The sequence below is a fragment of the Mycolicibacterium palauense genome (genome assembly GCF_002592005.1).
Taxonomy (GTDB): Bacteria; Actinomycetota; Actinomycetes; order Mycobacteriales; family Mycobacteriaceae; genus Mycobacterium; species Mycobacterium palauense.
On sequence record NZ_NVQF01000008.1, the window covers coordinates 1 to 56323 of the forward strand.

Genomic DNA, 56323 nt, shown 5'->3' on the forward strand with positions numbered 1-56323 from the left:
CGTCTGACTTGTGAGTGTATCGTCCTCATCGCAGCAGCGCCTACACTCACATTCGCATGTCGGTGCTGATCGGTGGCTGCGATAGGCGAGCTTCTGTCGACGCGAGGCGCGGGCAACGGTGGGGTCATCGCGGCGGGCAGCGCTCGCACCGGCAGGTTGGCAGACCAGACGGACGCCCGCCGCCGTTGCCGGGTTTAATGCCGCGCCCCGCGGCGGCGACCGGCCGAGTACAGGTAGCTGTCGGTGAAGCCCTCGGCGGCCAGCACGTCCCCCACCACGATCACCGCGGTCCGGGTGACGCCGGCGGCCCGCAGCTGCCCCGCAATCTCGTCGAGCGTCGAACGCAGCACCACCTGTTGCGGCCACGAGGCGAAAGCGACGACGGCGGTGGGGGTTTCGCCGGGGACGCCACCGGCTCGCAGCTCGGAGACGATGGTGTCGATCTGCGCGGCGGCCAGATGCAGCACCAGCGTGCCGCCGACGGCGGCCAGGGTGCGCAGATCCTCCCCGGGTGGCATCGCCGTCGACAGGGTGGCGACCCGGCTCAGTGTGACGGTCTGGGCCACGCCGGGCACGGTCAGTTCCCGGCCCAGCTCGGCGGCCGCCGCGGCGAACGCCGGCACACCGGGCACGATCCGGTATTCGATGCCCATCGCGTCGAGGCGCCGGCACTGTTCGGCCACCGCGCTGTAGAGCGAGGGATCACCGGAGTGCAGCCGGGCCACGTCGAGTCCGGCCGCGTCGGCGGCGGCCAGCTCGTCGATGATCTGATCGAGGGTCAGTGGCCCGGTGTCGACCACCCGGGCCTGCGGCGGGCACAGCGCCAGCAGGTCCTCGGGCATGATCGACCCGGCGTAGAGGCACACCCCGCAGCGCTGCAGCAGCCGCTGGCCGCGCACGGTGATCAGATCGGCGGCCCCGGGGCCCGCGCCGATGAAGTAGACCGTCATGGTTTGATCATCGCCCACTGCGTGACGGGCATCGCCGGGCGCCACCCGGTGAACGACCCGACCGGCTCGCCACGGTAGTGCTGAAACCGTGCCAGTTCGCCGCCGTAGCGCGAATGCCACTGCGACAGCGCCGCTTCGGACTCCGCGGTGACGGCGTTGGCCACCAGCCGTCCGCCGGAGGGCAGCAGGTCGTAGCAGGTCTCGAACAGTCCGGGGCGGGTGAGCCCGCCACCGATGAACACCGCCGCGGGAAGCGGGGCCTCGTGCAGGGCCCCGGGCGCGGCGCCGCGGACCTCCACCACCACCCCGTGAGCGGCGGCGTTGTCGACGATGCGCGCGCAGCGCACCTCGTCGCGTTCGAAGGCCACGGCCCGACAGCCGTGGCGCAGCCGGCACCACTCGATGGACACGCTGCCCGAGCCGGCGCCGACGTCCCAGAGCAGCTCTCCCGGGCGCGGCGCCAGCGCGGCCAGCGTCACCGCCCGCATCATCTGCTTGGTCAGCTGGCCGTCGTGGGCGAAGTCGTCGTCGGGCAGCACCGAAAGACGCCGGCTGTCGGGCAGGTAGCGCACCGCGACCACATTGAGGTCGTCGACATCCGAGGGCGGAGCGGCCGCCCACACGCGCGCGGTGGCGTCGCGGCGGCGCTCCCCCGGGCCGCCGAGCTGTTCGAGCACCGTCAGTTCGGAGTCGCCACGCCCCGTTTCGGTGAGCAGCCGGGCCAGCGCGGCCGGGCCGTCCCCGTCGCGGGTCAGCACCACCGCACACCCCCCGGTGCGCAGCGCGGCATCCGGTTGTGCGGTCATCAGGCTGATCACCTCGGTGTCCTGCACCGCCCATCCCAGCCGCGCGCACGCCAGCGTCACCGCCGACACGTGCGGCAGCACCCGGACCCGGTCGGCGCCACCGAGCCGGATCAACAACCCCGCGACACCGTGCAGCAGCGGGTCCCCGCTGGCCACGACATGCACATCGCCGGGCTCCTCGAGCACGGCCCGCACGGTGCCCAGCATCGGTGAACCCCACTCCCGGCGTTCGGCACTCACGCTGTCGTCGAGCAGCTCGAGCTGGCGCCGCGCCCCGTAGACGACGCCGGCGCCGCGCAGCTCGGCCGCCGCGGCCGGGGCCAGCCCGGCCATCCCGTCGGCCCCGATACCCACCACCGTGATCATTCCGCCGGTCACCTCGGCATCCTGCGCCACAGCCCGGCCGGGACGAACCGCGTCGCGAAGGCCAGCGCCCCCACCGCGCGCGGCACCCAGACCGCGCGCCTGCCCTTGTCCAGTGCCCGGGCGGCGGCGTCGGCGACCTGCGCCGGGGTGCTGGCCAGCGGTGCGGGGTCCATGCCCTCGGTCATCCGCCCGATCACGAAGCCGGGCCGCACGATCAGCAGCCGCACCCCGCTGCCGTGCAGGGCGTCGGCCAGACCGCAGGCGAAACCGTCCAACCCGGCCTTGGCCGAGCCGTAGACGTAGTTCGCGCGGCGCACCCGCGCCCCGGCGATCGAGGAGAACACCACGATGCGGCCGCGGCCGGCCCTGCGCATCCGGGCGGCCAGCAGGGTCAGCAGACTGACCTGGGCGACGTAGTCGGTGTGCACCACCGCCAGGGCGTGGCCGACCTCGGCCTCGGCGCGGGCCTGGTCCCCGAGGATGCCGAAGGCGATCACGGCGGTGTCGATCGCGCCGTGCTCGGTGGCGATCTCCTCGAGCACCGGTTCGTGCGAGGCCAGATCGTCGGCGTCGAAGCCCTTGACGTGCACCGCGGCGGCGCCGGCCGCGCGCAGCGCCGCCACCTGCGCGTCCAGGCCGCTTCCCGGGTCGAGGCCACCGCGGGTGGTCAGCACGACGGTCGCCCCGGCCGCCAGCCGCAGCGCCAGCTCGGTTCCGATCTCACTGCGCCCGCCGAACACCACGACCAACGGGCGTGTCAATCGGTCCGGCGATCCATTCGATACCTCCACCGTGTCCTCCACGGCTGCGATTATCACCTGCGCTAGCGTTAGCCCCGATGGCGCACGCGACTACCCGGCTCACCAACGACGCCCTGGCGTTCCTGACCGAACGCCATCTGGCGATGCTGACCACCCTGCGCGGTGACGGGTCTCCGCATGTGGTGGCGGTCGGCTTCACCTTCGACCCCAAGACCCACATCGCCCGGGTGATCACCTCCGGCGGGTCGCAGAAGGCCGTCAACGCCGACCGCGGCGGTGTCGGGGTGCTCAGCCAGGTCGACGGGGCCCGCTGGTTGTCGCTGGAGGGTCAGGCCAGCGTCAACACCGAGCCCGAGGCCATCCGCGACGCCGAGCTGCGCTACGCCCAGCGCTACCGCACCCCGCGGGTCAACCCCCGGCGGGTGGTCATCGAGGTCCACGTGCAACGGGTGCTGGGCTCCTCGGACCTGCTGGACCGCTCCGGCTAGCGCCCCCGGCGCCGACACCCCTGGGATTGATTCGGTACCTGGAGCGCCGAACCCGCACAATTTTCGCTCTGGGTACCGACTCGATGCCCGGGGGCACCCAGCGAGAGCCCCGCTACCCGGGTAGCGGGACCACCACCAGCTCGTGCGGGCGGTGGTTGACCGGTTCGGCACCGTCCTCGGTGACGATCACGATGTCCTCGATGCGTGCACCCCACTGCCCGGGAAAGTAGATGCCCGGCTCCACGCTGAACGCCATGCCCGGCGCCAGCGGCAGGTCGTTGCCGGCGACGATGTAGGGCTCCTCGTGCACCGACAGCCCGATCCCGTGGCCGGTGCGGTGCACGAAATACTCGGCCAGCCCGGCGTCGGCGAGCACGTCGCGCGCGGCGGCGTCGACCTGTTCGGCGGTCACCCCGGGCCGCACCGCCTCCACCGCGGCGCGCTGGGCCCGCTGCAGAATCGCATACCGGCGGGCCACCTCGGGGTCCGGTGCACCGATGCTGTAGGTGCGGGTGGAATCGGAGTTGTAGCCGGGTTCGTAGGGCCCGCCGATGTCGACGACGACGACGTCGCCGGCGCGCAGTTCGCGTTCGGAGCACTCGTGGTGCGGGTCGGCGCCGTGGGGCCCCGAACCCACGATGATGAACGCGGCCTCGCTGTGGCCCTCGGCCACGATCGCCTCCTCGATGTCGGCGGCGACGTCGGCCTCGGTGCGGCCGGGCACCAGGAACTGCGGCACCCGGGCGTGCACCCGGTCGATGGCCGCACCGGCCTTGCGCAGGGCGTCGATCTCGGCCGGGTCCTTGACCATCCGCAGGCTGCGCAGCACGTCGGTGGCCAGCACCGGCAGCACCCCGAGCCGTTCGGCCAGCGGCAGCAGATGCAGGGCGGGCATCGCGTCGGTGACCGCGGTGGCGACCTGCCCGCCGCCCAGCGCCTGCGCGACCATCCCGTAGGGATCGTCACCGTCGACCCAGTCCCGCACGGCCAGGCCGAGTTCGACGACCGCCGACTCCTTGAGCGAGGCCAGCTCCAGCCGGGGCACCACCACCGTCGGCTCCCCCGCGACCGGCACCACCAGCGCTGTCAGCCGCTCGAAGGTCTGGGCCCGCGAGCCGGTGAGGTACCGCAGGTCGTAGCCGGGGGTGATCACCAGACCGGCCAGGCCCGCCTCGGCGGTCGCCGCCGCGGCGGCCTGCAGTCGGTGGGCATAGACACGAGCATCAAATCGGCGGGAACTCATTCCGCCAGGTTAGTCGCGCGGGTGCCTACCATCACGGGGTGCAACTGTGGCAACTGCAGGCCCGCGAAGCCGTCCGCGACACCCTGGCCCGCTACACCTGGGCCGGTGACGGCGGGCGCGTCGACGAACTGGCCGCCACGTTCACCGCCGACGGCGTGCTGGAGATCCGCGGTCAGCAGCCCGTGCGGGGCCGCGCGGCGATCGCCGAGATGCTCGCCGGCGTGGCCGCGGCGCCGCCGCGGGCCGGGGTGCGCCGCATCGTGCGACACAACCTGGCCAACACGCGGTTCACCGAACTGACCCCGCAGCGGGCCGGGGTGTCGTCGTACTTCACGGTGTTCACCGAGATCGGGCTCGACCACCACGGACGCTACCGCGACGTCTTCGTCCCCGACGGCGAGCAGTGGCTGATCGCGCACCGGTTCGTCTCCACCGACTGGAGCGCACCGGATTCCACCATGGCCCCGCCCTCGGTGCACCGGTCGGGCTGACCGGCACCGTGCCGCAGATGCCGTGGGCCCTGGCAGGATTGCCGCCATGACACAGACGCCCGGCCCACTGCTTCTGCTCGACGGCGCCAGCATGTGGTTCCGCTCGTTCTTCGGTGTGCCGTCCTCGATCACCGCACCCGACGGCCGGCCCGTCAACGCCGTGCGCGGGTTCTTCGACGCGGTGGCCACCGTGATCACCCGGCATCGGCCCAGCCGCCTGGCGGTGTGTCTGGACCTGGACTGGCGGCCGCAGTGGCGGGTGGACGCCGTGCCGTCCTACAAGGCCCACCGGGTGGAGCAGGAGGGCCCGGACGGCCAGCCCGACGTGGAGGAGGTCCCCGACGAGCTGACCCCCCAGGTGGACATGATCATGGCGCTGCTCGAGGCCTACGGGATCTGCACGGCGGGCGCGGCCGGCTACGAGGCCGACGACGTGCTGGGCACGCTGGCCGCCTGGGAGCGCCACGACCCCGTGGTGGTGGTCAGCGGCGACCGCGACCTGCTACAGGTGGTGCGCGACGAACCGGTGCCGGTGCGCGTGCTCTACCTGGGCCGCGGGCTGGCCAAGGCGACCCTGTTCGGCCCGGCCGAGGTCGCCGAGCGCTATGCGCTGCCCGGCGGGCGCGCCGGTGCCGCCTACGCCGAACTGGCCCTGCTGCGCGGGGACCCGTCCGACGGGCTGCCCGGGGTGCCCGGTATCGGGGAGAAGACCGCCGCGGCGCTGCTGAGCACGCACGGCTCGCTGACCGCGGTACTCGACGCCGTCGAAGACCCCAAATCCTCTGTGGCCAAGGGAATCCGGGCCAAACTGCGCGGCGCCACGGACTATCTGAGCGCCGCCGGGCCGGTCGTGCGGGTGGCCACCGACGCCCCCGTCACGCTGCACCCCGACGACGACACCCTGCCGCTGGCACCCGCCGATCCGCGCGCCGTGGCGGAGTTGGCCGCCGAATACGGGGTGGGTTCGTCGATCGGCCGGCTACAGCAGGCCCTCGACGCTCTCCCGGACTGAGTCGGGCCGGCTACTTGGGCCGGCCGACCTCGTAGGTGCCGCTGTCGTCGGTGAAGGTGACCGTCACCTGACGCTTGGTGCCGTCGACACTGACCTCACAGGTGAAGGTGTCACCCTTCTTCACCGTGGGGCTCTGGCCGTTGTTGCACTTGACGTCGCTGACGTTCTTGGCGCCGTAACCGTTGGCCTCGTCGGAGAGGATCTGCTGGACACCCTGCTGGGCACTGTTGACGTCCAGCTTGGTGGTCACGAAGAACCCGGGCTTCCAGAAGCCGAGCACCAGCACCACCGCGACGATGACCGCCGCCAGCACACCGAGGATGGTGCCCAGCGCGGCCATCGACCGCTTGGAGCCCTCGTCGCCGCCGGGCTGCTGACCGTACGGACCGTACTGGCCGGGCACCCCGTACTGCGGCTGACCGTACTGACCCGGCTGCCCGGGCTGGCCCGGCTGGCCGTACTGCGGCGGCTGTCCCGCACCGTAGGGCGGCTGGCCGTACTGCGGGGGCTGCTGTCCGTAGGGGCCGGCCTGCCCGTACGCGCCCGGCTGCGGGTAGGGCTGCTGACCGTAGGCCGGCGCCTGCGGCTGCGCGGCCGGGTTGAACTGCTCGGTCGGGGCGTAGGGCTGCTGCGGCGGGGTGTACCCGGGGGCGCCCGGCGTCGACGGCGGCTGGTACTGCGGGTACTGCTGCGGACTGTAGGCGGGGGGCTGCCAGCCGCCCTGCGCGCCCTGGTCGCCGCTGGGCGGCTGCCACCCGGAGGTGTCGCCGGTGGACTGCTGTTCGGGGGTACCGCTGGTCGGCTGATCCTGCCCCTGCCCCTGCCAGGGCTGCGCCGGATCGGTTCCGTGCGGTCCGCTCATCGTGTCTCCTCGGGTCCTGCGGGTCGGGCCGGCGGCTGCGCCGGCATCAACCGTAGTGTCTGCACCACACTACCGGGTCACACCGGCCATCCCGGGAACCACCGCACCCGGCAGGTCACATCTCGATCACACCATGTTTGGGCAGGTGAAGGGCACTTTCCGGCAACTTCGCAGCCAATGCCCAGGCCCCACGGCGGGGCGGCTCACCACTCTCCGTCCACGGCGACGACCCCCCGGCGGACATCGTCGACGGCACGCTTGGCCGCGGCACGCAACGAGGCCTCGGGGGCGGCCAGGCGCACCTGGTCGAGCAGATCGAGCACCTGGCGGCACCACCGGACGAAATCCCCGGCCGACAGTGCCGAGGAGGCGGCCGAGCCGTCGGCGGCGGCCTGAAGCGCGGCGGCCAGGTCCCCGGTGGTGGCCCAGCGGTGCATCGCGAGGACGAAACCCTCGTCGGGTTCACGGGTGGGGGCGATGCGGTGACGGTTCTCGTCGGCGCGCAGCGCGCCCGAGAGCCGACGGGTCTGGGCCAGCGCGCGGCGCAGCGCCGCGGTCGGGACGTCCTGGACGAACGGGGACGGACCGTCGGAGCCGCGCGTCTCGAAAACCACCGCCGAGAGCACTGCGGCGAGTTCGGCGGGGGCCAGGCCGTTCCAGGCCCCGGTGCGCAGGCACTCGGCCACCAGCAGGTCGCTCTCGCTGTAGATGCGCGCGAGCAGCCGACCGTCGTCGGTGACGCGCATCGCGCCGCGTTCGCCGTCCGCCCCGGCGGTGGTCTCGGCGATGAAGTCCCGCTCGATGAGCAGCCCCACGATCCGGTCGAAGGTGCGTGCCAGCGAGTTGGTCGCCGAGGCGATCTTCTTGCGCAGCGCCTCGTTGTCCCGCTCGATCCGCAGGAACCGTTCCCCGATGCGGGCCTTCTCCTCCCGGTCCGCGGCCCCGTGCACGGGATGGCGGCGCAGCTGGGCCCGCAACGACACCAGTTCGGGATCGATGTCGGTGTCGGCGCCACCGGTCCCGGCCCCGCGCCGGGTCCGCGACGGCACCGCCAGCCCGTCGGCCGCCGAGCGCAGCGCCGCGGCCAGGTCCCGCCGGACCCGCGGCTGACGGTGTTCGACCCGTTTGGGCAGCCGCATCGAGCCCAGCGGCGGCTGGGCCCCGGAGTAGTCGGCCGCCGAAATCCTTCCGGCCCAACGGTCTTCGGTGAGCACCAGCGGCCGCGGGTCGTCCTCGTCGCGGGCCGCCTCGAGCACCACGGCCAGTCCCCCGCGCCGGCCGTGGGTGATCGTGATGATGTCGCCGCGGCGCAGCGAGGACAGCGCGGCGCCCGCGGCGTTGCGACGCTCCAGCCGCGAGGCCCGGGCCTGGGCCCGTTCGCGCCCGGCGATCGCCGCACGCAGCCGCACGTACTCCAGGGCGGGGCTGTCGCGCCCGCCGAGTTCGGCGGCCAGTTCGTCGAGCAGGCGTTCGCCTCGTTCGGCGCCGCGGACCAGCCCCACCACGGAGCGGTCGGCCTGGTACTGGGCGAAGGAGCGTTCCAGCAGCCGGCGGGCCTGCTCGGGACCCATCTGGTCGACGAGGTTGATCGTCATGTTGTAGGACGGGGTGAACGAACTGCGCAGCGGGAAGGTGCGGGTCGACGCCAGCCCGGCCACCTCGGCGGGTTCGGCGGACCCCTCCCGGGGGTCCCACAGCACCACCGCGTGCCCCTCGATGTCGATACCGCGCCGGCCGGCGCGCCCGGTGAGCTGGGTGTACTCCCCGGGGGTCAGCGGGGCGTGCTCCTCACCGTTGAACTTCACCAACCGTTCCAGGACCACGGTGCGGGCGGGCATGTTGATGCCCAGCGCCAGCGTCTCGGTGGCGAACACCGCTTTGACCAGACCGGCGGTGAACAGTTCCTCGACGGTGTGGCGGAAGATCGGCAGCATCCCGGCGTGGTGGGCGGCGATCCCGCGCAGCAGCCCCTCCCGCCACTCGTAGTAGCCGAGCACCGCCAGATCGGAATCGGGCAGGTCGCCGCAGCGGCGGTCGATGATCTCGGCGATGCGGGCCCGCTCGGAGTCGGTGGTCAGCCGCAGCGACGAGCGCAGGCACTGCTTGACCGCGGCGTCGCAGCCCTTGCGGGAGAACACGAAGGTGATGGCGGGCAGCAGGCCCTCACGTTCGAGGATGGCGATGACGTCGGGGCGCGCGGGCGGACGGAACAGGGTGGGACGGCCGCCCCGCTGCCCGCGTCCGCGGCCGTCGCGCGGGCGCCAGTCGCTGAACCGGTCGGCCTCCCTGCGGTGGGCGATGTGACGGACCAGCTCCGGGTCGACCACCAGGTGCCGGTCGGCACCGGCGCCGTCGTAGTCGAACAGGTCGAACAGCCGCTTGCCGACCAGCATGTGCTGCCACAGCGGAACCGGGCGGTGCTCGTCGACGATCACGGTGGTGTCCCCGCGCACCGTCTGGATCCACCCGCCGAACTCCTCGGCGTTGCTGACCGTGGCCGACAGGCTGACGAGGCGAACCTCGTCGGGCAGGTGCAGGATCACCTCCTCCCACACCGCGCCACGCATCCGGTCGGCCAGGAAGTGCACCTCGTCCATGACGACGTAGGACAACCCGTGCAGGGCCGGCGACCCCGCGTAGAGCATGTTGCGCAGCACCTCGGTGGTCATCACCACCACGGGGGCGTCGGCGTTGACCGCGACGTCCCCGGTGAGCAGCCCGATCGACTCCGGCCCGTGGCGCCTGACCAGGTCACTGTGCTTCTGGTTGCTCAGCGCCTTGATCGGGGTGGTGTAGAAGCACTTGCGCCCGGCGGCCAGCGCCAGGTGCACCGCGAACTCGCCGACGACGGTCTTGCCGGCCCCGGTCGGCGCGCAGACCAGCACACCGTGGCCCCGTTCCAGGGCGGCGCAGGCGCGCTGCTGGAAATCGTCGAGCCCGAAGGGCAGCCCCTGGGTGAAACGGTCGAGTTCGGTCATCTGGTGGGGCTCCGCGGGTGACGGCGGGCGGGGCGCGGGGTCGGTCGGGGAATCAGGTGACGTCGTCATGGGGTGGGGTCACGCTCGCCGGCGCCGGAACCGGGGACGGCTCCTCGAGCTCCGATGCCTCGTCGTCGGCGAGCTGGTTGTGGGCCTCTCGTTTGGCTTTGCGCCGGTCGTGCAGCCGGGTGATCTGGATGGCGAACTCCAGCAGCAGCGTGAGCGCCAGGCCCAGTGCCAGCATGGAGAACGGATCGGATCCCGGCGTGAAGAAGGCGGCGAAGACGAACACGCCGAAGATCAGACCGCGCCGCCAGGACCGCAGCTTCTCGTACGACAGCACCCCCACCATGTTCAGCATCACGATGAGCAGGGGGAACTCGAAACCCACCCCGAACACGAGCAGCAGGTTGATCAGGAAGCTGAAGTACTGGTCGCCGGAGAGCGCGGTGACCTGGACGTCGCTGCCCACGGTCAGCAGGAAGTGCAGGGCCTTCGACAGCACGAGGTAGGCCAGCATCGCGCCGGTGATGAACAGCACCGCCGCGGAGGTGACGAAGACGACGGCGAACCGGCGTTCCTTCGCGTAGAGGCCGGGGGTGATGAACGCCCACAGCTGGTAGAACCAGACCGGGCAGGCCAGCACGATGCCGGCCATCAACGCCACCTTCAGCCGCAGCATGAACTGGTCGAATGGCGCAGTGGCCAGTAGCCGGCAGCCGCCGTCGGGCGAGATGTCCGCGCGGGCGGAGTCCGGCAGCGCGCAGTACGGGTGGCGCAGCCAGTCGCCGAGGCTCTCCACCCCGAACACGCCGTGGCTGTACCAGAGGAAGCCCACGATGGTGGTGCCCAGGACCGCCGCCATGGAGATCAGCAGCCGGGTTCGCAGCTCGCGGATGTGGTCGACGAGCGACATCGTCCCGTCGGGATTGACCTTGCTGCGGCGGCGACGGGGGTCAAGCCGCTTGAAGACGCCGGGTGTTTTCACGGGCAGAACTCAGTCGAGCCGCACCACGGGGGCGGGCTTGACGGGGCCGGCGCGGTCAGGCCGGTCGCGCGTCGCTGTGGTTGGGTCCCGACGGCGGGTTCTCGACCCGCTCGGACTGCACGGGGGTGGCCGTCGGCGGGACCTGCTGATCGGAGTTCAGCTGTTCGGACTTGCCCTCGTTCTGCAGTTCCTTGACCTCGGATTTGAAGATCCGCATCGACTTTCCGAGCGAGCGGGCGGCGTCGGGCAGCCGCTTCGCACCGAAGAGCAGAATGATCACGATGGCAAGGATTGCCCAGTGCCACGGACTTAGAGCACCCAATTTGGTTACCTCCAGACGTCTTCACGATCCTACCGCAGGCGGCTACCCCCGCGTCGGGGTGCGCATCGGCGATCTGAGCGCACACTCGATGCGCACAGGAAGACCCCAGCCACAACCCACCGATCTGCACGCACACTCGGTGCACCCAGGCCGGCTCGGGCCATCGGCGGTCCGAAAGCGCACTCGATGCCTACCGGCCGGCCCGCTCGTAGGCGCGAAGGGCCTCGTCGGCGGCACTGCGGACCCGGGCGGCCAGCGACTCGGGCGCCAACACCGTCACGTCCGCACCGAAGCCCAACACCAGGCGGGTCATCCAGTCCTCGGAGGCGAAGGTCATCGTGGCCTCCACGCCGCCGTCGGGCAGGTCGGCGAGCACCCGCATCGGGTAGTACTCCAGCATCCAGGTGGCCGTCGGCGCCACCTGCAACGTGGCCGACGGCAGTGCCGGGTCGGCGTCGAACAGCGAGGTGTCCGGCGGGCCGGCGGGCTCCGGCGGGGCGGCCGGCTCGTCGAGCACCGAGGCATCGACGATCCGGTCGAACCGGAACAGCCGCACCCCCTCGGACTCCCGCGACCACGCCTCCAGGTAGCTGTGATCGGAGATGAGCAGCACCCGGATCGGATCCACCACCCGCGCCGAGAGGGTGTCCCGGGAGGCCGAGTAGTACTCGATCGCCAGGGCACGGCCGGCGCGCACGGCCTCACGCACCGCCGCGGCGGCGTGGCTCTCGGCGGGCGCGGGTTCGGCTTCGGCCGCCACGGCGCCCGGGGCGTGCGGGACGGTCCCGGCCGCGGACTCGATCTTGGCGATGGCACTGCGGGCGGCCTCCGGGTCCACCACGCCGGGCACGTCGGCCAGCGCCCGCAGCGCCACCAGCAGCCCGGTGGCCTCGGGCGAGGTCAGCCGCAGCGGGTGATCCATCCCCGCCGAGAAGATCACCTCGATGGTGTCCCCGGAGAACTCGATGTCGATGAGGTCGCCGGGTCCGTAACCGGGCAGCCCGCACATCCACAGCTGGTTGAGGTCGTCGCGCAGCTGCCGCGTGGTCAGACCCAGGTCTTCGGCGGCCTCGGCGTAGGTGATCCGCGGGTTGGCCTGGAAGTACGGGACCATGTTGAGCAGCCGGACCAGCCGGGTCGACACCGGTGTCATGTCGCACCCACCCCCGCCTGCGCCCGCAACCGGGCCAGCACGTCGTCGCGCAGCGACGGCGGCTCCAGCACGATCGCGTCGGCGCCGTGGCCGGCGATCTCGCGGGCCACCCGGTCCCGGTAGCCGATGTCCAGCTCGATCACCTCGCCGCGGCGCCCGCCCAGCTCGGACGGGCCGGTCGACGTTCCGGCGCGACGCAGCGCGGTGGCCCGCCCGTCGGCCACCCACACCCGGGCCCGCACCCCGGACGGCGCCTCGCCGACCACCTGGGCCACCACGAGTCGCAGGTCCACGCCGTCGGGGCGGCTGACCGCCCCGGGCGGGCCGACCGGCTCGACCTCCCCGCCGATGCGGGAGAGCCGGAACGTGCGCACGGCGCCGCGGTCCAGGTCGTGGCCCACCAGATACCACCGGCCCTTGGCGGTGACCACCCCCCACGGCTCCACGGTGCGCACCGTGAACGGGTCCGTCCGCGCGGAGCGGTGCGAGAACCGCACGGCACGGCCCTCGTCGATCGCGCCGAGCAGCACGCCGAGAACATCCTCGGAGCCGCGCAGACCCGGCAACCCGGAGGGGGCGCTGATCGGGATGGCGGCCTCGGCGTCGACGTCGACGCCGGCGGCGCGGAGTTTGAGCAGCGCGCTCTGACTGGCGGTGACCAGCTCCGGGGACTCCAGCAGCTGGGTGGCCACGGCCACGGCGGCGGCCTCGTCGGCGCTCAGTTCGATCTCCGGCAGCGCGTAGGCGTCGCGGTTGATCCGGTAGCCCTCGGTCGGGTCGAACGACGAGACCCGGCCGGTCTCCAGCGGGATGCCCAGGTCGCGCAGCTCGTTCTTGTCGCGCTCGAACATCCGCGCGAACGCCTCGTCGCTGGGGCTGTCGGCGTATCCGGCCACGCTGGAACGGATCCGCTCGGCGGTGATGTAGCCGTGCGTCGACAACAGTGCGATGACGAGGTTCATCAATCGTTCGACTTTGGCGGTCGCCACTCGCCCAACCTTAGCGGGGCGGGGCCCACCGGCCGTGCACCCAACCACAGCGGCGGCGGGTCGGCCCGCCCGCCTCACATGCTGGCGATGAGTCTCTTGACCCGCTCGTCGACGGAACGGAACGGGTCCTTGCACAGCACGGTGCGCTGAGCCTGGTCGTTGAGCTTGAGATGCACCCAGTCGACGGTGAAGTCGCGTCCGGCCTCCTGGGCGGCGCTGATGAACTCCCCGCGCAGCTTGGCGCGGGTGGTCTGCGGCGGGGTGTCGACGGCCTCGTCGATGTCCTCGTCGGTGGTGATCCGGGCGGCCAGCCCCTTGCGCTGGAGCAGGTCGAAGACGCCGCGGCCCCGCTTGATGTCGTGGTAGGCCAGATCCAGCTGGGAGATCTTCGGGTCCGACAGCTCCATGTTGTAGCGGTCCTGGTAGCGCTGGAACAGCTTGCGCTTGATCACCCAGTCGATCTCGGTGTCGACCTTGGCGAAGTCCTGGCTCTCCACCGCGTCGAGCTGGCGGCCCCACAGGTCGACGACCTGTTCGATCTGCGCGTTGGGCTCGCGGGTCTGCAGATGCTCGACCGCGCGGGCGTAGTACTCGCGCTGGATGTCCAGCGCGCTGGCCTGCCGCCCACCGGCCAGCCGCACCGGACGCCGTCCGGTCACGTCGTGGCTGACCTCGCGGATCGCCCGGATGGGGTTGTCCAGGGAGAAGTCCCGGAACGGCACGCCGGCCTCGATCATCTCCAGCACCAGCGCCGCGGTGCCCACCTTGAGCATGGTGGTGGCCTCGCACATGTTGGAGTCGCCGACGATCACGTGCAGGCGGCGGTACTTCTCGGCGTCGGCGTGCGGCTCGTCGCGGGTGTTGATGATCGGCCGCGACCGGGTGGTGGCGCTGGAGACACCCTCCCAGATGTGTTCGGCGCGCTGGGACAGGCAGAAGGTGGCCGCTTTGGGGGTCTGCAGCACCTTGCCGGCCCCGCAGATCAGCTGACGGGTGACCAGGAACGGCAGCAGCACATCGGAGATCCGGGAGAACTCGCCGGCCCGCACGATCAGGTAGTTCTCGTGGCAGCCGTAGGAGTTACCCGCCGAGTCGGTGTTGTTCTTGAACAGGTAGATGTCCCCGCCGATGCCCTCGTCGGCCAGCCGCTGCTCGGCGTCGATGAGCAGATCCTCGAGCACGCGCTCGCCGGCGCGGTCGTGGGTGACCAGCTGCACCAGGTTGTCGCATTCGGCGGTCGCGTACTCCGGGTGGCTTCCCACGTCCAGATACAGGCGCGCACCGTTGCGCAGAAATACGTTGGAGCTGCGGCCCCACGACACCACCCTGCGGAACAGGTACCGGGCGACCTCGTCGGGCGACAGGCGGCGGTGGCCGTGGAACGTGCAGGTCACACCGAATTCTGTCTCGATGCCCATTATTCGTCGCTGCACGTGTTCGAGACTACTGGTTGGTCGAAGGTGGTGGTGGTCAAGGCGCGCGTGGATTTACATGACCGCCCCCGGGAGTAACGACGCCACCGCATCCGAGCGGCGGTGCCGGTGACACGGGCGGCCGGCCTGTGGACACACGAAGGCGGCCCGCGGGGCGGCGCTGCCAGGATGCGGCATGCCCCCGCACCGCGTGGCCGCCGTCCCCACCGCCCTGCACCGCGCCGCCGGCTCCGTCGACGGCACCGCCGAGGCGCTCGCCGCGCTGGCCGAGCAGCCCGACCCGGTGGTCGACCTGCCCGGTGCGCAGACCGGCGCGGTCGTGTCCGCGGCCGCCCCGCGGGAACCGCTGCGGGACTGCGCGGCCCGGCTGGCCGACTGGGCCGCGGAGGTGCGCGCGGCCGCCCAGGCGCTGCGCGACGCCGACGACCGCGCGGCCGGCGGGCTCTGAGATGACCGCGCCGGCCGGGCCGACCACACCCACGGAGGCCGGGCCGACCATCCCTACGGAGGCCGGGCCGACCACACCCACGGAGGCCGGGCCGACCATCCCTACCGTGGGCCTGGCGCACCGGTGGCGGCCGGACTCGCTGCTGGCGCTGGCCGAGGCGTGGGACCGGGCCGCCGGCGCCGTCTACTCGAGCGCCGACGACGCCGAACGCGCCGGGCGCGGCCACGGCTGGGCGGGGACGGCCGCCGATGCCGCCGGGGCGCGCCTGACCACGACGCTGACGGCCACCGTGGCCGCGGCGCGGGCACTGGTCGAGGCGGCGGCCGCGGCCCGGTCGGGCGCCGAGGCCATCGGGGCCGCCCGGGCCGCCGTGCTGGAGCTGGTACAACGGGCCCGCGACGACGGCTTTCTGGTGGCCGACGACGGCGCGGCGACCCCCGCGGGCACACCGGAGCTGGTGCGGGTCCTGGCCGGGGACGCCGGCGCCGAGCAGCTGATGGCGGCGCGGGCCGTGCGACTCACCGCGATCATCCGGGCGGCGCTGCGCACGCTGGGCGAGGCCGACGCCGATGCGGCGGTCGCCGTGCGGGCCGCCCTGACACCCGCCAGCGAGCGCTCCGCCGGGCCGCAACCCGCGTCCACCCGCCCGGCCGCCGCCGACTCACCGGCACCCGCCGACATCGTCGCCGACTGGTCCACCCGCAGCCAGGAGGACATCGGTGCGCAGCTGGCGGCCCTGACCGAGGGCCAGCGTCGGCGCCTGGTGCAGGAGCAGCCGGGTGCCGTCGGCAACACCGACGGGGTGCCGTGGCCGATGCGGGTGGCCGCCAACCGGACCAACATCGCCGATGCGATCCTGGCCGAGCGGGCCGCCCTGGCCCGGCCCGACGAGGACAAGGTCCGCGCGGCCCTCGGCGACGGGCTCGATCCCGCGAGCGCCGAACGGGTGTGGGCGAGTACCCACACCGATCCGACGGTGCGCGCGGCCGCCCTGGCCGCCTTCGACCGCGACGCCCACCGGCGTATCGCCTTCTACCGGGATCTGCTGGCCGAGGTGCCCGACCCCACCGGGCGCGGCGGCACCGTCGAGCGGCAGGTGCTGGCATTCGACCCCGCGCGCGGGGTCTTCGTGGAGGCACACGGGGACGTGGCGGGCGCTCACGCCGTCGGTGTCCTGGTGCCCGGACTCAACACCACGGTGCCGGGCTCGGCGGGTCTGACCGCGGTCGCGCGCCGGTTCGTCGCGGCCGGGCGCGGCAAGGTCGCGATGATCACCTACCTGGGTGGCCCGTTCCCGACCGGAGCCGTCGACGGGCCCGCCGGCCTGGCCACCGGACTTCTGGACGCGGCGGACCCGCGGTATGCGCTCGACATGGCGCCCCGGCTGGTCGCGTTCAGCGCGGACGTCGACCGCACGGTGGGCGCCACCGGCAGAGCGGTGCCGGTCACCTATATCGGGCACTCCTACGGCGGGTCCATCCTGGGGACCGCCGAGGCGCTGGGGCTCACCGCCGACCGCACCGTCTACGTGGAGGCCGCCGGGGCCGGTGTCGGGGTGCACCACCGCGCCGACTGGCACAACCGCAATCCGGACGTCCTGCGGTTCTCGATGACCGCGCCCGGTGATCCGATCGAGCTGGTGCAGGGCATTCCGATGGGCCCGCACGGTGCGGACCCCGACGAGATGGCCGGCGTGGTGCGGCTGGACACCGGCCGTCGCCTCGACGGCAGCCCGATGGCCGGTCCGGCCGCGCACAGCGACGTGCTCACCGAGCCCTCGGACGCGTGGCGCAACCTGCTGGCGGTGATCACCGGGGACCGGGAATCGATCCGGGTGCGCAATGCTGCGCGCTGAGACTGCATGTTGTGTACGCGTCGCCCGAGTGGGGCCGTCACAATCTGCAGGCTCGGCGGGTCAGTCGGCCCGGCCCCGCAGGCGGGCCCGCACCACCTCCCGGTTGACCGCGGCCACCGCCGTCAGCGGGATGCTCTCCGGGCACACCCGGGAGCATTCGCCGTAGCTGGAGCACGGCCCGAACTCGTGTTCCATCCGGTCGACCAGCGCACCGGCGCGCCGGCCGCGCTCGACCCGGCCCCGGGTGACGGTTCCCAGGTGCAGCAGCTTGGCCCCGGCGAACAGGTGGGCGGCTCCGTTCGGGCAGGCGGCCACGCAGGCACCGCACCCGATACAGGCCGCGAAGTCCAAGGCGTACTCGGCCGCGTCGTGCGACAGCGGTTCGGCGTCGGCGTCGGCGGCGGTGCCCGCGTCGACGCCGACGTGGCCGCCGGCCGAGATCACCCGGTCCAGCGCCGAGCGGTCCACCACGAGGTCCCGCACCACCGGGTAGGCCGCCGAACGGAACGGCTCCAGGCGGATGCTGGCGCCGTCGCGGAACGACCGCAGGTGCTGGCGGCAGGCGGGGGTGTTCGGGACCGGTCCGTGCGGGCGGCCGTCCACGGTGATCCCGCACGATCCGCACACACCCTCCCGGCAGTCCGAGTCGAAGGACACCGGTTCCTCGCCGCGCTCCACCAGCGAGTCGTTGAGCCGGTCGAGCAGTTCCAGTAGCGACATCTCGGCGGTGGCGTCGTCGACGGCGTAGGTCTCGAACCGCCCGGGTTCGGCCGCGCCGGGCTGACGCCAGATCTGCAGGGTGAGTCTCACCGTCGGGTCCTCGTCTCCGGTCTCACGCGTAGTTGCGGGTCTGCAGTGGCACGGCCGTGAAGGTCAGCTTCTCGCTGTGACGGATCTGGGGCCCGTCGGCCCGGTGTTCCCACGCCGACACGAAGCACCAGTGTTCGTCGTCGCGCCGTGCCTCGCCGCCGGGGGTCTGGTGCTCGGTGCGGAAGTGCGCGCCGCAGGACTCATCGCGGTCCAGCGCGTCCAGGCACATCAGCTTGGCCAGCCCGAGGAAATCGGCGACCCGGCCGGCCTTCTCGAGTTCCTGGTTGAACTGGCGGCCGGTGCCCGCGACCCGCAGGTCGCTGTGGAACTCGGCGCTGAGCTCGTCGATCCGGCCGATCGCCTCGGCCAGCCCGGCCGCCGAGCGGGAGACGCCGCAGCCGCGGTAGAGGATCTCGCCCAGCCGACGGTGGAAGCGGTCGGGTCCCTGACTGCCGCCGACGGCCAACAGCCCCTCGACGCGGCGGGTGACGTCGTCGAGTGTTGCGGTGACCGCCGGGGCATCGGGTCCGGGCGGCGCGGTGCCGAGCAGGCCGGCCAGGTAGTCGGGAATCGAGTACGGCAGCGTGAACCATCCGTCGACGCAGGCCGACAGCAGAGAGTTGGCCCCCAGCCGGTTGGCGCCGTGGTAGGCCCACCCGGCCTCTCCGGCGACGAAAAGTCCGGGGATGGAGGTCATCTGGTCGAAGTCGCTCCACAGGCCGCCCATCGAGAAGTGCGCGCCGGGCGCGATGCGCATCGGCACCCGGTAGGGGTCCTCGCCGGTGGCGTCGCGGTACATCGAGAACAGGTTCCCGTAGCGTTCGGCGATGGTGTCGCGGCCCAGCCGGGCCAGCGAGTCCCGGAAGTCCAGATAGACACTGTTTTTCAGGGGCCCCACCCCGTGACCGCCGTCGATCTGGGCGCGGGCGGCGCGCGAGGAGACGTCGCGCGGCGACAGGTTGCCGTAGGCCGGATACATCCGCTCCAGGTAGTAGTCACGCTCGGAGTCGGGGATGGTGTTGGGGTCACGGTCGTCGCCCGGTGTGGCCGGAACCCAGATCCGCCCGTCGTTGCGCAGCGACTCGCTCATCAGGATGGTCTTGGACTGCCATTCGGAGTTCACCGGCAACGCGGTCGGATGAAACTGGATGAACGCCGGCGAGGCGAACAGCGCCCCGCGCAGGTGCGCGCGCCAGGTGGCCGTCGCGTTGGAGTTGCGCGCCAGCGTGGAACGGAAGAACACGTTGCCGTAGCCGCCGGTGGCCAGCACCACCGCGTGCCCGGTGGTAGCCCCGATCTCCCCGGTGACCAGATCGCGGGTCACCACGCCGCAGGCCCGCCCGTCCTCGACGATGACGTCGAGCATCTCGGTTCGGGTGTGCAGGGTCACCGAGCCGGCCGCGACCTGGCGCAGCAGCGCCTGGCTGGCGGCGATCTGCAGCTGCTGACCGGTCTGCCCGCGGGTGTAGTAGGTGCGCGAGACCTGCACACCGCCGAAGGACCGGGTGGCCAGGCTGCCGCCGTACTCCCGGGCGAACGGCGCCCCGATGGCGTTCATGTGGTCGATGACGCGGGCGGACTCCCGGGCCAGCCGGAAACAGTCGGCCTCCCGGCTGCGGAAGTCCCCGCCCTTCACGGTGTCCTTGACGAACCGCGCGATGCTGTCGTTGTCGACCTTGCGGGCCCGCGCGGCGTTGATGCCGCCCTGGGCCGCCACGCTGTGCGCCCGCCGCGGCGCGTCGTGGAAGGTGAATGACTCGACGTGGTAGCCGAGTTCTCCCAGCGCGGCGGCACACCCGGCGCCGGCCAGGCCGGTGCCCACGACGATGACGGTGAACTTGCGCCGGTTCAGCGGGCTGACCAGGCGGTAGTCCAGGGTGCGGCGCGACCAGGCCAGCGCGGGGTCGCCCTCGGGCACTCCCCCGTCCACCGGGGCGCCCACACCGCGCAACCGGTCCAGCAGGGCCCTGGGGTCGGGGCCGGGGTCGAGGCTGGCGTCGGTGCCGGTCATGTCAGCACCCCGGTCCACACCGCGACGGGGATCGTCATGTTGCCGACCATCACCGCCAGGGCCAGCAGTCCACCCAGCGCCACCCCGACCTGGCGCAGCCGGTGCCCGGTCACCCCGAGATCGTTGACGGCCGTGTACAAGCCGTGCAGAAGGTGCGCGCCGAGCACCACCATGGCCAGCAGATAGAAGGCCCCGACGGCGGGCCTGCTGAAACTGGCCACCAGGTTGGCGTAGGCGTGCCCGGACTCGAAGGCGGCGCTGGCCGCCGGGCGCGCACCCACGGTGAGGTCGAGGATGTGGAAGACGATGAACAGCAGCAGAACCACGCCGCCGACCAGCATGGTGCGTGCGGTGTAGGAGCGCAGCGTCTCCAGCGGTGACAGGCCCACCCCGAGCCGCCGGCGCCGGAACCGGCCCCGGGCCCGGTGCGCCCGGCCGGTGAGCAGCAACGCGGCGCCGACGTGGGCGATCAGGCAGGCCGACAACACGATCCGAAAGATCCACAGCGCGCCCTCGTAGGGCAGCAGCGGCTCGGCCAGGGTGCGCAGCCAGTGGGCGTAGGCGTCGAAATGCGCGGCCCCGGAGTAGACCTTGAGGTTGCCGATCATGTGCACGAGCACGAACAGCGCGAACACCACACCGGTTCCGGCCATGACGAGCTTGAGCGTCACCGACGACGGCCGCCACCACCAGGACCAGGAACGCCGGTGGACCGGACCGCGGGTCACCTCATGGCCGGCGTCGGCGGTGTCCACCGTCGATGTCATCGCGCCCCCCAACCACTGACGTCACGACGAAACTACCCGCTGGCGAGGGTGGGCGCAGCGGGTCGGCGCCACGACGGGATCGTGGGCCCCGCGCGGGGAGCCCGATGGGTCCCGATGAGTCCGATCTCCCTCGCCGGTCGGTACATGCGTCGCAGGTCCATCCGAATCAACACCGTCCGATCCACACCGTCCGATCCACGCCGTCCGATCCACACCGTCCGATCAAGGTAAGGAATCACCCATGTCACGCACCCGGGTACACAACATGAACGTCTCTCTCGACGGCTATGCCGCCGGCGAGGACGTGACGTTCGACGCCCCGATCGGCGGTGCCGAACGGTTGTTCAACTGGTTCGACGGACGCGTGATCCACGGGGTCGACCGGGTGAATGAACCCGTCACGCTGGACCGCGCCCTGACCAGCCTGTGGGGTCAGGGCATCGGCGCCGAGATCATGGGACGCCGCAAGTTCGGCCCCCAGCTCGGCGAGTGGCCGGACGACGGGTGGCGGGGCTGGTGGGGCGACGAGCCGCCGTTCCGGACACCGGTGTTCGTCATGACCCATTATCCGCGCGCCCCCATCGACTTCCCCAACGGCACCAGCTTTCATTTCGTCGACGCGTCGCCGCGCGAGGTGTTGGGGCTGGCCCGGCAGGCCGCCAACGGTCGCGACGTCCGCATCGGCGGTGGCCCCTCGACGGTGCGGCAGTTCCTTCGGGCCGACCTGATCGACTTCATGCACCTGGTGATCGTGCCCGTCACCCTCGGCCGCGGCGTGTCGCTGTGGGAGGGCCTGGGCGGCGTCGAGAACCGCTTCACGATAGAGACGGTGATCTCGGCCAGTGGGCTCACCCATCAGCTCTGGAACAGGAACGAGCGCGGCTGAGCGCTCTCCCTTGAGCCCGGGTCACCGGATGGTGTAACCGCCGTCCACCAGGAGGTCGGCACCGTTGATCATCGCGGCCGCACCGGAGGCCAGGAACACCGCGGCCGCGGCGATCTCCTCGGGATAGGCGAAGCGGCCCGTCGGGATCTGCGCCTTGAGCCGGTCGCCCTTCTCGTTCTGCCATGCGTTGCGCCCCAGCTCGGTGAGCACGACGGTGGGGCTGATGGTGTTGGCGGTGATGCCATGACCGCCCCACTCCAGGGCGAGCACCTTGGTCAGGCCGAGCACGCCGAACTTCGACGCGCAGTAGGCGGCGTGCTCGGCGATCGCGACGCTGGCCGCCTGGGAGGCCAGGTTCACCACCCGCCCGTAGCCCTGGCGGCGCATCAGTACGCCGACCTTCTGGCACATCAGGAAGGTCCCGGTGAGGTTGATCGCGAGGGTCTTCTCCCAGTCCTTGACGTCCAGCTCCTCGGCCGGGGCCAGCAGCGCCACACCGGCGCAGTTGACCAGGATGTCGATCCGCCCGAACCGGTCGGCCACCTGGTCGACCGCCGCGCCGACCGACTCCGGGGAGCTGACGTCGCACGCCACCGCGGTGTGGTCGGCCCCGAGGCTGTGGGCGTGCTCGACTGCGGCGGGTAGCGAGAGGTCCAGGATCGCCACGCGGGCGCCCCTGGCGGCATACGCCGACGCGATCGCGGCGCCGATTCCGGAGGCGCCGCCGGTGACGACGGCCACCCGGCCGGCGAGCGTGAAATCGGCATCCGCCTGGGGGTCGGTGACGGGTTCGGTACTCATGGTGATCCTCCTCGGTTGTCTCAGCAGCCGCCGGCCGGCTCGTACTCGGTGATGGCGTCGACCTTGGCCGCCGATGCCGAGGCCGGGTCGAACTGGTAGTCCAGCCACTCCCTGGCCAGCCGGCGGGCCAGTTCGATGCCGACGACGCGCTGACCGAAACACAGCACCTGGGCGTTGTTGGACAGCACCGAGCGTTCGACGGAGAAGCTGTCGTGGGCGGTGACGGCGCGGATTCCGGGGACCTTGTTGGCGCTGATGGCCATGCCCAGCCCGGTTCCGCAGATCAGCAGTGCCCGGTCGGCCTCGCCGTCGGCGACCAGCCGGGCGGCGCGCACCGCGATGTGCGGGTAGGCGGTGGCGGGGTCCTCGCCGGCCGGGTCGACCCCGACGTCGATGACCGCGCCCACCCGGTGGTCGGCCTCCAGGTCCTTGCGCAGCGCGTCCTTGTAGTCGAGGCCGGCGTCGTCGGCGCCGACGACGATCCTGAGGCCGGTGGGTGGGGTCCCAGTTGGTGGGGTCCCAGTTGGTGGGGTCACTGCGGGCTCCTTGCCGGGTCGTTGGCTGCCGTGAGGACGTTCGCCGCGGCCCGCACGCACAGCGCGAAGGACACGGCACCGGGGTCCGGGGTGCCGACGCTGCGTTCGGCCAGTGGCCGGGCCCGGCCCACGCGGGGTTTCAGTGCGGCCGTCGCCTGCGCGGCCGTCTCCGCGTCGACGGCCGCGCGCTGCCAGGCCTCGACGAGCGGGGTGCCACGGGCCGTCTCGTGGTCGAGCCGGTCGGCGAAGGGGGTCGCCGCGTCCACCATCGTCTTGTCTCCGGGGCCGGCCTTGCCGAGGGAGCAGACCGCGTCGAGGCCGGCGCGCACCGCCGCGGCCACGTCGGAGCCGGTGATCTCGTCGCGGTCGTCGCCCAGCCGGTTTCCCAACGCGGACAACGCCGCACCCCAGAGCACCCCGGAGGTTCCGCCGGCCTGGCCGGCCCAGGCCTCGCCGGCCGCACGCAACACCGTGGCGGCCCCCGGGTCCGTGCTGCCGGCCGTGCCAGTTCCGCCGGTGCTGCCGGCCATGCCAGTTCCGCCGGTGCTGCCGGCCATGCTGACGGCCGCGGCCAGCGCCGCCGAGGTGCCCTTGGCCATGCCGCGGCCGTGGTCCCCGTCGCCGGCTACGGCGTCGATACGGCCGAGTTCCTCGGCGGCATCGTCGACGGCGGCGGCCATCGCGGCCAGGATGCCGACGACGGTCCGCGCGCAGCGCCGTGACGCCCCGGAGGACTCGGTGGACTCAACCGTCTCGGTGGCCCCGGCTGTGCTCGCAGCCGGCACGATGCGCCGTCCCGCGTCGACCGCCGCCGTGGCCGGCTCGGTGGCCGGCTCGGTGGTCAGCTCGGTGGCCGGCGGAATGCTCGTGACGCCACCCTTGCGGTAGGCCGGAGTGTCCGCCGGTGCGCGCCAGAGGGTTTCGAGTTCGTCGTCGAGGAACACCAGGGTCAGCGAGCAGCCCGCCATGTCCAGGCTGGTGACCAGTTCACCGACCTCGGGGTCGACGAGCGTGTACCCGGCGTCGCGCAGCATCGGCGCCACCGAGCGCCAGACGACGAACAGCTCCTCGTACTTGGTGGCGCCGAGTCCGTTGAGGATGACGCCCACCCGGCGGGTGTCCCCCGGGGCCTCGGCCAGCACGCCGTCGACGAGGCGGCGCGCCAGCTCCGCGGCACGCGGAAGTGCGGCCTCGGCGACACCGGGCTCGCCGTGGATCCCCAGCCCGACACCCATCTGCCCGTCCGGGACGCTGAACAACGGCGTCTCGGCGCCGGGCATGGTGCAGCCGCCGAACGCCACCCCCAGGGTCCGGGTGCGGTCGTTGGCCAGTCGGGCGGCTCGTTCGACACCGTCGAGGTCGTACCCGGCCTCGGCGGCGGCGCCGGCCACCTTGAACACCACGAAATCGCCGGCGATACCACGACGCTTGTTAATTTCTTCACGAGAAGCGCTAGCGATGTCGTCGGTGACGAACACCACCCGGGTGTCGACGCCCTCGTCGCGCAACCGCTGCTGGGCGAGCGTGAAGTTCATGACGTCGCCGGCGTAGTTGCCCGTGCTGAACAGCAGCCCGGCGCCGTTGGATGCGGCCCGCCCGACCGAGTACGCATCCTGGGTCGAGGGCGAGGTGAACACGTTGCCGACCACGGCACCGTCGGCGAAACCCGTTCCCACGATGCCGCAGAACGCCGGGTAGTGACCGGATCCGCCGCCGACGACGACGGCCACCTTGCCCGGCGCCGCACTGGCCCGTACGACACCGCCCCGGACCGAGAGCACACGGTCGGCATAGAGGTCGCAGAACCCGGCCAGCAGGTCCTCGCTGAACGCTCTCGGATCATCAAAGAGTTTCGTCACCGGTCGATTCCTTACGCTCCTGCGGCGGGCGGCGGCCCGATCCACTGGCTTCATAACATCTCAGACGAGATTTCTAATGTCTAGGCATTGATTAATATCACATGGAACGTTATCTTTCTCGCACCGCACAGTTGCGGCCCCAGCAGAGGAGCACCGAATGCCGGCAGCGCTACACGTCAGCCACGTCGCGAAGGCGTTCGGCGGCGTTCCGGTACTGCGCGACATCTCGTTCTCCCTGCATCCCGGGGAGCTGACGGTGCTCGCCGGCGAGAACGGCGCCGGCAAGTCGACGCTGATGAAGATCGTCACCGGGCAGTTGCGCCCCGACGCCGGACACGTCCACGTCGACGGCACCGAACTGCAGCACCCCGACCCCAAGCTCGCACGCAACCTCGGGGTGGGCATCGTGCCGCAGGAGCTGGCGCCCTATCCCGAACTGACCGTCTACGAGAACCTGTTCGTGGGTCGAGAACTGCACACCCGGCTGGGTACCCTGGACCGCCGCGAGATGGCCGCACGGGCCCGCGAGATGCTCGCGACCCTCGGCGTGCAGCTCGATGTGAAGACCCGGATGGGCGACCTGCCGATCGCGCTGGTCCAACTGGTCGAGATCGCCAAGGCGACCACCTGGGGCGCCAAGGTACTGCTGCTCGACGAGCCGACCTCGACGATTCCCGACCGCGAGGTCGAGCGGCTCTACGAGGTGGTGCGCACCCTCAAGTCGCAGCGCGTGGCGATGCTCTACACGACGCACCGGATGGCCGAGATCGAAGAACTCGCCGACCATGTCGTGGTCCTGCGCGACGGTCAGCTCGTACTCGACGCACCGCTGGCCGAGACCACACCGGACGGAATCGTGCAGGCGATGATCGGCCGCGAACTGGACAACCTGTTCCCCGAGATCACCCCGGCCGGCAGCCCAGCCGGCAGCCCAGCCGGCACCCCGGCCGGCAGCCCAGCCGGCAGCCCAGCCGGCACTGAGGCCGGGCTGTCGGTGCGCGGTCTGCAGCTGCACACCGGCGGCCCGACCGTGGACCTCGATGTTCGCAAGGGCGAGATCCTGGGCCTGGGCGGGCTGGTCGGCGCGGGTCGCAGCGAGATCGTCGAGGCCGTCTTCGGGGTGCGGCCATCGGTTGCGGGCACCATCGAGATCGACGGGCGCCGGGTGCGGCGCGGGCACGTGCGCGACGCGATCCGGGCGGGGATCTCGCTGGTCCCCGAGGACCGCAAGGGCGCCGGTCTGGTTCTGACACAGTCGGTTCTGGACAACGGCAGCCTGCCGCACCTGAGCGCGTTCTCCACCGCCGGGTGGTTGCGTGAGCGGACCCGGTCGGCCGCGGTCTCGGCGGCCACCGAGTCCGTGCGGCTGAAATCGACCGGTCTCGGACAGCTGGTCGGCAACCTGTCGGGGGGCAACCAGCAGAAGATCGTGCTGGCGCGATGGCTGACCCGGGACTGCTCGGTGCTGCTGCTCGACGAACCGACCCGAGGCGTCGACGTCGGCGCCCGCGGCGAGATCTACTCCATCGTGCGCGACCTGGCCGCCGACGGGCTGACCGTCGTGCTGGTCAGTTCCGACATGCCCGAACTCATCGGGCTCAGCCACCGGGTCCTGGTCATCCGCGCCGGCGGCATCGCCGGCGAACTGACCCGGCAGCAGCTCGACGCCGACGACGCCCAGGAACGCATCTTCCGCTACGCCAGCGGCCAGGAGACCGGCGAACGGGACGGGGCCGCGTGACTTCTGCCCGCACCGAGCCCGGCACCGATCGAGAGGACAGCATGTCAACCGCATCCCCGGCGGCAATACTGCCGCCACCGGACACCGTGCCCGCGGCACGTCGCCGTCTCGACCGGGCCTGGCTGACCAACTTCGCGATCCGCAACTCGATGGTCCTGGTGCTGCTGCTGGTGATGGCCTACTTCAGCTACCGCAGCGCCCGGTTCGCCACGCCCGAGAACGCCCTGACCATCCTGGTGGCCGCCGCGCCGTTCGCACTGGTGGCTCTCGGGCAGACGTTCGTGATCCTCACCGGCGGCATCGACCTGTCCGTCGGCAGCGTCATCGCGGTGGGCGCGATGACGGCCTCGTCCATCGTGGTGGGGCATCCCGAGCTGATCTGGCTGGGGCTGTTCGCCGGTGTCGGCGTGGGACTGGTGATCGGTCTGATCAACGGCCTGGTGGTCAGCAAGCTCGGGGTGGCCCCGTTCGTGGCCACCCTGGGCACCCTGACCGCGGGCTCCGGCTTCGCCTACGTACTGGGCGGCGGCGCACCCATCAACGGGCTGCCCGCCGAGTGGGGGGCGATCGCGAACACCCAGGTGCTCGGCGTGCGCATTCCCGTGCTGATCATGGTCGCCGGCTTCGTCCTCGCCTATCTGGTGCTGCGCAAGACGTCGTTCGGCCTGCAGGTCTACGCCGTCGGGGGCAACCGGACCGCCGCCGACGTGGCCGGGGTCCGATCCGACCGGATCCTGATCTCGGTCTATGTCCTCAGCGGCGCCCTGGCCGGCCTGTCCGGCGTCATCCTGTCCTCCCGGGTCATCTCCGGACCGCCCAACCTGGGTTCCGGTTACGAACTGGCCGCCATCGCCGCCGTCGTCATCGGCGGGGCCAGCCTGCTCGGCGGGCGCGGGTCGGTGTGGGGGACCCTGCTGGGCCTCATGCTGATCCAGACCCTGAACAACGGCCTGGACATCCTGGTGGTGCCCGCGTACTGGCAGAAGGTGATCAGCGGCGTGCTGATCATCGCCGCGGTCGCCGTCGACGTCTGGGCGACGCGGCGCCGAAGTAACTGAGCCGCAACGCATTTCCCAATCTCTTCGCTCCAACCCCTAGAGAAAGGCACTGCTGTATGTTCTCCAGATTCTCGCGCGCCCGGTGGCTCGTGGCGGCCGCGCTGCTGGTCGCCGCGCTGTCGGCCTGCGGCGCCGGCGACCCCAGTTCCGGCCGGGCCGACGGTGAACAACCGACCCGCATCGGGGTCACCGTCTACGACATGTCCTCGTTCATCACCCAGGGTCAGGAGGGCATGGAGGCCTTCGCCAAGGACAACAACATCGACCTGCTGTGGAACTCGGCCAACGGTGACGTGGCCACCCAGGCGGCCCAGGTCGACCAGCTGATCAACCAGCAGGTCGACGCCATCGTCATCGTCCCCGTCCAGGCCGATTCCCTTGCTCCCCAGATGGCTTCGGCCCAGGCCGCCGGCATCCCGGTGATCGCGGTGAACACGGCCCTGGCCGACTCCAGCGCGCTGGCCTCCTCGGTGCTGCCCGACGACGTGGCCGCGGGCGCACAGGAGATGCAGATGATGGCCGACAAGCTCGGCGGCAAGGGCAACATCGTGGTCCTGCAGGGCCCGCTGGGCTCCTCACCCGAGCTGGACCGCACCAAGGGGATCAAACAGACCCTCGCCGACTACCCCGACATCACGATCCTGGCCATGGACACCGCCAACTGGAAGCGCGACGAGGCGGTCAACAAGGTGAAGAACTGGCTGTCGAGCTTCGGCGACCGGGTGGACGGCATCGTCTCGGAGAACGACGACATGGGCCTGGGCGCGGTGCAGGCGCTGGCCGAGGCCGGCAGGTCCGTTCCGGTGGTGGGCATCGACGGCATCCAGGATGGACTGGAAGCGGTCCGCGACGGCAAGTTCATCGGAACGTCGCTGCAGCACGGGCGGGTGGAGATGGCCGAGGGGCTGGCCGTGGCGCTGCGCGCCGCGCGCGGTGAACCCGTCGACACGCTCTACACCTACACGATGCCGCCGATCACCCCGGAGAACGTGGACCAGTACTACGCGAACGTCGTCACCGACAAGGATGCGTTCCTGGCCGAGCTTCCGGCGCTGGTCGCCCAGAATCTGGCCTCGGGTGACCTGTCCAACGAACAGCTGAAGCAGACCTGAGCCGATTCTGCGCCGACCCGCCGGGCCGAGACCGGCAGGCACATAAGTCTGAGGCGCATAGTCTGAGGCGCCTAGTCTGAGGTGAACAGCCTGAGGTGAACAGGGTACGGAAGGGGCCTGCGGTTCGGCCCCTTCCGTACCGGCACGTGAAGAGGAGGCCCGCATGCCGAAGTCCCCGGCCGACGGTCGACTACGCCGCGACGGGCGGGCCGAGCAGCCGGTCGGGCCGGACGATCGCCGCGCCGCCATCCTGGAGATGGTGATGGGAGCCGGATCGGTGAAGATCGAGGATCTTCCCGAGGAGTTCGGGGTCAGTCTGATGACGGTGCACCGCGACCTCGACACACTGGTGAGCCAGGGGCTCATCCGCAAGACCCGGGGCCTGGTGACCGCGCTGCCGAGCACGCTGTCGGAGGCCAGCACCGAGTTCCGGGCGCGGCAGAACGTCGCCGCGAAACGCGCCGTGGCCCAGGTCGCGCTGGAGATGATCGAACCCGGCCAGTCGGTGATCATCGACGACTCCACCACCGGGCTGAGCCTGGTGGGCCAGCTGGCCGACCGCCAGCCGCTGACCGTCATCACCAACTTCCAGTCGGCGCTCGACCAGCTCACCAGCCAGCCCGGGCTGAACGTGATCGCACTCGGCGGGCTGTATTACCCGTGGTGCCGCGCCTATATGGGCTCGCTGACCATCAACGCGCTGCGCAGCATCCGCGCCGACGTCGCACTCATGTCGACCTCGGCGGTGACCGACGGCATCTGTTTTCACCAGCATCACGACACCGTGTTGGTCAAAAGGGCGATGTTCGAATCGGCCCGCACCCGCATCGCCTACCTGGACCACTCGAAGTTCGAGCAGCGCGCGCTGCATGCCTTCGGACCGCTGCGCGACTTCGACACCGTCATCGTCGACAACGGGACCCCCGAGGACCGGATCCGCACCCTGCGCCTCGACGGCGTCAACGTCGTGGTCGCGGGCGACACCGGGCCGCCGTTGCCCTGATACCCCGCCTGCAGCATCCGTGATCCGGCCGACGCCCATCAGATCGTGAGACGGAGAATGGCCCAGTACATCCTCGGCATCGATGAGGGCACCACCAGCGCCCGCGCCTTCGTGATCGACGACGGGGCCGTGGTCCGTGGGTTCGGTCAGGCCGAGCTGACCCAGCTCTATCCGCGTCCGGGCTGCATCGAACACGACCCGATGCAGATCCTCAGTGTGCAGTTGGAGGTCATCCGGGCCGCACTGCGCGACGCGCGGATCACCCCCGCACAGCTGTCGGTGGCCGGGCTGACCAACCAGCGCGAAACCGCACTGGTCTGGGAGAAGGACTCGGGCCGGCCCGTCCACAATGCCGTGGTGTGGGCGTCGCGGCAATCGGTTGACGTGGTGCAGGCCTGGGTGGACGCCGGGATCGGCGGGCTCATCGAGGACCGCACCGGCCTGATCCCCGACGCCCTCTATGCCGCCTCGAAGATCCGCTGGATGCTCGACCGCATCCCCGGCGCCCAGCAGCGCGCCGAACGCGGTGAACTGCTGGCCGGCACCGTCGACTCGTGGCTGATCTGGAATCTCACCGGCCGGCGGTCGTTCGTCACCGACTACTCCAACGCGTCACGCACCATGATGATGAACCTGCACACGCTGGATTGGGACGACGAGCTGCTCGGCCACTACGGGATTCCGCGCCGGATGCTCGCCGAGATCCGGCCCTCCGATGCGCATTTCGGCGATCTGGAGGCGACCTTCGGCACCCCGGTGCCCATCCGCGCCACCCTGGGCGACCAGCAGGCCGGGCTGTTCGGCCAGGCCGGCTACCGCGAGGGGCAGGCCAAGATGACCTTCGGCACGGCCGGTGTCCTCAACGTCAACAGCGGCGCCGCGCCGCGGCGGATCAGCGGGCTGACGCCCAGCGTGGCGTGGGGTATCGGCGGTCGGGTGGCCTACGAGGTCGAGGGCGTCGCCTTCGCGATGGGCAAGACCATGCAGTGGCTGCGCGACGAACTGCAGTTGATCCATGCCGCCCCGGACAGCGAGTGGTATGCCGGTCAGGTCGCCAGCACCGAGGGCGTCTATCTGGTTCCCGCCTTCACCGGTCTGGCCGCACCGACCTGGGATCCCCACGCCCGGGCGGCGATCGTGGGAATCAGCAACACCACCACGCGGCTTCACATCATCCGGGCCGCCGTCGAGTCGATGGTGTACCAGACCCGCGACGTGCTGGACGCGGCGCGCGCCGACTCCTCGTTCGTCTTCGACGAGCTGCGTGTCGACGGCGGGGCGGTCAGGAACGACCTGCTGTGCCAGCTGCAGGCCGACATCCTCGGAATCCCGGTGGTGCGGCCGCGGAACACCGAGGCCACCATCTTCGGGGTCATGCTGGCGGCGGCGCTGTCGACCGGGATGCACTCCGGTCTCGACGATCTGGCGGCCGCCTGGGCTCCGGACCGGACGTTCGAACCGCAGATGAGCCGCGACCGTGCCGAGCAGATGTACGCCGGCTGGCTCTACGCGCGGAAGCTGACCGGCAACTGGAGCACCATGGTGCCGGCCGGCTGAGCGACCGGCCCGGGGCTAGCTCTCCGACCCCGACCCCGACCCCGAGTCCGATTCCGGCAGCAGCGCGTCGAGCGCCGCGCCGGTGATCCGGCGAAATGCCCGTCGCGGCCGGTTGGCGTCCAGAATGGCCACCTCCAGCGTGGCCCCGGTCAGCGTCCGCGGCTCGCCGTTGCCCTCGACCGCCTGCAGCGCGTTGACCGCGGTGCGCACCGCCACATCGAGTTCGGCGTTGGCGGTGTAGGTGTCCTTCAGCGCCGCCACGATCGGGTCGGTGGTGCCGCCCATGACCACGAACTGGGGTTCGTCGGCGATCGAGCCGTCGTAGGTGATGCGGTAGAGCTCCGGGGCCTTGGTCTCGCCGTAGTGCGCCACCTCGGCCACACACAGCTCGACCTCGTAGGGCTTGGCCTGCTCGGTGAAGATGGTGCCCAGCGTGTTCGCGTAGACGTTGGCCAGCTGGCGGCCGGTCACGTCGCGGCGGTCGTAGGCGTAGCCGCGGGTGTCGGCGAACTGGATGCCGCCGCGGCGCAGGCTGTCGAACTCGTTGAACCTGCCCACCGCGGCGAACCCGACCCGGTCGTAGAGTTCGCTGACCTTCTGCAGCGACCGAGACGGGTTCTCGGCGACGAACAGCACACCGCCGGCGTAGGCCAGCACCACCACGCTGCGCCCCCGGGCGATGCCCTTGCGTGCGAGCTCGCTGCGCTCGCGCATCGCCTGTTCGGGCGAGATGAAATACGGGAAGCTCATGCACCACCTCGCGGCGCCTCGTTGACCGTCGATCTGTCATCGGGACCGAACGTGTCCGCACGGGAGCGGCTTTCGACGATCTCCCGGGCCAGTTCGGCGATCCGCTGCTCGGGCACGTCGACCGCCCCCTCGGCGTCGATGGTGACCGCGGTCGGGTAGATCCCGCGCACCAGGTCGGGCCCACCGGTCGCCGAGTCGTCGTCGGCGGCGTCGTAGAGAGCCTCGACGGCCACCCGCAACGCCGAGTCGGCGTCGCGGACGTTCGAGTACAGCTTCTTCATCGAGGACTTGGCGAACAGCGAGCCCGAGCCCACCGACTGGTAGCCCTCGATCTCGACGTTCCAGCCGCCCGCGGCGTCGAAGGACACGATGCGGCCCGCGCCCTGCGGGTTAGGGTCGTCGAGGTCGTAGCCCACCAGCAGCGGCAGCGCCACGAACCCCTGCAGCGCGGCGCCGAGGTTGCCGCGCACCATGATCGCCAGCCGGTTCACCTTGCCGGCGAACGTCAGCGCGATGCCCTCGAGCTTCTCGTAGTGCTCCAGCTCGACGGCGTAGAGCCGGGCGAACTCGACGGCGATCGCCGCGGTCCCGGCGATGCCGGTGGCGGTGTAGTCGTCGGTGATGTACACCTTCTGCACGTCACGCCCGGCGATCATGTGCCCCTGGGTGGAGCGGCGGTCGCCGGCGATGAGCACCCCACCCGGGTACTTCAGGGCGACGATCGTCGTGCCGTGCGGCAGCTCCGCCGACGCGGCGGCATCCGCGCCGGCCGGGCCGCCCCGCAATGCGGGCAGCAGCTCCGGGGCCTGCCTGCGCAGGTACTCAGAGAACGACGAAAGGTCGGTGACGGGGGAACTGGTGGCCAGGCGATCGTGGGTCGGCCAGGTCACTGTCCGCCCTTTTGAACGTATGCGCGGACGAAGTCCTCGGCGTTCTCTTCCAGCACGTCGTCGATCTCGTCCAGCAGATCGTCGGTGTCCTCGGTCAGCTTCTCGCGACGCTCCTGGCCCGCGGCAGTGCTGCCGGTGACGTCGTCGTCTTCGCCGCCGCCACCACCACGCTTGGTCTGCTCCTGAGCCATCGCTGCCTCCTGCTTCGTCATCGGCGGTCGGACGTGTTGCCTGGGTCTCGCGGGACAGGCGCCGCCGGGTGTCTCCACCCTACCGGTCGGCACACATCTTGCCGGGTATCAGTCGGTATCAGTGGGGTATCGGGGGTCAGTTCGTCAGCTGCTCCACCAGCTCCGCGGCGCTGTCCACCGAGTCCAGCAGCGTCCCCACGTGGGCCTTGCTGCCGCGCAGCGGTTCCAGGGTCGGGATGCGCACCAGCGAGTCGCCCCCCAGGTCGAAGATGACCGAGTCCCAGCTGGCCGCCGCGATGTCGGCGCCGAACCGGCGCAGACACTCGCCCCGGAAATACGCCCGGGTGTCGGTCGGCGGATTGTCCACCGCGTCGATGACCTGCTGCTCGGTGACCAGCCGCTTCATCGACCCGCGCGCGACCAGCCGGTTGTAGAGCCCCTTGTCCAGGCGCACATCCGAGTACTGCAGGTCCACCAGGTGCAGGCGCGGCGCCGACCAGGCCAGGTTCTCGCGCTGCCGGAACCCCTCCAGCAGGCGCAGTTTGGCGGGCCAGTCCAGCAGGTCGGCACACTCCATCGGGTCCCGTTCGAGCAGGTCCAGTACGTGCGCCCAGGTCTCCAGCACGTGGTTGGCCCGGGGGTCGGGGTCCCGGGCGTCGACCAGCTTGGCCACCCGGTCCAGGTAGATACGCTGCAGCGCAAGCCCGGTCAGCTCGCGCCCGTCGGCCAGCGCGACGGTGGCGCGCAGGCCCGGGTCGCGGCTGATCACGTGGACGGCGTGCACCGGCCGGGCCAGGGCCAGATCGGAGAGGTCCAGGCCGTGCTGGGGGCCCTCCTCGATCAGGTCGAGCACCAGCGAGGTGGCCCCCACCTTCAGATACGTCGACGTCTCGGCCAGGTTGGCGTCTCCGATGATGACGTGCAGGCGACGGTATTTGTCGGCGTCGGCGTGCGGTTCGTCGCGGGTGTTGATGATGCCGCGCTTGAGAGTGGTCTCCAGCCCGACCTCGACCTCGATGTAGTCCGAACGTTGCGACAGCTGAAATCCCGGCTCGTCCCCGGAGGGCCCGAGCCCGACGCGGCCGGAACCGGTGACCACCTGGCGCGACACCAGGAACGGCGTCAACCCCGCGATCACCGCCGAGAACGGCGTCTGCCGGCTCATCAGATAGTTCTCGTGGGAGCCGTAGGAGGCACCCTTGCCGTCGACGTTGTTCTTGTACAGCTGGAGTTTGGCCGCGCCCGGCACCGAGGCGACGTGGCGCGCGGCGGCCTCCATCACCCGTTCCCCGGCCTTGTCCCAGATCACCGCGTCGAGCGGATCGGTGACCTCGGGGGCCGAGTACTCCGGGTGGGCGTGGTCGACGTAGAGCCGGGCACCGTTGGTCAGGATCATGTTGGCCGCGCCCACCTCGTCGGCGTCGACGATCGGCGGCGGGCCCGAGGTGCGGCTCAGGTCGAATCCGCGCGCGTCGCGCAGCGGCGACTCGACCTCGTAGTCCCACCGGGTGCGCTTGGCGCGCTGCAGCCCGGCGGCGGCCGCGTAGGCCAGTACCGCCTGGGTGGACGTCAGAATCGGATTTGCGGTCGGGTCGGACGGCGAGGAGATTCCGTACTCGACCTCGGTCCCGATGATCCGCTGCATGGTTCAAGCCTAGGCGACGCCCGAACACCGCCTTCGGCCCTACCCGGGTCCGGGCGGCCCGGGACACCGGACGGCCTGCGGTGCCGGCCGGGCCGGCAACCGCACGCCCGGGGCGATCGCTGGTTAGGGTGCTGCCGTGACGACCGTGCCGCCCGACCCGCATCTGCGGCTCACCGCCGAGAAATGGTTCCTGGACCGCGGGCTGCCCGCGGTGCTGCGACCGGGCCGGCTGCCGCGCCGGCTGCTGGCGCGCTCGGCGCCGGCACTGGCCGGGTTCGCGGTGATGATGGCGGCGTCGGTGCTGGTGGTGGTGCTGACCGGCAAGCACACCATCGACATCGGCGGCGAACCCACCCGCGCCGAATGGTTCGTCCTGGCGGTCGTGGTGCTCGTGCTGCCGCTGGCCGCGGTGACGGGCTGGTGGGTGTCGAGGCTGGACCGCCGCGGGCGGACCGGAGCCGCAACCGTGTCGACGGTGGTGGCCGTGCTGGGGGGGATCTTCGGCGGCCCGAGTCCCTACCTGCTGCCGGACCTGCTGCTGGTGGCGGTGGGGATCGGGCTGGTGCTGGTGTGCACGGCGACCGGGGTTGGCTCCGTGCTGGGCTGGGCCACCCGGGTGACGCTGTCCAATCTCGCCCTGACCGGCGGCCTGTTCGTCCGCTCGCTGCCGGTGGTGCTGCTGACGGTGCTGGTGTTCTTCAACACCTACGTCTGGCTGATGGCCGCCATCGTCGGCCGGGGCCGCCTAACCCTCGGGCTGGCCTTCCTCGGCCTGCTGGCGGTGGCGTTCATGGTGTCCAGCGCGCTGGACCGGGCCCGGCCGATGCTGGCCTCGCGCCGGGACAACCCCGAGGACACGGCGCGGCTGGCGGGCACCCCGTTCGCCGGCATGGGCGACCGCAGGGTCAACCCTCCCCTGTCCCGCGGAGAACGGATCAACGTGGTCTTCGTCCTCGCCGCCTCGCAGGTGGCCCAGGTCCTGACGGTGGCCGTGGTGACGATGCTGATCTTCTTCGTGCTGGGGCTGATCCTGGTCAGCCCCCGGCTGCTGGCGGAGTGGACACGCAACACCGGCACACCCGACGGGACGATCCTGGGGATGACCTTCCCGGTCCCCCAGGCCCTGATCCACACCAGCATGTTCCTGGGCGCGATGACGTTCATGTACATCGCCGCGCGCACCGTCGGCGACGAGGAGTACCGCAGCCGCTTCCAGGACCCGCAGCTCGACGACCTGCGGCTGACGCTGGTGGCCCGCAACCGCTACCGGACGTACACCGCCGGTTCGGGACGCTGAGCACGCGTGTCGGTCCCGGCGCCGCGGCGCAGCGCGCAGAATATCGGCGTGGCCGAGATGCGCCGGGTGCACGAGTGGTTCCTGCACCGCGGCCTGCCACTGGTACTGGACCGCCGGGTCCGGTCCCGCGCCCTGATCGAACGCACCGCCCCGGTGGTCAGCGCGATGGGCGCGCTGGTTGCGCTCACGATGCTGCTGGCCGAGCTGACCGGCGGCTCCCCCGACCCGGCCTATGTCCTGCGGCTGGCGGTGCTCACGGCGGTGCTGGCCGCGGGCCCGTTCGTCCTCTACGTGCTGCACCGCATCGGCACCACCCGCAGCCAGGTGGGCAGGCGCACCGCGGCGCTGGCGGTGATGGCGTTGTTCGTGGTGGCACCGCCCGTCGCGGCCAACGGCTGGTCGGCGGCGGTGCTCGCCGAGATGCCGATCTTCGCCGGGATCGCCGTCGCGGCGGTGTGGCTGACCTATCTCGGGTTCGGGTCGATCGCCCTGTGGGCGTTCCGGTTCGCCTGGGTGCAGCTCGGTGCGCTGGGCACGTTGATGAGCCGCGCGCTGCCGTTGCTGATGCTGACGGTGGTGGTGTTCTTCACCGGGGAGCTCTGGCAGCTCGCGGCGCGGATGTCGCGCGAACGGCTGTGGCAGACCATCGGATTCCTGGCGCTGGTCGCGATCGTGTTCATGGTCGCCACCATCCGCGACGAGGTGACCGCGCTGCGCGAGGACCGCTCCGACGACCGCGACCCGTCGGTGCTGCTGGCCGGGACCCCGCTGGCCGACTGTGTCGCCCCGGGCTCCTTGCAGCAGACCCCGTTGTCCTTCGCCGAGCAGGCCAACGTCGTCGCGGTGATGGTGGTGTCGCAGGCCATCCAGGTCGTCCTGTTCACCGTGGGGCTGTTCGTGTTCTTCCTCGGGCTGGGTGTCATCGCCGTGCCCGACGACGTCACGGTCCTGTGGTCCGGCGAGCCGGCCTGCCCGCAGGGCGACCCCTGCGACGGCACCTGGTTCGGCATCCACATCCCGATCCCGCAGACGGTGGTGCACATCTCGCTGTTCGTCGCGGTGCTGTCCGGGCTGTATTTCACCGTGAGCACCAGCGTCGACCCGCTCTACCGGCAGCGGTTCTTCGATCCGCTGATCGCCGACGTGGCGGTCAGCCTGGCCGGCCGAGACGCCTACCTGGAGGCCTATCCGGAGATGGAGGGACGACCGACATGACAACCGGACGAAGCCGGCACGGCAGCAAACGCGGGCAGCGCTACGGCGAGGTGCTGCTGATCGAGACCTCGCCGGACGGGCCGCGGGCGACGGTGTACAACACCTACCCGCTCAACGACTGCCCGGCGCAGCAGTGGTCGCGGCTGGACGCCGACGCCCTGGCCAGGGACAACGGCGCGGTCGCCGCCCTGCTCAACGGACCCCGGTACTGGCTGATGGACGACATCGAGAAGGTCCCGCCCGCCGAGCCGGAGACCAGGACCTTCGGCGGCATCGAGATGATGCGGCAGGCCACCGTGGCGCTGACGTCGATGAATCCGGCGCCCTACCTGCCCAACACCGTGACCCGCAACGCCACGTTCGTCTACGACGCCGGCAGCGAAGTCTACGAGCTCGTCGACCCCGACGGCCGCCGCTGGATCATGCAGACCTTCAGCCAGGTTGTCGATCCCGCGCTGCAGGCCGCCGACCTGCCCGGGCTGGGCGCCCGGTTGTCGCTGCCGGCGGGTTGGAGCTACCGGGCGCGCACCCTGGACGCCGAGCTTCGGGTGGACACGAGCAGTCAGGCCGCCCAGGTACTGCAGGACGACCTGACCAACAGCTACTCGCTGCGCACCGACTGACCCGGGCCCGCGCTCTGTTACAGGTACTGGCCCAGGTTCGACTCGGTGTCGATCGCGCGGTTGGCACTCGACGACTTGCCGGTGACCAGCGTGCGGATGTAGACGATGCGCTCGCCCTTCTTACCCGAGATCCGCGCCCAGTCGTCGGGGTTGGTGGTGTTGGGCAGGTCCTCGTTCTCGGCGAACTCGTCGACGATCGAATCCAGCAGGTGCTGGATACGCAGACCCGGCTGGCCGGTCTCCAGCACGCTCTTGATCGCGTTCTTCTTCGCCCGGTCGACGACGTTCTGGATCATGGCCCCGGAGTTGAAGTCCTTGAAGTACATGACTTCCTTGTCACCGTTGGCGTAGGTGACCTCCAGGAACCGGTTGTCGTCGATCTCGGCGTACATCCGGTCGACGACCTTCTCGATCATCGCCTTGATGCACAGCGGGCGGTCGCCGCCGAACTCGGCCAGGTCCTCGGCGTGCACCGGCAGGTCCTCGGTGAGGTACTTGCTGAAGATGTCCTGCGCAGACTCGGCGTCGGGCCGCTCGATCTTGATCTTGACGTCCAGGCGGCCGGGCCGCAGGATCGCCGGGTCGATCATGTCCTCGCGGTTGGAGGCGCCGATGACGATGACGTTCTCCAGGCCTTCCACGCCGTCGATCTCGCTGAGCAGCTGCGGCACCACCGTGGTCTCCACATCGGAGCTGACGCCGGTGCCGCGGGTGCGGAAGATCGAGTCCATCTCGTCGAAGAACACGATCACCGGGGTTCCCTCGGAGGCCTTCTCCCGGGCCCGCTGGAAGATCAGCCGGATATGCCGTTCGGTTTCGCCGACGAACTTGTTCAGCAGCTCGGGGCCCTTGATGTTCAGGAAGTACGACTTGGCCTCGCGAGAGTCCTCGCCGCGCAGTTCCGCCATCTTCTTGGCCAGCGAGTTGGCGACGGCCTTGGCGATCAGCGTCTTGCCGCACCCCGGCGGGCCGTAGAGCAGCACCCCCTTGGGCGGGCGCAGTGCGTACTCCTTGTAGAGGTCCTTGTGCAGGAACGGCAGCTCCACGGCGTCGCGGATCTGCTCGATCTGCCGGGTCAGGCCACCGATGTCGTGGTAGCTGACGTCGGGCACCTCCTCGAGCACCAGGTCCTCGACCTCGGCCTTGGGGATTCGCTCGAAGGCGTAGCCCGCCTTGGTGTCCACCAGCAGCGAGTCACCGGGACGCAGTTTGCGCGGGCGCAGCTCCAGCTCGGCGGCCGAGAGCGTCTCGGCGATCTCGGCAGGCAGGTCCTCCGGCGAGAGCAGCGGCTCGGCCAGCCACACGATGCGTTCCTCGTCGGCGTGGCCGACGACGAGCGCCCGGTGCCCGTCGGCGAGGATCTCGCGCAGCGTGCTGATCTCACCCACCGATTCGAAGGATCCCGCCTCGACCACGGTCAGCGCCTCGTTGAGGCGGACCGTCTGGCCCTTCTTGAGCTCGGTGACCTCGATGTTGGGCGAACAGGTCAGGCGCATCTTGCGGCCCGAGGTGAACACGTCGACCGTGTCGTCGTCGGCGACGCCGAGCATCACCCCGTAGCCGCTGGGCGGCTGGCCCAGGCGGTCGACCTCCTCGCGCAACGCCAGAAGTTGCTGACGGGCCTCTTTAAGAGTTTCCATCAGCTTGGCGTTTCGGGCGGCAAGCGAGTCGATCCGTGCCTCGAGTTGATGCACATCGCGCGCGCTGCGCGCCCCGGCATGCGTTCCGGCCACGCTGTCCAGTTGCTCGCGCAAAGCTGCCGCCTCGCGGCGCAGCTCCTCCAGTTCGGCAGCATCGTCGCTGGATAACGGGGTCGTGAAACCGTCAGGAGAGGCTTCAGAACGCTCTGACTCACTCATATTGCGCTCCCTTCCCGCACCGAAAGTTGGTGCAGTAACAACTTCAACGCTACCGGCGATTCAGTCATTGTGTGCGGTGTAGGAATTCGACACACCAGCAACACTGTTAGCCTCAATACATCAGTCGTCCGAACGAGAGGACAGCCGTGACCCCGAAACTCCTAGCCACAGGCGCAGCAGCGATCGCCGGTGCCGCCGCGATCGCCGGTGCCGCCGCGTTGGGTGTGAATTCTGTTGCATCCAGCCCGCAGGTGCAGCCCGTGGTCTTCGGCGTGCCGATGCCCGCGGCACCCGCCCCGGATCTGCAGGGCCCGCTCATGCAGACCCTCAACGGGCTGGCCAGCGGCGGCTCCTTCGCCGGCGCGAAATCGTCCTACGTCGAGGGTGGCGTCGGCCGCATCGAGGCCATCACGGCCGACCGCGCATACGCCAGCGCCGCGGCCAAGGGTTACTTCCCGCTGAGCTTCGTGATCGCCAACATCGACCAGAACGGCGGCATCGCCACCGCGAACGTCACCGCGACCACCAGCAACGGCGTCAGCACCACCCAGCCGGTGACGTTCATCGCCGGACCGAGCCCGACCGGGTGGCAGATGTCGAAGTCCTCGGCACTGACGCTGCTGACGTCGGTGGGCTGATCCTGCACCGAACCGCTTTCCTGAGCGCCGCCACGATTCTCGTGGCGGCGTTCGGGTTGTCGGGGTGTGCCCCCGAGCCGGCGCCGGCGGGACCGACGAGCACCCGCGCCGCCCCCAGCAGCCCGGCGGCCCCGGCACCACCGGAGTTGCCCCAGCCCAGCGCCCTGATCGACGTGTTGGTCACACTGACCGATCCGAGGGTGCCGGGCACCGACAAGCTCGTGCTGGTGGAGGGCGCCGGGGCCGAGGAGGCGCCCGGCCTGGAGGCCTTCGCCACGGCGCTGGCCGACAACGGGATGCTGCCGCTGGAGTTCTCGGTCACCGACGTGGCCTGGTCGCAGCGACGGCCGCAGGACGTCACCGCCAACGTCACGCTGACCCCGCCCGATCCGGAAACCGGGGTGTTCAGCTTCCCGATGGAGTTCACACCGCTGCCCTCCGGGGGCTGGCAGTTGTCCCGGCGAACCGCCGAGGAACTGCTGGCGCTGGGCGCACCCTGAGCCCCCCGGATGCTCTCCCCCGGAGTCTTCTGATGTGGATCGGCTGGCTGGAGTTCGACGTCCTGCTCGGTGACGTCCGTTCGCTGAAAGCGAAGCGGTCGGTGATCCGGCCGATCGTCGCCGAGCTGCGGCGCAAGCTGGCGGTGTCGGCCGCCGAGACCGGCGCCCAGGACCTGCACCGCCGGGCCGGGATCGGGGTCGCGGTCACCGCCGCCGACCGCGGACACACCGTGGACGTCCTCGATTCGGCCGAGCGGATGGTGGCGGCCCACCCCGAGGTCGAACTGCTGTCGGTGCGCCGCCACCTGGTGCACGCCGACGACTTCTGAACTTCTGGGCCCCGCGCCCGGGAACTGCGGGAGATTCCTGGATTCTGGGAGGAAGCGGGGCCGCCCGCTGGCCTCAGGCCTGTCGCTTGCGGCGCAGCGGGGTCGGCGTGACGGCGCCCGGCGCCAGCCGGCGCGCCGAGATCAGGAAGGCGGTGTGGCCGCGCATGTTGTGCTGCGGGCGCACCGCCAGCCCCACCACCTCCCAGCCGCGCTGCAGCGTCTCCCAGGACCGCGGCTCGGTCCAGCACTGCTGTTCGCGCAGCGCCTCGACGGTGCGGGACAGCTGGGTCACCGTGGCCACGTAGACCATCAGGACACCGCCGGGCACCAGGGCCCGGGCCACCACGTCGAGCACGTCCCAGGGCGCCAGCATGTCCAGGACCACCCGGTCGACCTGGTCGCCGGCCGGAGCGTCCGGGAGGCCGGCGGGGAAACCGGCGAGGTCACCGATCACCAGGTCCCAGTTGGCGGGCGCCTCGCCGAAGAACGTCTCGACATTGCGCCGGGCGTGCACGGCGTGGTCGTCGCGCACCTCGTAGGAGATCACCCGGCCCCGCGGGCCGACGGCGCGCAGCAGCGAGCAGGTCAGCGCGCCCGAACCGGCACCGGCCTCCAGCACGGTCGCCCCCGGGAAGATGTCGCCCTCGTGCACGATCTGGGCGGCGTCCTTGGGGTAGATCACCTGGGCGCCGCGCGGCATCGACAGCACGAAGTCCATCAGCAGCGGGCGCAGCACCAGGAACGGATCGCCGTTGGTGGACTTGACGACGCTGCCTTCGGGCAGGCCGATCACCGCGTCGGCGGTGACGGCGCCGCGGTGGGTGTGGAACTCCGATCCGGGCTGCAGCACCATGGTGTAGTGCCTGCCCTTGGCATCGGTGAGCTGGACGCGGTCTCCCACGGTGAACGGGCCGGTGACGGACACAGCGCTCAAGCCTGCCAGCAGACGCGCCGGGGCCCTTCGCCGGGGTTGTCGGTGCGGCTGCATACCCTGGTGACCGTGCCGGAGCAGTCGATCGTCGTGCGGTCGCGCCCCGCGTTGTCACCGTCGCGGGCCGCCGATTTCAAACAGTGCCCGCTGCTGTACCGGTTCCGCGCCATCGACCGCCTGCCCGAGCCGCCGTCGGTGGCCCAGCTGCGCGGATCGGTCGTGCACGCCGCCCTCGAACAGCTCTACGGCCTGCCGGCCGCCCGGCGCGATTTGGCCACCGCCCGCGGCCTGGTGGCCCCGGCGTGGGAACGGGTGATCGCCGAGGAACCGGCGGCCTCGGCAGACATCGAGCCGCAGCAGCGCGAGCAGTTGTTGACGCAGGCGCGCGAGCTGCTGTCGGGCTACTACCGGCTGGAGGATCCGACGCGGTTCGACCCGCACAGCTGTGAGCAGCGGGTCGAGGTCGAGCTCGCCGACGGCACGCTGCTGCGCGGGTTCGTCGACCGCATCGACGTCGCGGCCACCGGTGAGGTGCGCGTGGTGGACTACAAGACCGGCAGGGCGCCGTCGGCGGCCCGGGCGCAGGCCGAGGCCAAGGCGTTGTTCCAGATGAAGTTCTATGCGGTGGCGCTGCTGCGCTCGCGCGGGGTGGCACCGACACGGCTGCGGCTGATCTACCTGGCCGACGGACAGGTGCTCGACTACACCCCCGAGCCGGCCGAGCTGGAAAGGTTCGAACGGACCCTGGTGGCGATCTGGCGGGCGATCCGGTCCGCGGGCGCCGACGGCGACTTCCGCGCCAGCCCGTCCCGGCTGTGCCAATGGTGCGCCTTCCGGGAGCACTGCCCGGCGTTCGGCGGGACGCCGCCGGAGTATCCCGGCTGGCCGCAGGTGCCCGCGGCGTGACCGGCCGCTATTACCACCGGCTGGCCGACGAGTCCGACACGCAGGTGTTCGAGTCCACCGACCTCACCCGCAGCAACTGGGCCCCGGGGATCCAGCACGGCTCACCCCCGCTGGCGCTGTTGACCAAGGTGATCGAGGAGCGGCTGGCCGGCTCCGGCATGCGCCCCGGCAGGCTGGGCCTGGACATCCTGGGCGCGATCCCGGTGGCGCCGGTGCGGGTGCGGTCCCGGGTGGAACGGCCGGGACGGCGGATCTCGCTGCTGAGCGCCGAGATGACGCCGGTGGACGGCGACCGGCCGGTGGCCCGGGTGAGCGCCTGGGCTCTGATGACCGCCGACACCGCCGACGTGGCCACCGACCGGCACCGGCCGCTGGTCGAGGGCCCGCGTCAACCGTTGCCGCACGGGTGGTGGAACGCCCCCGGCTATCTGGACAGTGTCGACTTTCGCCCCCAGCCCGACGAACCGGACGGCTCCCACGTGTTCTGGCTGACCCCGCGGGCGGGCCTGGTCGACGACGAACCCACCACCGCGCTGCAGCGGCTGGCGATGGTCGTCGACTCCGCCAACGGGGTCGGCTCGGTGCTGGATCCTGCCGCATACGTGTTCATGAACACCGACACCGTGGTGCACCTGCACCGGCCGCCCAACGGCGCCGATTTCGGCCTGCGGGCCCGCGGTTCCATCGGGCCCGACGGCATCGGGGTGACCACGTGCGAGATCTTCGACCGGGGCGGGTTCGTCGGCACCTGCGCCCAGACCCTGCTGGTGCAGCGGCAGTAGGAGCGCCGGAGCCGGTTGGTCGTCCCATGTCAATCGGGATCGAGTTGTCGCTGCCGCACGCGGCTTTCTGGGTTAAGTTCACCAGATCGGATCGAGGAGCCCGCCCGATCAGTGGACCATCGAAGGACTCACTGTGCATACCTATACCGATCTGACCAGGGTTGGGTTGCTGCTCGTACCTATCGAAGTCGTCGCCCATGAAGAACTTCGACGCTTGCTGCCCGAGGACATCCTCTTCGGCCACCAGCGAGTCCAGTTCGAGGAGACCGACAGCTCGGTAAACCGCGAGGCCGCTTTGGAGTCGTTGACCGACGCGCTGCGGACGCTGCACCGGATGCGACCGAAGGCAGTTGCGTTCGCGTGCACCAGCGGTGGCTCCTTCGCCGGCGCGAAGTGGCATGAGCTCTTGCTCGAGCATCTGCGAGCTGTCGACCCCGATATCGACTTCTTCACCGCCGCGGACGCGGTAGCTCGCACGTTGATACAGCACGACCTGCGGCGCATCGCGATGGGCACACCCTACAGCCCTCCGGTGCTGGCAGGCCTGACCGAGATTCTGACCAGCCGTGGAATTGAAGTACGCTCCGCCGCAGCACTTTTCCCCGACGGCCCGCCTGCCGACCCCTGGGACCTGATGACGACGACCCCCGGACGGATGTACGAATTCGCCCAGGAAGTCGATCGCAGGGACGTCGACTGTGTGTTTCTGTCGTGCACCGGCCTGCACACCACCCCGGTCATCGAGCGGATCGAGGAACGGATCGGTAAGCCATTGTTGACGAGCAACATCGCAATAGCGAATGTGTTTCTCGACGCACTCGGGCGCCGCGGGCGCCAGGGGTTCGGCCGGATTCTGTCGGCACGGGTCGGCGGCGCCGGATCCGCTGTGCCCGCCGTCAGATCCGCCCTTTGAACCGCATACCGAGCGCGGCGGCGGAACGGCACACACCACGCGCGAGGTGTTCGATGTTATCCCTGTCCACCGCGGAGTCACGGAAGGTCAGAGCAACGGCTGCCGCAGGTCGGTCACTACGATCTAGAGCGGCTGCGGCGACAGTGGTGTAGTTCGACTCGATTTCGGCGTCGGAGGAGGCCCACCCGCGGTCCCGGATTTCACGCAGCATCGACCTGAGTTCGCGCAAAGAGGACGGACCATATCCAGCACGACGGAGCACCATGGCATCGTCTGGATAGGTCGCTCGCAGCTGAGGTTCGGATACGTAGGCCAGCAGCGCCCGACCCGAGGCGGTCAGATGGGCAGGCAAACGGACGCCGATCTGGTTCACCGGCTTCGGAGCACGAGGAGCACGGTGGGTTGCCGCATACACAACATCGGATCCCGTCAGGACACTGGCATGGGCCACCACAGGCAGACCGGTCCGTTTGGCCAGGGTCGCAAGTAACGGGTTGACCATCCGTTCAAGGCGGGTCAGGCTGGCCGACCCGGCCGCCAGTTCTCCGAGTGAGGCGCTCAACGCGTAGGTCTGATCCTCTGGGAAGTGCACGATGAAGCCCTCATCCTGCATGACGGCGATGAGCTGATACGTGGAGGACCGCGGCAGGCCGAGTTCACGACTCAACGTCGCTGCCCGCACCGGTTCACCGTGTGCGGCAAGAAATTTCATGATCCGCATAGTGGCGCGGGCGGAGGGTATGTCGCGCATGACGGTCCTCTGGGTAACAAGCTCGAAACATGGAGCGCAGATGTGTGAAATGGCAGACAGGTACTGGGTCTTCATCGTCCCGGTGCCACCCCTCAGCCTGTTCAATGAGAGCACCCCCCGCAACCGGTAGAGAGGAAAACGCGTTGAGCATCGTCGCGGAAGTGATTGCTGAACTCGACGCCGAGCGTGAGAAGATCTGGCTCACTTGCCCGTCGGAGATCGTCGATATGGGCAAGGGCATCATGCCGCGGCGTACGGGAAGTCATGGACAGTACCTGAGCGCGCTGATGTTCGCCGAAAGCGAGGCCCGAACCCTATCCGACGAGTACTTCTGGGGAATAATCGAACTCAGCGAATCGCATGCCAACCTCGATCTGGTGACCCTGCAACTGCTGACGAAGCAGATCGTGGGCTACAAGGCTGCGTTCTTCGACTTCGTCGGCATGCCGCACGCCGGCTCTCTGCTGGCCCGGTACGTCGACGCCTCCGAGGCAGCAACCGGGCTCGAGGACTTCCTAGCCCTGACCCGCGCTGCGATCAGCTATGTCAACAAGGTTCACATGTGGGTCGACGCGGTATTTCCCTGGGGCGTGACCAACGCCTTCAAGCGCATCGAATCTCGATAGAAACAAGGACTTCCATGAAACTAGTGATGACAGTCGACGGTGTCGACACCTGTACCATCGACGTCTTCGAAGACAAGGCACCGCAGATCGCGCGGGCACTGCGGTCCCAACTCCCCCAGGACAGCATCCTGCAGCACGGAAAAATCGTCGGCGACATGGTTTTCTGGACTCTGCCCATGGTGGTGCCGTGGGAGAACGTCTTCCTCACCGAGGAGGTCGGCGCGATGCGTCGTGCTCAGAAGGGGTATGCCCGCGGTTCGGTGTGCTGGTACAACCCCCGCCAGCAGTTCTGCGTCGTCTACGGTGACGACCTCGCTGATGAGCCCTTGAAGATCAGTTATATCGGCGAAGTGGTCGAGGGTGAGTTAGAACTTGCACTCGCGGGCTACCGGAACTGGCTACAACAAGGACAGATCGTCGGACTGCGTGTGGTGGACTCCTAGCATGCCGGGCGACCGGGTTGTTCTCCATCCTCGCTGAGCCTCGGCGCCGCGACGGTGAGGCCCGATATCTGCTCATCAGATTTCCTGTGGACGAATCACAAGCCGGCCTACGCCGCGCGTAGCCGTCGCCCACCGACAGGAAGGACAGCATGGCCGGAAAACGCATGTTCATCAATGTGTGGTTGAACTCATCGGGCTTTCGAGACGACTCTTGGAGCCTGCATGGCGAAGACCCGAACCGGCTGTTCGATATCGAGTTCTACGTCCGTAACGCCGAAATCGCACGATCGGGTGTGGTCGACAGCATCTTCCTGGCTGATCAACCACAACTCACGGCCTCGCCCGGGGAACGCCCGGAATATCCATTCGACCCGATCGTCCTGCTGACCGCGGTCACCAGCCGGGTGGCCGACATCGGTGCGATCGCGACCGCGTCGACCAGCTTCAGCCAGCCGTTCACGCTGGCACGCCAGATCGGTTCCGCGAATCTGCTCTCGGGCGGACGCATCGGATGGAACGCGGTCACGACCAACAACCCGAAAGTGGCGTCCAACTACGGCACCGTGCGCGCCAACCACGACGAACGCTACGAACGAGCGGCCGAGTTCCTCGACGTGGTCGACGGTCTATGGCGCAGCTGGCGCTACGACTGGACCGACGGCCGCCCCGAGTTCGGGGAAGTCGAAGAGCTGAACCATATCGGCAAGCACTTCTCGGTGGCCGGAGCCCTCAATGTCCCGATGGCGCCGTTCGGCCCACCGGTCGTCGCCCAGGCGGGTGGCTCGAAGCAGGGCATCGCACTGGCGGCCCGCTACGGCGAGGTGATCTATGCCGAGTTCGGAACGAAGGCGGCCGGCAAGCGATTCGTCGCGGCGCTGAAAGAGCAGGCCGCTACTCACGGCAGGAATCCTGATTCCCTCGCGGTGATGCCCCAGATCCAGCCGCTGATAGGCTCCACCGAATCTGAGGTGGCGCGCCTCGTCGAGGATTTCAGCCACTCCATGGGGGCACTGGATGCCCGGATGGCCTTCCTCAACGGTCTGCTGGGCATTGACATGGAGAAGGTCGGACCGGATGCGCCGATCCGGCCCGAGCACCTGCATGTACCGGAGAACCCGATCCAACCGGTGGCCTACGTCAACCTCCTGATCGACCTCGCACTGACCGAAGGGCTGTCGCTACGCCAGCTCGCGCTGCGTCAGCAGGTCGTGGCCGGCACACCGGACGCAATTGCCGCTCGGATGATCGACTGGTGGTCGGACGGCGCGGCTGACGGATTCACCATCAATCCCTCGGTGCTGCCGGACAGCCTCACAACGTTCGTCGACAGCGTAATCCCGCTGCTTCAACACGACGGGGTGTTTCCCACGTCCTACCGAGAGTCGAACCTGCGCACACGCTTCGGCCTGGGCGAAAGGAGGCCGGTCCAAGCTTCGACGCCGTGACGCGTATCACGGCCGCTCACCCGTCCCTATCTCGAACACGAGCGAAAAGACAACCATCATGTTCACAAGATCGATCGGAATCTGCATGTGCGCGCTGATCACGGCGCTGGCCAGCGCGTGTGGCACTCCGACCAGCACCGCTCCCGCCGAGTCCGACCAGACCATCACCGCCACCGACAACCGTGGCGTGACGATCACCCTGGACGGGCCGGTCGAGCGCGCGGTGGTGGTCAACGGCTACGCCAACGAGTTCGTCCAGGCCATCGACGCCCAGGACCAGGTGGTGGGCGTCGACCAATCCTCGGTCGAACGATTGCCTTACGTGCAGTTCGACACCGACAGCATCGTCGGCCAGGATTACTCGCAACTCAACTACGAGAAGATCGTGGATCTCGACCCCGATCTTGTGATCTTGCCCAGCATCGCTCCCTACGAGGAGGCGGAGCGGCAACTGGCCGAGTTCAATATTCCCGTGGCAGTCATCACTGGCTTCGAGATCGACCGGTTCAACGAGAACTTCGACTTCCTCGGCACCGTATTCGGTAAGCAGGAGCGCGCAGACGAGGTCAAGGCGTTCCGATCGGAGATCGAAACGCTGGTCGCCGATCGCCTACCCGAAACGCAGCCACTGCGCGTCTACTACGAAGAACCGACGTCATTTGTCACCTTCGGCCCGACCGGCGCGTACGACACGCTCATCAATGAGTCAGGGAACATCAACATCGCCGCCGATCTGCCCGCATCGGAGGAAGAACAGACGATCGACCCCGCGGTGGTACTGACCGCTGATCCCCAACTCATCTTCAAGGAAATGGACACCAACTACGAGCCCTACCCGAGCTCCGTCCAGACAGACACCCTCGACGAGATGCTCGCCCGGCCGGGGTGGGCCGATCTGACCGCAGCCAAGAACGGTTCCGTCTATGTCGTGAACGGATTCCTGACCAGCGCGCTCGGCAAGACGATGGGATTGCTCTACCTGGCGTCGTGGTCACATCCGGAGGCCTTCGCCGGCGTCGATCCCGACGACTACCTACAACGCTGGATCACCGATTTTCAGCGTGCCGAATTCCTCGGGACCGACGCCTACCTGGTCAAGGCGGATCCACGATGATCGGCCCCGCCGCTCCATGACGGCAACACAACAGTCTGCGGGCTCCGAGGCCGTGACGAAAAGCGAATTCCAGAAGGTGCGGCTGCTCTCCGGGATCCGGCTGGTGTACTTCGCGGTGGCCGTCGCGGTGTCGTTCGCGGCGATGGTGATCGGTGTGCGTGTGGGCGCCTCCGATCTCGACTACGGCCGGATCCTTCGGATCGCGACCGCGCCGCTGACCGGGACGATGGGCGACGCCACCGTGACCGAATACACAGTGGTGTGGAAATTGCGCATCCCACGAGTGGCCTTGGCATTCGTCGCCGGCGCCGCCCTCTCGGTCGCGGGAGTACTGCTGCAGAGCATGCTGAACAACACCTTGGTCGACACATACACGATCGGGGTGGCTCCAGCGGCCGCCTTCGGCGCTGCGATCGTCATCCTGATCAGCGCGAACAGCGTCATCGGATCGGGCGTCTCGTGGATGGTGATCGCCTCGGCGATTCTGTTCGCGTTCCTCACCGCGGCGTTGGTCCTCGGTATCGCGGCCACCAAGAAAATGAATGCCGCGACGCTGGTCCTGGTCGGTATCGCCCTGTCTCAGATGTTCGACGCCGCTACCTCGGCCCTTCAGTACCGCGCCGACGAGGAGACCCTCTCGAAGATGGTGCGCTGGACTTTCGGCAGTGTCAACGAGGCCACTTGGCTACAAGTGGCCGTGGTCACGACGCTGCTGGTGATCACGTTGCCGGTGATCGTGTGGCGATCCACTTCGCTCAACGCCGTCGCGTTCGCCGGTGATGACGCCGCAACCAGCCTCGGCGTCGGCGTCGCTGGATTACGGGCAACAATGATCGCCATCGCGGTGGCACTGTCCGCCGTGGTGATCAGCTTCACCGGGGTGATCGGCTTCGTCGGGTTGGTGGCGCCCCACATGGCTCGTCTGATCGTCGGTGCGGATCACCGGGTGTTGGTGTTCATGTCTGCGCTGCTCGGAGGCATCCTGATGACACTTGCCGATGCGGTGGGACGGGTGGTACTGGCACCCGCCGTCGTGCCAGTCGGGATCGTCGTGGCGATAATCGGCGGCCCGTTCTTCGTCTATCTGATTCTCGCCAATCGGAGAAGCCGATGACCCTGGCGATCAATGCGGTCAGTTTCGCGTACAAGAAGGCCAAGGTCCTGCACGCGCTGTCACTGCAGGTGCAGCCCGGCACGTTTCTGGGTCTACTCGGCCCCAACGGCTCGGGCAAGTCCACGCTGATCAAGCTGCTCGTCGGAGTCAACGCCCCCGACCGGGGCTCAGTGTCGGTGGATGGTGTCGACCTGTCGGCGCTGTCTCGGCGGGGTCGGGCCCGGCTTATCTCCTATGTTCCGCAGGCGATTTCGATGCCATTCGACATGACCGTCCGAGATTCGGTGTTCCTCGGACGTAGCCCCCACTACGTCATGTTGCCGAAGGACGCGGATCACCACGCGGTCAGCACCGCTCTTGAGCGCATGGGGTTGGCCGAGCTGGCCGACCGGAAGATGTCCGACGTATCCGGCGGCCAAGCCCAGCGCGCCGTGATCGCGAGGGCAATCTGCCAGGAACCACGGGTGATTGTGCTCGATGAACCCACCAGCGCTCTTGATCTGCGCTATCAGGTCGAGACCCTCAGACTCATTCGCACCTTGGCGACCGAACTCAACGTGATTGCCGTGATGGCGATCCACGACTTGAACCTTGCCGCGCAGTTCTGCGACAGTGTGGCCTTTCTGCGCGACGGCCGGATCGTCGGCCAGGGAGCGCCGGCGCAGGTTTACGATGCGGACCTGATCGAGGCCGTCTACCAACTACCGGTTACCGTGACCAAGGTAGCGGGTCGGGTCGAAGTCCGTCCTACGCTTGATGAGGAGGCGGCCGCTCTGTCGTCTTTGCTGGAATCGAGGGATTACCTGAATGCGGCCGAGGGCTGAGTAGCTAACTTAGCGGTCTGAGACCCTCCAGCATGGTGGGCACCAGCTCGCTGACCGTGGGGTGGATGTGCACGGTGTGGGTCATGGTCGTGTAGGGCGCATCCGCGGACATCAGGTCCAGGATGCAGTGCACCACCTCGTCGCCCCCGACGCCCAGGATGGCCGCACCCAGGATCCGGTGGGTCTCGGCGTCGACGAGCACCTTCATGAACCCCTGCGTCTCACCCTTCTCCACCGCGCGACCCACCCGGGTCATCGGGCGCTTGCCCACCAGGGCGGGGCGCCCGGACCTGCGCACCTGCGCCTCGGTCAGCCCGGCCCGGCCCAGCGGGGGATCGATGTAGAGCGCGTAGGTGGGGATGCGGTCGCTGACCCGGCGTGGCTCGTCGTCGAGCAGGTTGGCCGCGACGATCTCGAAATCGTTGTAGGAGGTGTGGGTGAAGGCTCCCCTGCCGTTGCAGTCCCCCATCGCCCAGATGTGCTCGACGCTGGTCCGCAGCTCGTCGTCGACGACGACGTAGCCGCGCGCATCGGTGTCCACGCCGGCGACCTGCAGCCCCAGGTCGTCGGTGTTGGGCTGACGGCCGACCGCCACCAGCAGGTGGGAGCCGCGCACCACCGGCCCGTCGGCCCGGGTGGCCACCGCGACCCCCGAGCCATCCCTGGAGACCCGAATATCGTTGGAACCCAGGTGAACTGCGATCCCGTCGGCCTCCAGGATCTCCTTGATGGCCGCGCACACGTCGTCGTCCTCACGCGAGGCCAGCCGGGGCCCGCGTTCGACGACCGACACCTCGGCACCGAACCGGCGGTACATCTGGGCGAACTCCAGGCCGATGTAGCTGCCGCCGATGATGACCAGGTGTTCGGGCACGGTATCGAGGTCGAGGATGCCCACATTGGTCAGGTAGTCGACCTCGGACAGGCCCGGAATGTCCGGAACCACCGCTCTGCCGCCGACATTCAGGAAAATCCGGTCTGCTTCGATCTCGTCGCCCCCGTCGACGGACAGGGTGCGCGCACCGGTGAAGCGGGCGTGCCCCCGGATCAGGGTGCAGCCGTCCATGCCCTGCAGCCAGCCCTCGACCCCGCCCCGGTCGCCGCTGACGATGCCGTCCTTGCGCGCCTTGACCTTCGCCATGTCCACGGTCACGGGCCCGGTGCCCACCCCGTACTCGGCGCCGCGGCGCGCCAGGTGCGCGGCGTGGGCGCTGGCCACCAGGGTCTTGGTCGGGATGCACCCGTAGTTCACGCAGGTGCCACCGACCAGCTTGCGTTCGATGACCGCGACGGTCTGCCCGGCGGCCGTCAACCGTCCGGCCAGCGGCGGTCCGGCCTGGCCGGCACCGACGATGATCGCGTCGTACCTGGTCGTCACAGGATGGCCGCCAGCGCTGCGATACCGAACCCGCCGGCGACCGCGATGACGTCCTCGGTCAGCGCCGCCGGCAGATCGCGTCCGAACGCGCCCGCGCCCCGCCGCCGCGCCTCGGCACCACCGAGTGTCCCCAGCACCGCGCCGATCACCCCGGCACCCATGCCGCCCCAGGTGTAGCCCCAGGCAGTGCCGAGCACCGCACCGGCGAAACCGCCGGTGATCAGCCGGGCGACGAACTGCATGGGTACGGTGCGGCTGGGCGTCTTGGGCAGCTGGTCGGTGACGAGTTCGCCGACGGCCAGCACGCTCAGCAGGATCACCACGATCCAGTGACTCATCCACGACGCCCAGGTGTCGGCGAGGTTGAGCCAGCCCAGCGCGGCCGCCCAGGCCATCACCGCCGGGGCGGTGAACGCCCGCAGGCCGGCGACGACACCGATCAGCAAGGCCAGTAGCAGGACCAGCGCGTGCGTCATGACCGGGACGCTAACACGCCCAGGTGAACCGCGGGTTGACTTAGAAGCGGCAGAACCGGATGTCGGAGGCCAGGATCGCCTTTGCGCCGATGGTGGCCAGTTCGTCCATGATCGCGTTAACGGCCTTGCGCGGCACCAGTGCCCGCACCGCCACCCAGCCGGGATCGGCCAGCGGGGCGATGGTCGGCGACTCCAGGCCGGGGGTCACGGCGGTGGCCTGTTCCAGCACGCTACGGGGACAGTCATAGTCGAGCATCAGGTACTGCTGGCCGAAGACGACGCCCTGCACCCGGGCGACCAGCTGGTCGCGCGCGCGGTCGACGTCGGGATCGTCGGACTCGATCAATACCGCCTCGGAGTCGCACAGCGGCTCGCCGAAGGCGACCAGCCCGTGCAGATTCAGGGTGCGTCCCGAACCCACCACGTCGGCGATGGCATCGGCCACCCCGAGCTGGATCGAGATCTCCACGGCACCGTCGAGCCGGATGACGGTGGCCTCGATCCCCTTGTCGGCCAGATCCTTTCGCACCAGGTTCGGATATGCGGTCGCGATGCGCCTGCCCGCCAGGTCGGCGGTGGTCCAGTCCCGTCCGGCCGGAGCCGCGTAGCGGAAGCTCGACGATCCGAATCCCAGCGCCAGCCGTTCGCGCACCGGTGCCTCGGACTCCCGGGCCAGGTCACGGCCGGTGATGCCGAAGTGCAGCTCACCCGAACCCACGTAGATCGCGATGTCCTTGGGCCGCAGGAAGAAGAACTCGACGTTGTTGACCGGGTCGATGACGGTCAGGTCCTTGGGGTCGGTACGGCGGCGGTACCCGGCCTCGGAGAGGATCTCGGCGGCCGGCTCGCTCAACGCGCCCTTGTTGGGCACGGCTACACGCAGCATCTCGTCACAACTTCCGGTACACGTCGTCGAGGGTCAGCCCGCGGGCGAGCATCAGCACCTGGGTCCAGTACAGCAGCTGGCTGATCTCACCGGCCAGGGCATCGTCGGACTCGTGCTCGGCCGCCAGCCACACCTCGCCGGCCTCCTCGAGGATCTTCTTGCCCACGGTGTGCACACCGGCGTCCAGCGCGGCGACGGTGCCGCTGCCCGCCGGCCGGGTCCGGGCCCGCTCGGCCAGCTCGGCGAACAACTCCTCGAAGGTCTTCACGGCCAGTGATTGTTTCATGTGGCCGCGATCGGGCCCGATCGCCCCCGCTCACCGGCGGCCATCGCCGATCGACCGGCCCGTCCCAGCGCGGCGACACCGGGCCGCCGTGGCCCGCCCGTCGGACCGTCAGGGCTCAGGCAGCCGAGATCCTGGCTCTGACCTCGAAGTCCAGGTCCTTGGCTTCCGCGACGTAGATGTCCTGGGTGAGCTGGTTCCCCCGCATCCTGACCTCACCGCGCGGGCTGGTGTAGGCGAGGTTCTCCGCCGCGCGGCTCATCGCCGCCAGTTCGAGCCCGCCCGCGCGCGAGGCCAGGGCGATCAGCAAGGTGATCGCCTCGTAGCAGGACTCGCCGATACTGTTCAACGCCGGCGCGGCGGGGCCGAACCGACCGTAGTAGTGCGCCGCGAAATCCATACTCGACGTCGTGTTGAGCGCTTCGAAGAATCCGGCGGCGGCGAACAGCCCGCGATTGCCCTCACAGCCACTGGCCAGCAGCATGTTCTCCTCGACGTGGGGACTCAACCGTGGCACCGAGCCGTCGAGTCCCGAGGCGGCGAACTGGCGGTTGAATGCCACACCGTCCCCCCCGACCAGCATCAGCAGCACGCCGGTGGCAGCGGATATCTGCACCCGACGGATCTCCTCGGCGAAGTCGGCCGTGCCCAGCGGCACGTAGATCTCCTCCAGCAGCGGCGTACCCCTGCTCCGGGCATGGTGGCGCGCGGCCGCGGCCGTCTGACGCGGCCAGACGTAGTCGTTGCCGATCAGGATCCAGCGGTCGATGCCGTACTCGTCGCGCATCCAGTCCATCGCCGGCAGCAGCTGACGCGACGGTGTCTCACCGGTCAGGAACAGGCCGGGGGTACGCTCGCCACCCTCGTACAGGGGGCCGTACACATATGGCACACGACTGTCGGTCACGCGGGCGATCGCCTTCCGCACCGGTGAGATGTGCCATCCCGTGACCGCGTCGACCGCGTTGCCGTCGAGCAGCCGGGCGATATCGGAGGCCACGACCGCAGGTGGGCGGCTGCCGTCGACCGGTATCAACCGCACGGGCTTTCCCAACAGCCCACTGCCGGCGTTGAGATCCGCGATGGCCAACTCGGCACAGGCCTCGCAGGACGGCCCGTAGATCCCCGCCGAACCGCTGCGGGGGATCACCAGGGCGATGTCGATGCTGTCCGCTGCCCGGCCGGCCGTGATGCGCCTTGACGGTGTCCCGTTCATTCTCGCGTCTCCGTCCCGCCCCGGCGGTCTGTCGTCGGCTTCATCGTGCTCCGAGCAGGTTACGGCGACATTGCGCAACTGTTCTTCCGGTGGAAAGTTGCAGCGGTGACGAAACGGACTACCGCGGCAGAACCGCCACCCTCGCCAGGTTGCGAATCAAGGTGACGGCGGCCTCCTCGCCGAGTTCCGCCGTCAACGCCGCCTTGACCTGAGATTCCTGCCTGGACAGTCGGCGCACCTTGGCCTTGCCCCGAGCCGACAGATAGATCAGCACCCGCCTGCGATCGGTGGCGTCGACACGGCGCAGCACGAAGCCCCCGTCGACGAGCCTGTCGACGATGCGCGTCAAGGTCGGCGGGGGAATCGCCATCGCCGAGGACACCTCGCTCATCGTCAAACCATCACCGCCACGCAGCGCACCCATCACCCGCCACGCCTCGATGCTGTTGACTTCCGCATCGACCAGGCCCTGCGCCAGGGTGTCGGTCCACCAGCGCCCGGCCCGAAACAGGACTTCGGAGACGCTCTCGAGACTGGTCGATGTCGGCACAGCGCTCCCCTGGTCGCGGAAGAAAAAATGCTTTCACGATGAACTATTGTTCAGCGAACACTATCTCATACTGGTACCGTCTGCAGGCTCACCGGCTAGGCGGGCTGGGGCAACTCCCCCGCCCGCCCGGGCACCATCCGGCCGATCAGGGCGGCACCCCATTCGGAAACCAGCCCGAAGCATCCTCCGACCAGTGCCGTGATCGCGGCCGTCAGGGCAGGGTGAGTGATGCCGACCTCCGTGATCGGCACGCCCGTGGCGGCGATCGTCCCCACGGTCATCGCGAACCCGAAAACGATTGCCGGAGTGGTCGATATCAGTGGCACCCGGGATACCTGGACCATGGCGAAGCTGCCCACGCCCACCGCGACCGACAGCAACAGGGCACTGGAGCTACCGCTAACCGCCAAGAGCGTGCACGTGGCAATGACGATTCCGGCCCAGTTGCAGGCCACCGAACGG

At 69.9% G+C, this 56323-nt stretch carries 57 protein-coding genes (1 of these 57 cut by a window edge); 26 read left to right on the forward strand and 31 right to left on the reverse strand.

The features are described 5' to 3' along the window. Positions 1-194: 194 nt before the first annotated feature. From cobM to CSR00_RS05070, 3 genes are read right to left on the reverse strand one after another with little or no spacing between them, the layout of a single operon-like run. Positions 195-950 carry a precorrin-4 C(11)-methyltransferase gene (gene cobM / locus CSR00_RS05060; protein WP_099021304.1) on the reverse strand — a complete coding sequence of 252 codons (756 nt, stop codon included), beginning with the start codon at positions 948-950 and terminating at the stop codon, positions 195-197. Continuing rightward, complete coding sequence (gene cbiE / locus CSR00_RS05065; protein WP_099021391.1) at positions 947-2122, reverse strand: precorrin-6y C5,15-methyltransferase (decarboxylating) subunit CbiE; 1176 nt, start codon at positions 2120-2122, stop codon at positions 947-949. The genes cobM and cbiE overlap by 4 nt, the downstream gene beginning before the upstream one ends. An 8-nt stretch (positions 2123-2130) precedes the next feature. After that, positions 2131-2883 (reverse strand): SDR family NAD(P)-dependent oxidoreductase, encoded by a 753-nt coding sequence (locus CSR00_RS05070; RefSeq protein WP_099021392.1) that lies wholly within the window; start codon positions 2881-2883, stop codon positions 2131-2133. A 77-nt stretch (positions 2884-2960) separates the two neighbouring features. Between CSR00_RS05070 and CSR00_RS05075 the strand changes: the two genes are divergently transcribed. Further along, positions 2961-3371 (forward strand): F420-dependent biliverdin reductase, encoded by a 411-nt coding sequence (locus CSR00_RS05075; RefSeq protein WP_099021305.1) that lies wholly within the window; start codon positions 2961-2963, stop codon positions 3369-3371. Positions 3372-3483: 112 nt separating this feature from the next. On the opposite strand, the gene CSR00_RS05080 is transcribed toward CSR00_RS05075, so the two are convergent. After that, complete coding sequence (locus tag CSR00_RS05080) at positions 3484-4614, reverse strand: M24 family metallopeptidase (protein ID WP_099021306.1); 1131 nt, start codon at positions 4612-4614, stop codon at positions 3484-3486. A 38-nt stretch (positions 4615-4652) separates the two neighbouring features. Here CSR00_RS05080 and CSR00_RS05085 point away from each other — a divergent pair, with 38 nt between their 5' ends. Next, positions 4653-5105: a nuclear transport factor 2 family protein gene (locus tag CSR00_RS05085; protein WP_099021307.1), complete on the forward strand. Its 453-nt coding sequence runs from the start codon at positions 4653-4655 to the stop codon at positions 5103-5105. Positions 5106-5151: 46 nt separating this feature from the next. After that, positions 5152-6117 (forward strand): 5'-3' exonuclease, encoded by a 966-nt coding sequence (locus tag CSR00_RS05090; protein ID WP_099021308.1) that lies wholly within the window; start codon positions 5152-5154, stop codon positions 6115-6117. A gap of 10 nt (positions 6118-6127) precedes the next feature. On the opposite strand, the gene CSR00_RS05095 is transcribed toward CSR00_RS05090, so the two are convergent. From CSR00_RS05095 to pafA, 7 genes are all read right to left on the reverse strand, one after another. Further along, entirely contained in the window at positions 6128-6979 is an 852-nt protein-coding gene (locus CSR00_RS05095) for a DUF4333 domain-containing protein (RefSeq protein WP_099021309.1), read from the reverse strand. 203 nt (positions 6980-7182) lie between these two features. Beyond that, positions 7183-9957, reverse strand: coding sequence for a DEAD/DEAH box helicase (locus tag CSR00_RS05100; protein WP_099021310.1), 2775 nt, complete (start codon positions 9955-9957; stop codon positions 7183-7185). A 52-nt stretch (positions 9958-10009) separates the two neighbouring features. Next, entirely contained in the window at positions 10010-10945 is a 936-nt protein-coding gene (tatC, locus tag CSR00_RS05105; RefSeq protein ID WP_099021311.1) for a twin-arginine translocase subunit TatC, read from the reverse strand. Between the two features lie 55 nt (positions 10946-11000). Further along, positions 11001-11267, reverse strand: a complete 267-nt coding sequence (tatA, locus tag CSR00_RS05110; protein ID WP_099021312.1) for a Sec-independent protein translocase subunit TatA — start codon at positions 11265-11267, stop codon at positions 11001-11003. Positions 11268-11457: 190 nt separating this feature from the next. Continuing rightward, positions 11458-12420 carry a helix-turn-helix transcriptional regulator gene (locus CSR00_RS05115; protein ID WP_099021313.1) on the reverse strand — a complete coding sequence of 321 codons (963 nt, stop codon included), beginning with the start codon at positions 12418-12420 and terminating at the stop codon, positions 11458-11460. After that, positions 12417-13409, reverse strand: coding sequence for a helix-turn-helix transcriptional regulator (locus tag CSR00_RS05120; RefSeq protein ID WP_099021314.1), 993 nt, complete (start codon positions 13407-13409; stop codon positions 12417-12419). Before CSR00_RS05120 ends, CSR00_RS05115 begins: the two co-directional genes overlap by 4 nt. Positions 13410-13483: 74 nt before the next feature. After that, a complete protein-coding gene (pafA, locus tag CSR00_RS05125) occupies positions 13484-14842 on the reverse strand; it encodes a Pup--protein ligase (RefSeq protein WP_099021315.1) in 1359 nt (452 codons plus the stop codon). A 175-nt stretch (positions 14843-15017) separates the two neighbouring features. Between pafA and CSR00_RS05130 the strand changes: the two genes are divergently transcribed. After that, positions 15018-15290, forward strand: a complete 273-nt coding sequence (locus CSR00_RS05130) for a DUF7162 family protein (protein WP_099021316.1) — start codon at positions 15018-15020, stop codon at positions 15288-15290. Between the two features lies 1 nt (position 15291). Then, positions 15292-17145: an alpha/beta hydrolase family protein gene (locus CSR00_RS05135; protein ID WP_281259671.1), complete on the forward strand. Its 1854-nt coding sequence runs from the start codon at positions 15292-15294 to the stop codon at positions 17143-17145. Positions 17146-17205: 60 nt separating this feature from the next. On the opposite strand, the gene CSR00_RS05140 is transcribed toward CSR00_RS05135, so the two are convergent. The 3 genes from CSR00_RS05140 to CSR00_RS05150 are packed head-to-tail and all read right to left on the reverse strand — an operon-like array spanning position 17206 to position 20733. After that, entirely contained in the window at positions 17206-17955 is a 750-nt protein-coding gene (locus tag CSR00_RS05140) for a succinate dehydrogenase/fumarate reductase iron-sulfur subunit (protein ID WP_099021317.1), read from the reverse strand. 22 nt (positions 17956-17977) lie between these two features. Next, positions 17978-19966, reverse strand: coding sequence for a fumarate reductase/succinate dehydrogenase flavoprotein subunit (locus tag CSR00_RS05145; protein ID WP_099021394.1), 1989 nt, complete (start codon positions 19964-19966; stop codon positions 17978-17980). Then, positions 19963-20733 carry a succinate dehydrogenase cytochrome b subunit gene (locus CSR00_RS05150; RefSeq protein ID WP_099021318.1) on the reverse strand — a complete coding sequence of 257 codons (771 nt, stop codon included), beginning with the start codon at positions 20731-20733 and terminating at the stop codon, positions 19963-19965. The genes CSR00_RS05145 and CSR00_RS05150 overlap by 4 nt, the downstream gene beginning before the upstream one ends. A 241-nt stretch (positions 20734-20974) precedes the next feature. Here CSR00_RS05150 and CSR00_RS05155 point away from each other — a divergent pair, with 241 nt between their 5' ends. Further along, positions 20975-21619: a dihydrofolate reductase family protein gene (locus tag CSR00_RS05155; protein WP_099021319.1), complete on the forward strand. Its 645-nt coding sequence runs from the start codon at positions 20975-20977 to the stop codon at positions 21617-21619. Positions 21620-21640: 21 nt separating this feature from the next. On the opposite strand, the gene CSR00_RS05160 is transcribed toward CSR00_RS05155, so the two are convergent. Genes CSR00_RS05160 through CSR00_RS05170 form a run of 3 tightly spaced genes read right to left on the reverse strand, consistent with a single transcriptional unit; the run spans position 21641 to position 24815 of the window. Then, a complete protein-coding gene (locus CSR00_RS05160) occupies positions 21641-22420 on the reverse strand; it encodes an SDR family oxidoreductase (protein WP_099021320.1) in 780 nt (259 codons plus the stop codon). A 20-nt stretch (positions 22421-22440) separates the two neighbouring features. Then, on the reverse strand, positions 22441-22956 hold the full coding sequence (locus CSR00_RS05165) for a ribose-5-phosphate isomerase (protein ID WP_099021321.1): 516 nt from the start codon (positions 22954-22956) through the stop codon (positions 22441-22443). Continuing rightward, on the reverse strand, positions 22953-24815 hold the full coding sequence (locus tag CSR00_RS05170; protein WP_099021322.1) for a dihydroxyacetone kinase family protein: 1863 nt from the start codon (positions 24813-24815) through the stop codon (positions 22953-22955). The genes CSR00_RS05165 and CSR00_RS05170 overlap by 4 nt, the downstream gene beginning before the upstream one ends. A gap of 157 nt (positions 24816-24972) precedes the next feature. Here CSR00_RS05170 and CSR00_RS05175 point away from each other — a divergent pair, with 157 nt between their 5' ends. From CSR00_RS05175 to CSR00_RS05195, 5 genes are all read left to right on the forward strand, one after another. Further along, complete coding sequence (locus CSR00_RS05175) at positions 24973-26556, forward strand: sugar ABC transporter ATP-binding protein (protein WP_099021323.1); 1584 nt, start codon at positions 24973-24975, stop codon at positions 26554-26556. A 41-nt stretch (positions 26557-26597) separates the two neighbouring features. Next, complete coding sequence (locus CSR00_RS05180; protein WP_245905839.1) at positions 26598-27614, forward strand: ABC transporter permease; 1017 nt, start codon at positions 26598-26600, stop codon at positions 27612-27614. Positions 27615-27670: 56 nt separating this feature from the next. Next, positions 27671-28726 (forward strand): substrate-binding domain-containing protein, encoded by a 1056-nt coding sequence (locus CSR00_RS05185; protein ID WP_099021324.1) that lies wholly within the window; start codon positions 27671-27673, stop codon positions 28724-28726. Positions 28727-28889: 163 nt separating this feature from the next. Beyond that, positions 28890-29729, forward strand: a complete 840-nt coding sequence (locus CSR00_RS05190) for a DeoR/GlpR family DNA-binding transcription regulator (RefSeq protein WP_099021325.1) — start codon at positions 28890-28892, stop codon at positions 29727-29729. Positions 29730-29774: 45 nt separating this feature from the next. Continuing rightward, positions 29775-31286, forward strand: a complete 1512-nt coding sequence (locus tag CSR00_RS05195) for an FGGY family carbohydrate kinase (protein WP_245905840.1) — start codon at positions 29775-29777, stop codon at positions 31284-31286. A gap of 15 nt (positions 31287-31301) precedes the next feature. On the opposite strand, the gene prcA is transcribed toward CSR00_RS05195, so the two are convergent. The 4 genes from prcA to dop form a co-directional block, all read right to left on the reverse strand. Then, positions 31302-32036, reverse strand: coding sequence for a proteasome subunit alpha (gene prcA, locus CSR00_RS05200; protein ID WP_099021327.1), 735 nt, complete (start codon positions 32034-32036; stop codon positions 31302-31304). Continuing rightward, the gene (gene prcB / locus CSR00_RS05205; RefSeq protein WP_176561913.1) at positions 32033-32926 is read right to left on the reverse strand and encodes a proteasome subunit beta; all 894 of its coding nucleotides are present in this window, start codon (positions 32924-32926) and stop codon (positions 32033-32035) included. The genes prcA and prcB overlap by 4 nt, the downstream gene beginning before the upstream one ends. Next, on the reverse strand, positions 32923-33117 hold the full coding sequence (locus CSR00_RS05210) for a ubiquitin-like protein Pup (RefSeq protein WP_099021328.1): 195 nt from the start codon (positions 33115-33117) through the stop codon (positions 32923-32925). The genes prcB and CSR00_RS05210 overlap by 4 nt, the downstream gene beginning before the upstream one ends. 136 nt (positions 33118-33253) lie before the next feature. After that, positions 33254-34762: a depupylase/deamidase Dop gene (gene dop, locus CSR00_RS05215; protein WP_099021329.1), complete on the reverse strand. Its 1509-nt coding sequence runs from the start codon at positions 34760-34762 to the stop codon at positions 33254-33256. A 145-nt stretch (positions 34763-34907) separates the two neighbouring features. On the opposite strand from dop, the gene CSR00_RS05220 reads away from it, so the two are divergent. From CSR00_RS05220 to CSR00_RS05230, 3 genes are read left to right on the forward strand one after another with little or no spacing between them, the layout of a single operon-like run. Further along, positions 34908-36059: a hypothetical protein gene (locus CSR00_RS05220; RefSeq protein WP_099021397.1), complete on the forward strand. Its 1152-nt coding sequence runs from the start codon at positions 34908-34910 to the stop codon at positions 36057-36059. A 57-nt stretch (positions 36060-36116) separates the two neighbouring features. Beyond that, on the forward strand, positions 36117-37274 hold the full coding sequence (locus CSR00_RS05225; RefSeq protein ID WP_099021398.1) for a hypothetical protein: 1158 nt from the start codon (positions 36117-36119) through the stop codon (positions 37272-37274). Beyond that, positions 37271-37897: a hypothetical protein gene (locus tag CSR00_RS05230; RefSeq protein ID WP_099021330.1), complete on the forward strand. Its 627-nt coding sequence runs from the start codon at positions 37271-37273 to the stop codon at positions 37895-37897. Before CSR00_RS05225 ends, CSR00_RS05230 begins: the two co-directional genes overlap by 4 nt. 17 nt (positions 37898-37914) lie before the next feature. Here CSR00_RS05230 and arc read toward each other — a convergent pair whose 3' ends face one another. Then, a complete protein-coding gene (gene arc / locus CSR00_RS05235; RefSeq protein WP_099021331.1) occupies positions 37915-39756 on the reverse strand; it encodes a proteasome ATPase in 1842 nt (613 codons plus the stop codon). A gap of 146 nt (positions 39757-39902) precedes the next feature. Between arc and CSR00_RS05240 the strand changes: the two genes are divergently transcribed. From CSR00_RS05240 to CSR00_RS05250, 3 genes are read left to right on the forward strand one after another with little or no spacing between them, the layout of a single operon-like run. Then, entirely contained in the window at positions 39903-40394 is a 492-nt protein-coding gene (locus CSR00_RS05240; protein ID WP_099021332.1) for an MTB12 family secreted protein, read from the forward strand. Beyond that, positions 40343-40894 carry a lipoprotein LppK gene (locus CSR00_RS05245; protein WP_245905842.1) on the forward strand — a complete coding sequence of 184 codons (552 nt, stop codon included), beginning with the start codon at positions 40343-40345 and terminating at the stop codon, positions 40892-40894. Before CSR00_RS05240 ends, CSR00_RS05245 begins: the two co-directional genes overlap by 52 nt. Positions 40895-40926: 32 nt before the next feature. After that, positions 40927-41223 (forward strand): DUF503 domain-containing protein, encoded by a 297-nt coding sequence (locus CSR00_RS05250; protein WP_099021333.1) that lies wholly within the window; start codon positions 40927-40929, stop codon positions 41221-41223. A 73-nt stretch (positions 41224-41296) separates the two neighbouring features. Here CSR00_RS05250 and CSR00_RS05255 read toward each other — a convergent pair whose 3' ends face one another. Next, a complete protein-coding gene (locus CSR00_RS05255) occupies positions 41297-42148 on the reverse strand; it encodes a tRNA (adenine-N1)-methyltransferase (RefSeq protein ID WP_099021334.1) in 852 nt (283 codons plus the stop codon). A 75-nt stretch (positions 42149-42223) separates the two neighbouring features. Between CSR00_RS05255 and CSR00_RS05260 the strand changes: the two genes are divergently transcribed. The 3 genes from CSR00_RS05260 (at position 42224) to CSR00_RS05270 (ending at position 44755) form a co-directional block, all read left to right on the forward strand. Beyond that, the gene (locus tag CSR00_RS05260; RefSeq protein WP_099021400.1) at positions 42224-43060 is read left to right on the forward strand and encodes a RecB family exonuclease; all 837 of its coding nucleotides are present in this window, start codon (positions 42224-42226) and stop codon (positions 43058-43060) included. Continuing rightward, on the forward strand, positions 43057-43842 hold the full coding sequence (locus tag CSR00_RS05265; protein WP_245905843.1) for a thioesterase family protein: 786 nt from the start codon (positions 43057-43059) through the stop codon (positions 43840-43842). The genes CSR00_RS05260 and CSR00_RS05265 overlap by 4 nt, the downstream gene beginning before the upstream one ends. Before the next feature lie 133 nt (positions 43843-43975). Next, positions 43976-44755 (forward strand): maleate cis-trans isomerase family protein, encoded by a 780-nt coding sequence (locus CSR00_RS05270; protein ID WP_099021336.1) that lies wholly within the window; start codon positions 43976-43978, stop codon positions 44753-44755. Here the strand turns inward: CSR00_RS05270 and CSR00_RS05275 are convergent. Beyond that, the gene (locus tag CSR00_RS05275; RefSeq protein ID WP_176561917.1) at positions 44739-45467 is read right to left on the reverse strand and encodes an IclR family transcriptional regulator; all 729 of its coding nucleotides are present in this window, start codon (positions 45465-45467) and stop codon (positions 44739-44741) included. The two genes, CSR00_RS05270 and CSR00_RS05275, sit on opposite strands and share 17 nt — an antisense overlap. Positions 45468-45649: 182 nt before the next feature. On the opposite strand from CSR00_RS05275, the gene CSR00_RS05280 reads away from it, so the two are divergent. The 6 genes from CSR00_RS05280 to CSR00_RS05305 all read left to right on the forward strand — a co-directional run bounded on the left by CSR00_RS05280 (position 45650) and on the right by CSR00_RS05305 (position 51072). Next, positions 45650-46132 (forward strand): cucumopine synthase-related protein, encoded by a 483-nt coding sequence (locus CSR00_RS05280; RefSeq protein WP_218014425.1) that lies wholly within the window; start codon positions 45650-45652, stop codon positions 46130-46132. 14 nt (positions 46133-46146) lie between these two features. Beyond that, the gene (locus CSR00_RS05285) at positions 46147-46575 is read left to right on the forward strand and encodes a DUF3830 family protein (protein WP_099021339.1); all 429 of its coding nucleotides are present in this window, start codon (positions 46147-46149) and stop codon (positions 46573-46575) included. A gap of 149 nt (positions 46576-46724) precedes the next feature. Further along, positions 46725-48020: an NtaA/DmoA family FMN-dependent monooxygenase gene (locus CSR00_RS05290; protein ID WP_099021340.1), complete on the forward strand. Its 1296-nt coding sequence runs from the start codon at positions 46725-46727 to the stop codon at positions 48018-48020. Between the two features lie 85 nt (positions 48021-48105). Continuing rightward, the gene (locus CSR00_RS05295) at positions 48106-49134 is read left to right on the forward strand and encodes an ABC transporter substrate-binding protein (protein ID WP_176561914.1); all 1029 of its coding nucleotides are present in this window, start codon (positions 48106-48108) and stop codon (positions 49132-49134) included. A gap of 76 nt (positions 49135-49210) precedes the next feature. Next, positions 49211-50248, forward strand: coding sequence for a FecCD family ABC transporter permease (locus tag CSR00_RS05300; protein WP_176561915.1), 1038 nt, complete (start codon positions 49211-49213; stop codon positions 50246-50248). Further along, positions 50245-51072 (forward strand): ABC transporter ATP-binding protein, encoded by an 828-nt coding sequence (locus tag CSR00_RS05305; protein WP_099021343.1) that lies wholly within the window; start codon positions 50245-50247, stop codon positions 51070-51072. Before CSR00_RS05300 ends, CSR00_RS05305 begins: the two co-directional genes overlap by 4 nt. 4 nt (positions 51073-51076) lie before the next feature. Here the strand turns inward: CSR00_RS05305 and CSR00_RS05310 are convergent, their stop codons facing one another. The 7 genes from CSR00_RS05310 to CSR00_RS05340 all read right to left on the reverse strand — a co-directional run. After that, entirely contained in the window at positions 51077-52450 is a 1374-nt protein-coding gene (locus CSR00_RS05310) for an FAD-containing oxidoreductase (RefSeq protein ID WP_099021344.1), read from the reverse strand. Then, a complete protein-coding gene (locus CSR00_RS05315; protein WP_099021345.1) occupies positions 52447-52926 on the reverse strand; it encodes a DUF4126 family protein in 480 nt (159 codons plus the stop codon). Before CSR00_RS05315 ends, CSR00_RS05310 begins: the two co-directional genes overlap by 4 nt. A 40-nt stretch (positions 52927-52966) precedes the next feature. Then, complete coding sequence (hisG, locus tag CSR00_RS05320) at positions 52967-53812, reverse strand: ATP phosphoribosyltransferase (protein WP_099021346.1); 846 nt, start codon at positions 53810-53812, stop codon at positions 52967-52969. A 4-nt stretch (positions 53813-53816) separates the two neighbouring features. Beyond that, positions 53817-54098 (reverse strand): phosphoribosyl-ATP diphosphatase, encoded by a 282-nt coding sequence (locus CSR00_RS05325; protein WP_099021347.1) that lies wholly within the window; start codon positions 54096-54098, stop codon positions 53817-53819. A gap of 115 nt (positions 54099-54213) precedes the next feature. After that, positions 54214-55311 (reverse strand): substrate-binding domain-containing protein, encoded by a 1098-nt coding sequence (locus CSR00_RS05330; protein ID WP_099021348.1) that lies wholly within the window; start codon positions 55309-55311, stop codon positions 54214-54216. 118 nt (positions 55312-55429) lie between these two features. Then, positions 55430-55861 (reverse strand): MarR family winged helix-turn-helix transcriptional regulator, encoded by a 432-nt coding sequence (locus CSR00_RS05335; protein WP_099021349.1) that lies wholly within the window; start codon positions 55859-55861, stop codon positions 55430-55432. A 95-nt stretch (positions 55862-55956) separates the two neighbouring features. After that, positions 55957-56323, reverse strand: partial view of a DUF1097 domain-containing protein gene (locus CSR00_RS05340; protein WP_099021350.1) — the 3' portion only. Its footprint extends 152 nt past the window's final position; 367 of the gene's 519 nt are visible here — the last part of the coding sequence; the start codon falls outside the window, past its right edge — the gene reads right to left on this strand; its stop codon occupies positions 55957-55959.

Excerpts from the sequence above, each read along its gene's own strand:
- CSR00_RS05225 (WP_099021398.1), top strand. The coding sequence starts at position 36,117 with ATGCGCCGGGTGCACGAGTGGTTCCTGCACCGCGGCCTGCCACTGGTA.
- CSR00_RS05175 (WP_099021323.1), top strand. The coding sequence starts at position 24,973 with ATGCCGGCAGCGCTACACGTCAGCCACGTCGCGAAGGCGTTCGGCGGC.
- cobM (WP_099021304.1), bottom strand. The coding sequence starts at position 950 with ATGACGGTCTACTTCATCGGCGCGGGCCCCGGGGCCGCCGATCTGATC.
- CSR00_RS05095 (WP_099021309.1), bottom strand. The coding sequence starts at position 6,979 with ATGAGCGGACCGCACGGAACCGATCCGGCGCAGCCCTGGCAGGGGCAG.
- CSR00_RS05210 (WP_099021328.1), bottom strand. The coding sequence starts at position 33,117 with ATGGCTCAGGAGCAGACCAAGCGTGGTGGTGGCGGCGGCGAAGACGAC.
- CSR00_RS05145 (WP_099021394.1), bottom strand. The coding sequence starts at position 19,966 with ATGACCGGCACCGACGCCAGCCTCGACCCCGGCCCCGACCCCAGGGCC.
- CSR00_RS05080 (WP_099021306.1), bottom strand. The coding sequence starts at position 4,614 with ATGAGTTCCCGCCGATTTGATGCTCGTGTCTATGCCCACCGACTGCAG.
- CSR00_RS05185 (WP_099021324.1), top strand. The coding sequence starts at position 27,671 with ATGTTCTCCAGATTCTCGCGCGCCCGGTGGCTCGTGGCGGCCGCGCTG.
- CSR00_RS05155 (WP_099021319.1), top strand. The coding sequence starts at position 20,975 with ATGTCACGCACCCGGGTACACAACATGAACGTCTCTCTCGACGGCTAT.
- CSR00_RS05115 (WP_099021313.1), bottom strand. The coding sequence starts at position 12,420 with ATGACACCGGTGTCGACCCGGCTGGTCCGGCTGCTCAACATGGTCCCG.
- CSR00_RS05090 (WP_099021308.1), top strand. The coding sequence starts at position 5,152 with ATGACACAGACGCCCGGCCCACTGCTTCTGCTCGACGGCGCCAGCATG.
- CSR00_RS05250 (WP_099021333.1), top strand. The coding sequence starts at position 40,927 with ATGTGGATCGGCTGGCTGGAGTTCGACGTCCTGCTCGGTGACGTCCGT.
- CSR00_RS05160 (WP_099021320.1), bottom strand. The coding sequence starts at position 22,420 with ATGAGTACCGAACCCGTCACCGACCCCCAGGCGGATGCCGATTTCACG.
- CSR00_RS05305 (WP_099021343.1), top strand. The coding sequence starts at position 50,245 with ATGACCCTGGCGATCAATGCGGTCAGTTTCGCGTACAAGAAGGCCAAG.
- CSR00_RS05285 (WP_099021339.1), top strand. The coding sequence starts at position 46,147 with ATGAAACTAGTGATGACAGTCGACGGTGTCGACACCTGTACCATCGAC.
- dop (WP_099021329.1), bottom strand. The coding sequence starts at position 34,762 with ATGCAGCGGATCATCGGGACCGAGGTCGAGTACGGAATCTCCTCGCCG.
- cbiE (WP_099021391.1), bottom strand. The coding sequence starts at position 2,122 with ATGATCACGGTGGTGGGTATCGGGGCCGACGGGATGGCCGGGCTGGCC.
- CSR00_RS05315 (WP_099021345.1), bottom strand. The coding sequence starts at position 52,926 with ATGACGCACGCGCTGGTCCTGCTACTGGCCTTGCTGATCGGTGTCGTC.
- CSR00_RS05290 (WP_099021340.1), top strand. The coding sequence starts at position 46,725 with ATGGCCGGAAAACGCATGTTCATCAATGTGTGGTTGAACTCATCGGGC.
- CSR00_RS05150 (WP_099021318.1), bottom strand. The coding sequence starts at position 20,733 with ATGACATCGACGGTGGACACCGCCGACGCCGGCCATGAGGTGACCCGC.
- hisG (WP_099021346.1), bottom strand. The coding sequence starts at position 53,812 with ATGCTGCGTGTAGCCGTGCCCAACAAGGGCGCGTTGAGCGAGCCGGCC.
- CSR00_RS05135 (WP_281259671.1), top strand. The coding sequence starts at position 15,292 with ATGACCGCGCCGGCCGGGCCGACCACACCCACGGAGGCCGGGCCGACC.
- prcA (WP_099021327.1), bottom strand. The coding sequence starts at position 32,036 with ATGAGCTTCCCGTATTTCATCTCGCCCGAACAGGCGATGCGCGAGCGC.
- arc (WP_099021331.1), bottom strand. The coding sequence starts at position 39,756 with ATGAGTGAGTCAGAGCGTTCTGAAGCCTCTCCTGACGGTTTCACGACC.
- CSR00_RS05230 (WP_099021330.1), top strand. The coding sequence starts at position 37,271 with ATGACAACCGGACGAAGCCGGCACGGCAGCAAACGCGGGCAGCGCTAC.
- CSR00_RS05275 (WP_176561917.1), bottom strand. The coding sequence starts at position 45,467 with ATGAAATTTCTTGCCGCACACGGTGAACCGGTGCGGGCAGCGACGTTG.
- CSR00_RS05325 (WP_099021347.1), bottom strand. The coding sequence starts at position 54,098 with ATGAAACAATCACTGGCCGTGAAGACCTTCGAGGAGTTGTTCGCCGAG.
- CSR00_RS05180 (WP_245905839.1), top strand. The coding sequence starts at position 26,598 with ATGTCAACCGCATCCCCGGCGGCAATACTGCCGCCACCGGACACCGTG.
- CSR00_RS05100 (WP_099021310.1), bottom strand. The coding sequence starts at position 9,957 with ATGACCGAACTCGACCGTTTCACCCAGGGGCTGCCCTTCGGGCTCGAC.
- CSR00_RS05295 (WP_176561914.1), top strand. The coding sequence starts at position 48,106 with ATGTGCGCGCTGATCACGGCGCTGGCCAGCGCGTGTGGCACTCCGACC.
- CSR00_RS05190 (WP_099021325.1), top strand. The coding sequence starts at position 28,890 with ATGCCGAAGTCCCCGGCCGACGGTCGACTACGCCGCGACGGGCGGGCC.
- CSR00_RS05330 (WP_099021348.1), bottom strand. The coding sequence starts at position 55,311 with ATGAACGGGACACCGTCAAGGCGCATCACGGCCGGCCGGGCAGCGGAC.
- CSR00_RS05075 (WP_099021305.1), top strand. The coding sequence starts at position 2,961 with ATGGCGCACGCGACTACCCGGCTCACCAACGACGCCCTGGCGTTCCTG.
- CSR00_RS05130 (WP_099021316.1), top strand. The coding sequence starts at position 15,018 with ATGCCCCCGCACCGCGTGGCCGCCGTCCCCACCGCCCTGCACCGCGCC.